This window comes from Neisseria sp. P0009.S008 (assembly GCF_051958615.1).
Lineage (GTDB): Bacteria > Pseudomonadota > Gammaproteobacteria > Burkholderiales > Neisseriaceae > Neisseria > Neisseria subflava.
This window is the reverse complement of sequence record NZ_JBQCVG010000003.1, coordinates 1-55,441: the sequence shown is the minus strand read 5'-3', so window position 1 is coordinate 55,441 and position 55,441 is coordinate 1. Positions and strand designations below refer to the sequence as shown.

The window sequence follows — 55,441 nt, the reverse complement described above, 5'->3', positions numbered from 1 at the left end:
CGCCGTAATGAACGCGACCGGCGACATTCAGCCGTTGGTCGAACACAGCATGGCTTTGTTCGGCGGCAATAAAGGCATGGCCGCATTGACCATGTTGTCCGTCGGCTTGCTGGTGACCATGGGCATCGGCTCGTCTTTCTCAACTTTGCCGATTATTTCCGCAATTTATGTGCCTTTATGCATTAGCTTGGGCTTCTCGCCTATGGCGACCGTCGCCATCGTCGGCACCGCCGGTGCGCTGGGTGATGCAGGCTCCCCTGCTTCCGACTCGACGCTCGGCCCGACCATGGGTCTGAACGCCGACGGTCAACACGACCACATCCGCGATTCGGTTATCCCGACTTTTATCCACTACAATATCCCGCTGATGGCTGCCGGCTGGATTGCCGCGATGGTGCTGTAATATGAGCGATATTCAGGAATTGGAACACCGCGTCACAGAGCTGGAAATTCAGACGGCCTTGCAGGAAGATTTAATCGGCAGTCTGAACGACACCATTGCCAAGATGCAGCAGGCTTTGGATTTGCAACAAGGCCAGCTGCGGCTTCTGTATCAACGGATGCAGGATAAAGGCGCAAACGGCGAACGCGAACCGTACAGCCTGCGCGATGAGATTCCGCCGCATTATTGATAAACTAAAAAGGGCATGTTGGATACATGCCCTTTTCTTTCATAACAAAGGCCGTCTGAAAGTCAATCAAGCTTTCAGACGGCCTTTTAAACAATCAAACCTTACAAACAAGCCAATTCGTTGGCCATTTGCTGCTCGACGGTTTCACGTTGGCGGATAAGTTTGCATTCGCTGCCGTCAACCAATACTTCCGCCGCACGGTTGCGCGTGTTGTAGTTGCTCGCCATGCTTGAGCCATACGCACCGGCGCTGCGGATAAGCAGCAAATCCCCTTCTTCGCAGGCGATGGTGCGGTCTTTGCCGAGGAAGTCGCCGGTTTCGCAAATCGGGCCGACGATATTGGCCGTCAGAGGCTCAATGTCTTTGGTTTCAACCGCTTCGATGTGATGATAGGCATCATAAAGTGCTGGACGCATCAAATCGTTCATTGCCGCATCGACCATCACAAAGTTTTTCTCTTCTCCATATTTGACGAACTCAACACGCGTCAACAACGCGCCTGCATTGCCGACCAAACTGCGGCCTGGCTCGAGAACCAGTTTCAGACGGCGTGTACCGATCAGTTTTTGAACTTCTTTGGCATACGCACCCAAATCAGGCACATTTTCGTCTTGGTAAACAATGCCGACACCGCCGCCCAAGTCCAAGTGTTCTAACACAATGCCTTCGGCTACCAGTTGGTCGACCAAGGCCAAGATACGTTCGCAGGCTTCGACAAGCGGGCTGAGGTCGGTCAGTTGTGAGCCGATATGGCAGTCGATACCGACAATTTTCAAATGGCTTTGTCGGGAAGCATGACGATAGGCCTCAAGCGCATCGGCATAGGCAATACCGAATTTGTTGGCTTTCAGGCCGGTGGAGATATAAGGATGGGTTTTGGCGTCGACATCGGGGTTGACGCGCAGGGAAACCGGAGCGACTTTACCCAAGCACGCGGCAACTTTCTGAATGCGGTCAATTTCGGGAATGCTCTCCATATTGAAGCATTTCACGCCTGCATTTAGTGCGAATTCAATTTCTGCTTCACTCTTGCCCACACCGGAAAAAATCGTTTTCGCCGCATCGCCGCCTGCCGCTAAAACACGCGCCAACTCGCCGCCGGACACAATGTCAAAACCGCTCCCCAAAGAAGCAAAGTGCTTGATGATGCTCAGGTTGCCATTCGCTTTCACTGCGTAGCAGACAAGCGGATTTAAAGCGGCAAACGCGGTTTGGTAGTTTTCAAACGCTTCGGTCAGCGCAGATTTGCTGTATACATAAAGCGGCGTACCAAACTCTTCGGCAAGGTGTGTATAAGGGAGTTGTTCGCAGAATAAGGTCATGTTTGTGAAGTCTTTTTTAATCGTTGGTTTGAGTGGTCGGTTCTTTGGCCGTATCGAATTTCAAGCCAGTTTGAATCACGCCGAAGCGCGCCTTGTCGCCTTCTTTGGGCAGGTAGAGATCGCCTTTGTAGCCGCAGGCAGAGAGCAGCAGAGCCGTTGCCGCTGCAAAAAATACGCCGTATTTCATCAGTAAAACTTTCTTCATCATTACGAATGTGGCAAGATTCGGTATCTTAAACAAAAACCACACAAAAAGCCATGATGACCGAAAGCGAATTCATCCGCATGAGCGAAGAATTGTTCGAACACATCGAAGACCAAATCGACGAAAACGGCTGGGATTTCGACTGCCAGTTTGCCGGAAACGTACTGACCATCGAAGCCGAAAACGGCACGCAAATCATCGTCAACCGCCACACGCCCAACCAAGAATTGTGGATTGCAGCCAAAAGCGGCGGCTACCATTTCGCCGAGCAAAACGGCAAATGGCTGGCAACGCGCGACAGCCGCGATTTCTACGACGTTTTAAACGAAGCACTGAGTGAGGCTTCGGGCGAAGCAGTTGAGATTGCGGAATTGTGATTCAGTCTTCAAATATCCCTAGCTAAAAATCTATTTACCTCAAAGGACACCCAAATGCCCCTACTAGACAGTTTCAAAGTCGACCACACCCGTATGCACGCCCCTGCCGTACGCGTGGCAAAAACCATGACTACGCCCAAAGGCGACACCATTACCGTGTTTGACCTGCGTTTCTGCATTCCCAACAAAGAAATCCTGCCCGAAAAAGGCATTCATACGCTGGAACACCTGTTCGCAGGCTTTATGCGCGACCACTTAAACGGCAACGGCGTTGAAATCATCGATATTTCCCCGATGGGCTGCCGCACCGGTTTCTACATGAGCCTCATCGGTACGCCCGACGAGCAAAAAGTGGCCGACGCATGGCTCGCTTCAATGCAGGATGTTTTGACCGTTCAAGACCAAAGCAAAATCCCCGAGTTGAACGAATACCAATGCGGTACCTATATGATGCACTCGCTTGCCGAAGCACACGAAATTGCCCAAAACGTTTTGGCACGCAAAGTCGCCGTCAATAAAAACGAAGAGCTGACATTGGACGAAAGTCTGTTGAACGCTTAATCCGCCATGACAGCAAAGATAGTGTATTATAAAATCAATAAACTTTACATTTCTTAAAGTTACAATAATACGCACCCCGACTTGTTCGGGGTGTTTGTTTTGTTTTGAATGGATTTGATGTTTTAATTTATGTTTTATTTTCAATAAATTGAAAATCGCCGGCGAAAGCCCGGTTTAATTTTTCATTTATATCTTTCCGGCTCAAAATCTTGACCGTTTTTTAATAAGTTGAAAGCTATCACGGCAAGTTTGCGCATGATGGCTATCAGTATGAGTTTTATGGGCTTTCCTTTGGATTTTAATCTGTTTACGAAACTGGAAAAGACGTTACAGCGATAAGCAACTACGGCGGGCATATACAGGCTTTTTCTGATGTCGGCATTGCCGATTTTCGATATTCGGCTTTTGCCGTTTACGCTGCTTCCTGATTGGTTTTTGCGTGGGTCTAAACCGAGATAGGCAGTAAACTGCTTTTGGTTGGAGAAAGGGTGTCTTTTGTAGGCGGAAAGCAATACTGCTGCGCTTTGTTCCCCTATGCCCGTAATGGTCTTTAGGCGTTTGCGTTGCGTATTGTAATCGGTATGAGACTTGTAAAACTGGAGCAGTTGCTTTTCGATGGCACGGATTTGGCCGCTTAGATTTTCAATGGTGGTTTTGATATGCGGGGCGATGTAGTCCGGTGCTTCGTGCAGTTTGGTGGTTTCGGTCGCACGTTGTCGTTTGAGATGGTCTAAATATCGGGCGAGTTCTTGTAGTTGTTTTTGTTCTTGTGACGGCGGTATCCATGCTTTCAGTTTGTTTTTCCGGTCCTGGCAGTATTGTGCGATTAGTCTTGCATCTTGCTTGTCGGTTTTACTGCGTTGAAGTTCGGCTATGGCATACCCTTTTATTCTTCGCGGATTCTCGACCGTAACAGTGTAATGCTGATGTAAATAATTGGCTAGCGGTTCGTAATATGTTCCGGTGGCTTCGCAGCAGCAATGCAGCTCTGAAGTCATTTGATGAAATTTTAGCCAGTCTGTAAGTAGTTGGAATCCTTTCGGGTTGTTGCTGAATCTTTTTTCATGGTTTTGACCGTCTGAAATGAGACAGCAATCTATTGTGAGTTTTGATACGTCTATGCCTAAGTACATGTGTTTTACCTTATAAATTCGGGTTGAGCCCTAGATAGTGTTCAAACTTCAGATGTACGAAAGCCCACGCTTCTATCTTTGCTTCAAGCTTATGCTTTGGCCGTGCTTGCGAAGTCGTGGGCTTTGCTTAGTGTTTCGTCAAACGCTAAGCCCTGAATAAGCAGAATTGCTCATTCAGGGATTAACGCTAAACTTTCGGGGTGTTCCCCGAACCCCCATGGCTACTTTTTACCGTGTTGATTACGCCTTTGAGCTTCATCAACACGGTAAAAAGCAGCTCAATTAATTAGTGCCAACAATACCGCCGCGCTGTTGGAATTGCTCTCCTGCTTCAACATAGCCGTCATACATCAGGTTTTTAGGGCTTTTGCCGCCCATCGTAAGCACTTGTCCATTTTCAGGCTCATAGGCTGTCTGTTGCTGTTGTGCTGCCTGTTGTTCGTCCTTGTATGGGTTAAATGGCAAGCCGTTTTTGACGTAGTCTTTGCACATTGCTTTTGTGATTTCTTTCAGCTGTGTGCCCTGGCTTGAGTAACAGGTACATCCGCTTTTGCCGCCATCGACACAGCCAACAGGGTACTCAAATGTTTTGACCTGTCGGACGTTGTTATAAATGGGCTTGCTTTCAGGCTTTTCGGCGAGCGTGGGAACAAAGTCTTCAGGTTTTAGATTTTGCCCTATATCGGTAGTCGCAGGGCTGGTTTTCGGTTCTGTACCATCTACATCGGATGCGGCTATTGTTGACGTTGTTTGCTGTTCGTCCGCGCTGAATCGTTTACTCATGTTGTTTATCGTGTAAAGCGTGAAGCCTATTAAAAGGGGAATAAACAGGACAACAAATATCAGGCTTTTGGGAATGCGACGTTTAGGCTTAGTATGCACCTCTGCGGATTTATACATACCAAAAGACTTTTTAGGTACTACAAACGTTCTTTCTATTGCCCTAGCGATATTCACACTGCTATCAGGCTGATCTACACATTCATTCCATTCATAGAGTTTACGTCCTACAGGCTTAATAGATACATGCATATGCCTTTGAACAAGCTTTCTTACGAAACTATCAAGAAAACTTGGATGTTGCGTGATTAACACGATATCTAAGCCATAATGTCGATGTAATGCCAAGGCTTCGATAAATGGCGGTACTTTTGAAGCGGCGGAACGTGTACCCATCAGCCTTTGTGCTTCGTCTATGATGACGAGCGAGCCATAAGGGAGGAAGTCTTGAAACGGCTGGGATTTGATTTGCTCGTCTGACAGTTCTTCATGTTCTATCTTCAATTCGGGAATGCCGTTGACAAAGAGCGGGCGTTTTTTCTTGACGCCGTCTTTATCAGTAAAATGTGTGTAGCTTTCATCTGTCATCAACATATTGACGATAGAGCTAGTCTTGCCGCTGCCCGGAACGCCTGTTTGTAAAATAATCATTTAGCTTTTCCCCCTGGAATAAAGGATAGTTTGCTGATACTTTGCATGGCAACGTTAAATGCAAATGCACCGAATATCAGACCTAAGGCATGGCCGAAACCTGCCATCATGACAATTTGAAGTATGTCTGATGGCATTGAGTTGAACTGATTTTTTACGTAGTCTTTTATAAAACCTAATCCAACTGTAAAACCTGTATAAGTTACAAAACTAATGCCAAGGGCAATAAATACTTTTGCAACAATATAGGTTAATAGCCTTTGTAATATGGCGAAAAACGCAGCTTTCATGCTTTAGTCCTTTCTACTTGAAAACATGATATATGCTGCTGCTACCGCAGCGATACCAATCACAAGGAATCGGATCATTTCGGCAAAATTACAAATCATGTCATATTTAAATTCCATGGTTATGCCCAAATAGGTTGCAGTTCTTGGAGCAGGGCAAACACCATTATCGGGTAGGAAGAAATCAGGGCTAAATGTTGTATCGTTATTTGTATGAGGAATTTTGAAAGGTTCTTCTTGTTCGTCTACATCGCCTTTTTCTGAACAAGCTAATATGTCAGGGAAAACATTACAAAGTAAGCCTTTTGAATCTTCTTTCTTGTCATCTTTTTTATCTTCTTTTCTTTTATCTTTATCGGGATCAGGTTTATCATCCGGACGTTTATCAGGATTACCATCTGGATCGGGTTTATCATCTGGCTTTTTATCAGGCTTGCCATCTGGATTAGGCTTGGGATCTGGATCAGGCTTGGTATTGGGTGCTTCAGATCCGCCCGGTGTCAAATCAGGACGTTGAGTAGTTGCGACTTCTGCCGTTGTATTGCCGTTTGAATCTTTGCCGAAAGTGATAGTGATTTGCACCGGTTTGCCGTTTTCGGGGGTGACAGGTCCAATTGTTACAACAGTACCGGCAGGGACTGACACTTTTTCGTTATATTCAGGGTATCCCGTGCCTTTGACAAATGGCGTTGGATTTCCATCGATAGATTGGGTAGCGATTTTCAGAAATGTTTGTTGATCAAGGACTTCTGTGTCTCTAATGTATAATTGAAATGAAATCGTGCTTCTTCCATCACCTCCATATATCACAGAACAACCTCCGCCATTCATATTAAAATAACATGCATCAAGGCTATAAAATTCCCAAAATTTTTCGCCTCTTTCTTTGTCCAATGCAATTTTTTCTTGATCCCAAAATGGACCTGCTAGTTTTTCCATTTGGCCTCGCATAAGTTGTTCAGCTTCTATTCGGCTTTGACCGCCTTTTCTGTAAGCACTTAAGACAGAACTGTCGACACCATAACACGCGACCTTTATCAATCTACCTTCACTATCTCGATTTACAAGACAGTTTCTAGCAGGCCATTCTTTTAGAAATTCTTCGTTAACTTCATTCCATTTAAAGCCTTCTTTTTCCAAATCACCTTTTACAGCTTGATAGGCTTCATAGGCAAGCAGTGCGCCGCCTATGTAGAGATTACCTCGACTTGAAACGGCTAGTTTTGCGCCACTTTTAACTAGACCGAATGCGCCTGATAGAACGGTTTTACGGGATACTTGGGCTTCAACAGTTGCACTTACAGTCTGTTTTGACAAATAGCCTTCATATCTAGCTTTCATTGCCTCGGTTTGGAATTTTCTATACGAATTATCAGATACAGAACGAGACCACGGTTTTTTTTCCCAATGTTCAGTATGTTGTTTTGTATAAGTGATATTCTTTGATTTATTAACTTGAATTTCGCCAGCAATAGCAAAGCCAGAAGTAAATAAAACTAATAACGGAATGATAAATTTATTCATTTTTAACTTTTATTTTCTCTTTCTTATTCTCTATGGATTCATTTAAATCGGACATAAACTTAACCATATCAGGATCTTTAGGGCTTGGTTTTTTTGGAGTTGTATCCATTAAATAAAAGTCATCATTATCAGAAAATTTAATATTAGATTTAAATTTTTTTTGAATAAAACCTAATAAATTTATAACTAGATACAATACTAAAATTGAATATCTAATTTCATTAGGAATAAAAATAATATTTAAAAAATGAAATGTATAGAGAATAAAAATAACAAGATTAAAAATTCTAATAAACATAATGCTAACTTTCTTAATTGTTGCTGAAAGTTAGATTATATAGCCACGTCATTTAAAAATCATCCAGCCCACCACGACCGGAACGAACACACCAAGATAAAAATAAAAATCCATCATGGTTCTATCTCAATTTCTGCCATATCAACCTAATACCCCAAACCGCTGCCATAATGGCAACTACTGACCAGCCTATATAGAATCCGTCTTTCATGCTGTCTATCGGATTACACTCAGGCAATTCAACTTTTAAAATCTGTTCCCCATATTTCCAACCGAACTTTGTAAAATTAAGCTGATAAAGCTTTCCGTCATCGCCAATCTTCGGAGGAACTAGGCTGAAATAGACATTTTCGGCGTCTTGGCGGGTTGCGTAACAGTTATTTCCAACTTGATAGCCCATCAGCAATCCTTATAGATATAAACGCCGTCTTCGTCTTCATCTTCGCCTATACCGTTTGCAATCGTTTCGAACTCTTGTTCCTGTGCTTCAAGTTCCTGCTCTTCTGCTACGAGTTCTTCATAAACGGCTAAGGCTTCTTCCTGCGTTCGGCGTCTGTCTTCACACTCTTCGTGTTCATCTGACGATTCTTCGGCTTCATGTGCTTTAATTTCAGCTTCGGCTTTTTCCAGTCGTATTTCGGCAAGTCTTAATCGGATTTCATCCAGCCTTTCCCGAATTTCTTCACGACGTTCTTTGCGTTCAGCCGCTGCTTTTGCCTTTCTGCCGTCGATAACGGAACGTATCAGGGCGATGCCTAAAAGTCCGCCATATGCCGACAAGACATAGCCGCCGATTTCTTTTATATCGGCAAGACTGTATCCGAACTCTTTCGATAATGTGTCTAAAATCGACATCTCTATGCCCCTTTAAAATTCAGACGACCTTTGGCGGGTCGTCTGAAAGTTTTGTATTAGCGCAATACGCGACGAATCAAAGTGATTGCGAAAATGGAAGCGATAATACCCAGTACGATGGCGGCAACGGATAATGCATCAGCTTTTGCAGTAGCCAGATCGGTTTTCACGCTTTCAGGTACTTCAGCCCATGCTTGAGTAGCCAGAGCCAGAGGAGCAGCGGCAACAACGGCCAGTTTTGCGCCGTATTTACGGCAAGTGTTCATGAATTTCATGATGTTTTCCTTTAGTGAGTTAAACAAAATTGAATAGGTGCTTTTGCTATTATTCAGACCGCACCTGTAGCCTGAATTTTTAAAATTCTGATAAAAAGCTGAAGACAATAAAGTTTTCACCGATTTCTGATAACGCGGTTTCTACCGCTTCGTTTCGATCGTAGAAATAACCAGCTTCATTGACAAACGGTGTATGCCCCACATCACCCGTATCAGACGGATAAAGGAAGTCGCCCGTTTCCCGTGACTGAACAATGTAAACGCGGGTAATTGTCATGTTTTAGCCTTTGTTTGGTGCTTTGGGCTGGAAGCCGAGAATTTTCAGTTTCTGGCTTTTGCCGTTGGTAACGAGTTCAACCGTTAAAGCGGCTTCGAATGGGAATGAAAGGCTTTTGAACTGTTCGAAGTTAACGGAACCGCCGTAGTCGTATTCTGTGGCCGAGCTGCCTAATGCGTTGCCTTGGCTGCTGTCCAGAGGTGTAGACACGATGACGCGGCAATAGTCAAAGGTTTTACCGTCGATTTGGCCGTTAAAGCGTTTAACGCCCATGATTTGGCCTTGAATTTGCATTTGCATGATGTGTTTCCTTATCCAATACACTGCACTTGAAGGCGGCAGCGTTTTGCCTTTTAAAATCTATATGCGTATCGGTCATACATCAGATTCAGATAATCTTGTTCGTGCTTGGCCTCAATGAGCTTCGTCATTTTGTTTTTTTGTTTAATGGCCATTTCAAGTAAAATTTGGGCGGATTCGTTAAGCCATAAACTGCCTTCGGGCTTATCGTGTATAGCCGGTGCGTGGTTTTCGGCACATGAATACACTTCAAGACTTAATCGTTTGGGTAATAAGTCATGATCGGCTTCGAACATGGCTAAAATTTCCGAACGGTCTTTATGCGGAAACATGGATTTCGCGGCATTGATGGCACGGCCAACTTGGTTTTTCGCTACTTCGATGCAGCGTTCAAAGGTCAATTCAAGATTCTTTTTCACTGCTTCGATTCGTTCGGCTTTCTCTTGGAATTGGGCGCATACAGGGTATGCACCGCCGAAGTATTCACCCGGAACTGTCAATACTTCGAACGGAATCACAATATCCTTGGCTTTGAATTCAATTTCAAAACGCACCCACTGGCTTTCTTTGTCGCCAAGTTGCTTGCCTTTTTCGTAAACGCGAACGTATTTGGACGATTCACGGGAGCCTACATAGTAGGTTTTGCCCTTGCCGTTGTTTGATTCCCAATCCGTGCCGACTGATTCGCCATCGGGCATCATGTGATGATTGGTGAACTTACCGGAGAGCCGGTCGGCTTTGGCCTGTTCAGGCGTGTATTCGCCTTGAAAAAAATCTTTGGCAATGTCGATACGGGTAATTTTGGGACGTACAGCCTGTATGATGAAGTTATAAAGTCGTGATTCCCAACCGTCAGATGCTGCATTGCAACCCGTGGCAGTGACTTCAATCAGCATGGTATTGTTTTGCCCACCGAAATGAACGCGGCCATATTGGGCATTGTCTGTACCCATCAACCAGCAGGAATCATAAAAACGACCACCTGAATGCTTGGCTTTTTCGGTAATACCGAAACCAAAAATATCTGACAGAACCATAGATGCGCGGACGATATATTCATCATCGGCAACCAATGGATAACCGGCGAGCAGGGAAAAGGTATCTTCGTGGATTGAAAAACTGATTTGGTCGATGAAAGCGGAATTGGCTTTGCCACGACGCAAAGGCACTTCAATCAGACGGCCTTTTGAATCAGTAAGAAACGTGGTGTATTTCTCAAAGGTTTCCTGTTCGGTACATGAAGCCGCTTCGGTTTCTGCTCCCCCCCTGTTAGATAAGGGGGGCGCCATCGGCGCGCGTGAATCCGCCTTTGGCGTGTCGCTTACGCTGCCACCGCCAAAGGCGGCTATACGCGCTTTCTTAATTTCCTGATTCATCATTGTGGGAGTTCCTTACTCATAATTTCACGAACGGACAACCGGCCGTATTCATTGGCTTCGTTTTGGGTTTTATAAATGCGGTCGGGTGAAGAGATAGGAAAATTGACGGTTCGAAGACAAAGGAAATCTGTGTCATCTTCTTTGAAAATACGGACGATAAATGACTTCGGAAAAGTCGGCGGTTCGGGATTGACGGTGTAGAAAACTATGCACATGAGAAAAGCCCCTTTATTAAAGGGGCTTTACGATTGTTAAAAATGCCCCTTTCATGGGGTGCAATATATAAGGCCGTCTGAAACTTTATATGACAAGTTTCAGACGGCCTAAGACCTTTTATTCCAATTTTCAACCTTTCAGCCATAGTTTTACACCGCCTAAAAATAAGTTGGCGGATGCTGACAGTGTACATAGTATAATTACACTTTAAACAAACAACCTGATTCTATTGCCTTTATGAAACCGTTTTTCTGCAAAACCGCCATTGCCCTCAGCCTGACCCTCCCTGCCGCCGCCAACGCTGCCGAGTATGTCTGCAATGTTGAAGGCATCACTGTTTATGCTTCATACCAGATCAACAATACCTGCCGCGTAGTTGACACAAACACCACCACAGAGAGCGGCATTGTTGCAGAACCTAACGTATTCACTGAATCTGAACCAACTAATAAATCCGTTACAAATGGTTCCGCTATTCTCAACGATATGTCCACTTTAAAAACGGTACAAACAACAGAATTCAAAGCATCTACCGCTGACTACATTCATGCTTCTCAAGCAACGCCTGAGGTACAAACCCCAGTCGTTGTTACTCGAAATGAATACGGTATTCCGGCACCTATTTCCATTCCTATTGCACAAGCTCGTCTAACTTCTCAAATTGACAAAAACGCTGCTGACGGTCTTGCCATTCTCAGCGATACAGCTGTTTTAGACACTGCCCCTACAATAAAGTCTGAAATTGACACTACCGACGTTCTCAACGTCATGTCTGCTACTACACAGCCTCAAACTATGGCTGTTCAAACTCCAAACAATACTCCTACCCCTATTACGCAAACCCTTCCAACAACATCTGCGATTCAACTCCCTCAAACAATTATTCAGAATCCTGTTGTTTTACCCCAAACACCTGATAAAACTACGGCCAAACAAAATAACCAAACCGTAATTACCTCAGATGAAGCAATTGACAAAACACCTATCAAAGTTGAAACCAAGCGTAAAGGTAAAGCCTATACCAAAACCTCAACCCGATATAATGCAAAAAACACCAATACTGGTAAAACAACTGTCGCAAACACGGCTAACGAACAAACGATTAAAACCGTTGTTGCGCCAACAGTAGAATCAAATGTACCAAATAAACCTGCTACAACGGTTTCCCCGGTAGATCAAAGCAAAACATCCGCGCAAACACCTTTCCCTAAGGCATATACACCTGCTGCTAATATTCCGTTTGATCCAAGCAATGTTTACAACGATATTAAAATTTTGCCCCATATTCCAATTACAAGCGTGACCAATACAGCCGAAGCCGCCAATCCGCGCCTTAATATTACCCTGCGCAACCATCAGAACAAATCACGCAGTTCTTCATACAGCAAATACAAAGCCCCTGTTATCCGTACTGCACCTGTGGTTACGCCGGCTCCTAAGCCAAGCCCTAAAGAAACCCGCAAACAGATATTGCAGACCGAAGTACGCAATGAACAGGCCGCTATTACCCACCTTCAAACCCAGCTGAATGCGGCCAAACAAAAAGGTGATCAAATTAAGATCCAACAGCTGACCCGTACCATCAACGCCCGTAAAGCGAATATCCGCGCTATTCAAGGTGAGATGTCTCGTTGATTGGTTTTTGATACAAAAAGGCCGTCTGAAAATATTTTCAGACGGCCTTTTTAATGACATAAACCTTATTTATTCAAAAGACAAATACTTTCTCTAAAATCATTTGCTAATTACGCCAAAGTATATTTCTTCACATCCCTACCCTCATGCGCCATTACTTCTTCTATCCAATCGGCGATATTTTGCCAATAATATTGCGGCTTTTCAGACGGCCTATCAGCCTGCATCACTTCATCATTCAACACAATGGGAACACCCTGCTCTGCACCGGCTTCAAGCACAATCCAAATACTGCCTTCATGGGTATCGGCATGAGCTGCTTGATGTTCATATGCCCAGCCAACCGCAGCTTGTCCGCCATTTTGCACAGACTGCATCGCCAGCAATAATGGATGAAAGCAGGTATCTATATTATTGTCGGCAGCCACAACCAAAGTTGCACCATGCGTTCCTAACGCTTGCGCGGCATGAAAGACTGGGGAGTTGTGCAGATTGGCGATAAAGTCAAACGGCATCGCAGCGTGATGGTTCAGCACATTATCTGCCATTTTTTCAAACACGGATGGCGAAGAAAACGGCGTACCGAGAAAAACGGCGCAATCAGAATGAATTTCGCTTTGTTCCTTTAACTGCCCTGCACCAAGCGCGGCAATCAAACTCAAGCGGCTGAGGCGGCGGGTATCTATACCGCTTTGCTGCTTTAAGGTTTGTTTGAGGATTTTACCGCCGGTGCCGGCATCAGTATCAAAACGTACGGCGGCGGTAATACGGATATTAGGATTTACGGTTGCCATTGCCATACCAAAGATGTGTTGCTACCGCCAAAACCAAACTGATTGGCCAAACAGAAAAAGCCGCCTTCTTGTGAAGCCGCGCACTCGGAAAAACAAATTTCCCGCCCCTGATAATCGCTGCTTCCGCCTTGTTTTAAAGCGGATAATAGCAGGGCTGTTTCAAGGGCTGCCGTTGCGCCAAGCGTGTGTCCGATTTTCGGCTTGAACGCCATCAAAGGCGGCAGTGTACCGAATATATTTTCCAGTGCGACCAATTCGGCGGCATCGCTGTCAGCCGTGCCGATACCGTGTGTTTTAACGGCTGTAATGCTTTCAGGAGCGATGCCTGCAATATCTAACGCACGGCGCATCACCTGCTCTTGCGCTTGGCCATCGCTTTGAATCAGGTCATTGCCTGTATTGGCGGCGTGTCCGATAAGTTTCAGACGGCCTGAAGAAGATTCGGGAGCAGCGGAAGATAAGGCAAGTGCGGCAACACCTTCGCCTAAAATCAAACCGTTTCTGCCAAAAGGCCGATACTGTTCGGCCAGCAAACCCAAACTGTGAAAATGCAGCAAAGTCAGCCGGTTGAGGTTTTCAATACCAAGCACAAAGGCACGCTCCGCCCCGTCGCGCAAACAATTATCCGCCTGAATCAGCGCATGGGCAGATGAAGTGCAGGCAGTAGCGAAACTGAAAATCTGCCGATTGCCGCTGCGCCGGCGCAAATCTTCGGCGAGATAAAGCAAATTGTGTTCTTCTACCGCCCTATTGCCCGCAAAATGGCGGTTTTCATATTCAGAGATAGAATAGGAACTAGAACCGATAAACACCGGCGCATCATGCCAGCTTTCAGACGGCCAGCCTGCACTTTCGGCGGCTTGTCGCAAATGTTGTTCGGCAATATCCGCAAATTCCTTCCGCCCCAAACTGTCGCCGGCGAATGCACGAAAATAAGCAGCCTGCTGTGGCTGGTTTAAAAACGTATAAGACACTGCATCAGGCCGTCTGAAATCCGTTTGCGGATTCAAGGCAGAAGTGGCCGCCGTACCGCAAACCCAACTCACGCGCCATGCTCCGCACGGATAAACGCCGCCAAATCGCGTACGCACATCATATGTTTGCGCACCATCCGGTCGCCCTGCAGACGCACTTGGAAATACTGTTGCAAGGCAACGCTGATTTGCAGCGCATCAAGCGAATCCAAACCGACCGGACTGTCATCGCCAAACAAAAGTGCATCGTCGGTGAAATCACCCATATCCACATCGTCGGCCTTATCGGCCTCTTGCACGATTAACTTTTTCAACTCCGCTTCCAGCTCGTGCTCGGTCAGTGTAAAGGTGTAAGACATTTTTTAAACTCCCATTTTTATCTCATGAAGCAACAGCTTGTTTTAGCGAAACTCGCTACGCTCGTTTTAGCGAAACTCGCTACGCTCGTTTTCAGACGGCCCGAACTTTATGCAAAATCGCCCCAAAGCGTCTGCATGGTGGCAATGGCCGCAAGTGAGGCGGTTTCGGTACGCAACACCCGTTTTCCAAGCGTAACGGATTGAAAACCGGCATCAAATGCCTGCTGCTCTTCCTTCTCCGTCCAGCCGCCTTCCGGGCCGACCATAAACACGACTTTGCCGGATTGCGGTTGAACATCGCTCAGTTTTTGTGCGCGGTTCAAGCTCATTAACAGTTTGGCCGTTTCCTGCGGCAACTGTTGCAGCGCCTGTGCATAAGTCGTCAGCGGCAAAACCTTCGGCACAATATTGCGGCCGCTTTGTTCACACGCCGAAACGACGATTTCCTGCCAACGCGCCACCCGCTTTTCAGCGCGTTCGCCGCTCAAACGGACGACACAGCGTTCGCTGATGACCGGGCGGATTTCTGCCACGCCCAATTCCACGCTTTTCTGCAAAGTGAAATCCATGCGCTCGGCGGCGGATACTGCCTGTACCAACGTAATGTTCAGCGGCGATTCGTTGTCCGTTGCCTCTTCACGCAAAATCCGCACGCTGGCGCGGCGTTTTTCTAAAACTTCGGGCAAAGCCGGATATGCCTTGCCATTGCCGTTAAACAACACGATTTCTTCCGTGTTTTTCACGCGCAATACATTCAAATGGCGCACCACATTATCGGGCAATTCGACCACGCTGTCGGGGCTTAAGGCAAAATCAACATAAAATCGGGGCATGGTTTCCTGCTTTATTCATGTATATAATTTGAACTTTCGTGAACGAAGTTGAAACACGGCGACATACACTTGCCTGCCTGATTTCGATTTCATCCACTATAATTTAAAACTTCCCGAATTTTAATCCACTGTCACGCAAAACTGCAAAAAACAAGGATACGCCGTGCTATACCGTTTACAGAAAGTCGTCCGCCACATCGCCCAAACCGAAGTCATGCCGCGTTTTCTGAACACGCCGTCACGACGCAAGGAAGACGGCTCGGTTTTGAGTGAAGCAGATTTGGCCGCACAAACCGCTTTTGCCGCCGCCCTGCCCTTATTGGAGGATTGTCCGATGTTGGGCGAGGAGATGAGCGTTCAGGAGCAAACCCGTTTGTGGAACGAACATTCAGACGGCCTGTGGATTGTCGACCCTATCGACGGCACAAACAACTTCGTCAACGGTTTGCCGCATTTTGCCGTATCCGTCGCACTGGTTAAAAACGGCCACGCCGAATTGGGCGTGATTTACAATCCGGTCAGCGGCGAATGTTTCTATGCCGAACGCGGCAAAGGCGCATTCCTCAACGGTACGCCGCTACCGCTGCGCTCCGAAAACAAAAAACTCAACGAATCCATTGCCGGCGTAGAAATCAAATACCTGCGTTCGGGCAAACTCGCCAGCCGCATGAATACCCTTGCCCCATTCGGCACAATCCGCAGCATGGGCAGCAGCACGCTCGACTGGTGCTACCTTGCCAGCGGCCGCTACGATATTTACATCCACGGCGGACAAAAGCTTTGGGACTACGCTGCCGGTGCATTGATTTTTGAAGAAGCCGGCGGCTGCCTGACCACTTTGGAAGGCGACGATTTTTGGAGCGGCGAACATGTATTCAAACGTTCCGTCATCGCCGCATTGCAACCCGAGCTGTTTCAGCAATGGGTGAAATGGATTCGAGAAAATCAGTAAAAATGCCGTTTATCTTCAAAAAATCACGATTATCTTGCAATTTATTGAAATTATTTCACTTCTTAACAGCATTTAATACTAAAAACGGTAGAATACTAATCGCTGACACAACACCGCTCTTTCATCCCTTTTGGGCGGTGCAGCAAGTAAGACGTTTTCCCGCAATGTATTGGCCATTCATACTTTCTCCCTTAGTATGAATGGTTTTTTTTATCTGCAAAACAGCTTAGGCCGTCTGAACGTTCAGACGGCCTGTTTACATTACTATTTGAAAAACTGTCCGCAACACGCCTTAAACTTTTTGCCCGAACCGCACAAACAAGGCTGTTTCATCGTCGGCAACGCAACGGCCGGATCAATAAAGTACCAACGCCTGTCTATTTTCACAAACGCCGACAATTCATGATGGCACTCGGTTTGCCCGTTCTCTTCAAAATACGCCTCAAACTCGACCAAAGCATGCAGCTTGCCAAACGGCACATGACGGATAACCTTCAATCCCGACCACTGCGTCTGCTTACTCCATGCCGCCAAATCCTGCTTATCCAACAAATTCTGCTGCTCAGGGACAGTCGTGTCCACGATATAGTCGATTTCCTGCAAAACATACGCGCTGTAACGCGAACGCATCAACTCTTCCGCCGTCGCGGTCGCCGCCTCACGCGCATGAAACGGTGCGCAACATTCCGTATAAACACGCCCCGACTGACAGGGGCAAAGTGTAGCCGTCATTCCTAATTACCCGAATAAATCCATTTCAAAATTATAACGTAAACCCGACTCAGGCCGTCTGAAAATGAGTGTAGCGAGTTTCGCCAAAACGATTGTAACGAGTTTACCAAAACGAGCGTGGAGAGTTTCGCTAAAATAAGCAAAGCGGGTTTCGCCAAAACAAACGCAACAATCTGATATAATGCGCCTTTTCGATTTTGACTATCCATGATGACCATTCCCATCCAAAGCATCAGCCGCCTGTTGCCGCAAACCCAATGCCGTGAGTGCGGTTATGAAGGCTGCCTACCCTATGCGCGCGCCCTGTCGGCAGGAGAAGCATCGGTAAACCTGTGCGCACCGGGTGGGGAAACCGTCATGAAAGACCTGGCCGACCTATTGGGCAAGCCCTACCTCGCGCCGGCAAAAACACAAATCAAAGCCGTAGCCCTGATTGACGAAGCCGTCTGCATCGGCTGTACCGCCTGTATCCGCGCCTGCCCTGTCGATGCCATTATGGGCGCATCCAAACTGATGCACACCGTCATCAGCGACGAATGCACCGGCTGCGGCTTGTGCGTTACCCCCTGTCCCGTCGACTGCATCGACATGGTTCCCGTATCGCAGCCCTTCCTGCCGTCCGCACGCCGTTTCAGCACCTCTGCCGAACCGCGCTTTGCCGCCGCCGAACACGCACAAAGCCGTTTTGAACGCCATACCGCGCGCAAACAGCGCGATGATGCCGAACGCAAAGCCCTGCTGGCGCAACGCGAAGCCGCCGTCAAAGCCAAACAGGCCGCACAGGCACAAACCCAAACAGCCGCACCAAGCGCCGCATTCAACCCCATGGATTTGATTGCCAAAGCCATGGCCAAAGCGCAATCGCAGCAGGACAAACTCGTCTCCTCCGGCAACCGCGAAGACTTCAAAGCGCGCCAAATCGAAGAAGCCAAAGAACGCGCCGAACTGCGCCGCGCCCAACGTGATGCCAAATACGGCAACGAAGCCGAAAAAGCCGCTGCCATCGAGTTTCTGCGCCGCTACAAAGCTGAGCAGGAAGCGGCCAAAGAAGCCCGCTGATTTCCAAAATAACAAACCCATTCCGACCGCATCAAGCCGTCTGAAAACATTGCACGAAAACCAATAACTTTATGACCACACAAGAATTTCCACACCAGCATACCGCCCATTGCGAAAGCGGTGTGATGTCCACCCTGCTCAAATACCATGGCCACAATTTAGACGAAGCCATGATTTTCGGCATTGCCCACGCGCTGACATTTGTCTGGATGCCGCTGATCAAATTAAACGGTATGCCGCTGGTTTCCTACCGTACCGCGCCGCGCAGCATCATCAAAAACACCTGCAAAGCATTGGGGCTGAAATTATCCGTGCGCAAATTTTCCGACACACAAAGCGGACAAGCCGCATTGGATGCCGCGCTATCCTCAGGCAAACTGGCAGGTTTGCAAACCTCCGTCTTCTGGCTGCCCTACTTCCCACCGCAAATGCGCTTCCATTTCAACGCACACAATCTTTTAGTGTACGGCAAAGACGGCAACGACTACCTCATCAGCGACCCCGTATTTGAAACCGTACAACGCTGCGCCGCCAAGGATTTGCAGCGGGCGCGCTTTGCCAAAGGCGTATTGGCGGCAAAAGGCATGATGTACACCTTGGAAGACAACAGGCCGTCTGAAAAAATCATGGCAGACTTGCCCGCCATTATCCGCAAAGCCATACGCAAAAACGCCAAACATATGCTCGCACCGGTCTTTTTCATCGGCGTAAAAGGTATCCGCACGCTGGCCAAAAAAATCGAATCCCTGCCCGCCAAACAAAACGACAAATACCAAAAACTGTTTCTCGGCCATTTGGTGCGGATGCAGGAAGAAATCGGCACCGGCGGCGCAGGTTTCCGCTACATCTACGCCTACTTCCTCGAACAAGCCGCCCATATCTGCAACGAACCTGCGTTTCAGACGGCCTCAGAACAAATGACCGCCATCGGTGACCAATGGCGTCAATTCGCAGCAATATGCGTAAAACAGTGCAAAAAACCATCCGAAAACGGCTGCCGCAACATTGCCGAATTTCTGCGCAAAATTGCGGATAATGAAGAAGCATTGTGGCGCGGATTATTGAAATAATCAGGATTTATTCGATCCCGATTAATCTACCGTGGATTATTTTGACATTCAGGCCGTCTGAAAACTAAAAGAAATTAAAAATGCGTTACCTAGCTACTGTCTTATTCTTGTGTTCCGCCTTAACCCATGCCGCGCCGCCGGACGGCTTTGCCTTGGTTCATGATGCCGACGGACACACCAACTTACGCGAAAGCCCCGATTTGAATGCCAGAGTCTTGGCAAAAATCCCCAACGGCACACCGTTGAAATGTTTGGGTGATGGTGGCGAAGGCAGTTTGAGTTTCTGTACTGCCCAACTGCAACAACCTGCCGCAGAAGACTACGGTTTCATCCATTACAGCCGTCTGATATTTCCCGCCTCCGATAAAAGCTTCGCCCGACTGCGCGAACAATCCGGTCATGACGATACGCTGACTTTGTCCGGTAGCGGACAAAAGGTACACATCGTTGCCCGCCGCATCCATCCAAAACTCAGCGACTTCTCGGGCATCAACAAAGACAAATACACCGCGCGGCTCTATCGAGGCAAACCTTTCTATGGTACAGACTATGACATTCCCAAAAGCGTGTTCGCGCTTGAACGTATCACGCTAAACGGTCAAGCGGTTCCCGCTGCCGAACTGCAAGGACTCTTCTCGCCCGATTTTGCCTCCACCGCACGCGGCAGCAATGTATATCAAGGCTGGGAAGCTTATTACCGCCGCAGCGATAAGACGCTTTATCTGTTTGGCAGACAAGGTTCGGACGGCGCTCCTTTCGATGTCTGCTTTATATTTAAGGACGGTAAATTCCAGCGCCGTTATTTATGGAGTGGTGTGATATAAATATCGCTCGAAAAGGTCGTCTGAAACCATGATTCAAATCCAATCCCTCTCCCACCGTTATCCCAAAACCGAAACCGCCGCGCTGGACAATGTGTCGTTCGATATTGCCGACGGCGAATGTTTGGGGCTGCTCGGCCACAACGGTGCGGGGAAAACGACGCTGATGTCGCTTTTGGCAGGCTTGCAGGAAGTGCGGCAGGGCGAAATTTTGTTTGACGGCAAGCCGTTGCGCCTGTTGGGCCGCAGCGAGCGGCAGAAAATCGGTTTGGTGCCGCAGGATTTCGCGTTTTATCCGCAGCTTTCTGTGTGGGACAACCTGCTGTTTTTCGCCTCGCTTTACAAAGTGCGCGACAAAGGCCGTCTGAACGCGCTTCTAGAACAGACCAATCTGACCGCCCATAAAAATAAGGCGGCAAAGCATCTTTCGGGCGGGCTTAAACGCCGTCTGAATTTTGCCATCGGCCTGATTAACACGCCGCAACTGGTGTTCCTCGACGAAATCACAGTCGGCATCGATCCGCAGTCGCGCCGCTTTATCCTCGACAGCGTGGCGGATTTGACGCGACAGGGGGTGACGGTGGTGTACACCTCGCACTATCTGTCGGAAATCGAGCAGCTTTGCGACAAAATCGCGCTGCTGCAACACGGTAAGCTGGTGTACCACGGCGGTTTGGACGAGCTTTTAAGCACGCAAACCGGTGTCGTGCGCTTTACCGTCGAACCGCCGCTGCCGCCTCAAACGCTGACCGCCTTGGGTGCCAAGCAAGTGGACAGCCGCGGTATGATGGAAACGGCGCACGATGCCGCCGCCGTTTACGCCGCCCTGCAACAAAGCGGCGCGCAAATCCGCTACTTCCAGCAGGGACACGGTTCTCTGGAAACGTTTTACCTTGATTTCCTGCGCAAAGACGAACCGGCAACAGATAAGCAAAATCCACAATGACAACCTCCTCCCTCCTCAAAGAACTCAAACTGCTCTGCCGCGACCTGCACGGTTTAGCCGTGTTGTTTGTGATGCCCATCGCCTTCATGCTGATTATGTCGTTGGCACTGAGCCGCGACCAAGACCCGCACACCGACAGCCGCATCGCGCTGGTCGGTTCGACAGACGACAGTATCAATACCACGCTGGCCGCTGCGTTGGAAAAAGAGCAGATTCATGTCACGCTGATGCCGTCTGAAAAACTGACCGACGCGCAAAATGGATTGCACGACAAGCGTTTCCAACTGGTGCTGCACAACCCGAACGCCGCTTCCGGCAAAATCGCCGACAACAAAGCCCTGCAAATCTATGTACCGCCGGATACCGAGCCTTCGTGGCTGGCGGCGGTCAAAGGCGTTTTGCAGCAGCACTACACTGAAACGCGGCTGGACGCTTATTTCGACAACAACGACGGCATCAAAATCGACAATAAAAAACTGCCCCGCGCCATCCGCAAAGACATCCAGAAAAAAGTGGATGAAAAAAACGACGAACAATTTGCCGCCGTGCGCAGCTTTTTAGATAAGAAAATGCTGGAAGAGCATTACCTGAGCGCAGGCAGCGGCACAGTGGAAAAACCCAACGCCGTACAGCACAGCGTCCCCGCATGGCTGATTTTCGGTATGTTTTTCATTATGATACCGCTGTCGAACGTCATGGCGCTGGAACGCCAGACCAACACCATTACCCGCTTACGTCTCGCCCGCGCCTCCGCATCCGGCCTGATTGCTGCGAAACTTATCCCCTATTTCCTGATTAACCAGCTTCAGTTTGTCGGAATGCTGTTGCTCGGCCGCTACCTGCTGCCCGAAATCGGCGTGCCCGCCCTCATACTCAACGGCAGCCTTGCTCCCTACGCTCTGCTGTCCGCCGCCGTCAGCGCCGCCGCACTTGGCTACGCGCTGTTAATCAGCGTCTGCGCCAAATCTACTGAACACGCCGTCGTACTCGGCGGCGGCGGCATTATCCTGATGGCGGCAATCGGCGGCATTATGGTCCCCGCCCACGTCATGCCCGAAACCATGCAGCAACTCACTTGGATTTCCCCGATGGCTTGGGGCTTGAAGGCTTTTCAGGAATTGCTGCTCAACCGCAGCGGACTGGACGGAATCGGCCGTTATCTGCTTTTATTGTCTGCATTCTCTTTTGCCACGCTGACTGCTGCCGTATTGGTTTATCGTAGGCAGTTGCAGACGCAGGTAAGGTTTTAAACCGTTTGTCTGCACTAAGTAGAAAACTTATTTCTCAAAACCATTCCTATAAAACTTCAGGCCGTCTGAAAATATCTTTCAGACGGCCTGATGCTTGATGTGCTATGGATTGTTTCAATAACAAAATATGCTCAACAAAATCCTAAACTCCAAACGTAAAAAAACCTGCTTTTTTCAAAGCAGGTTTTCATATTTGGTGGGTCGTGAGCGATTCGAACGCTCGACCAACGGATTAAAAGTCCGCTGCTCTACCGACTGAGCTAACGACCCGATGAGCTGTGCATTATAGAGACGGGTCTCACAGCTGTCAACACTTTTTTAAACTTTTTTATTCGACGACGATTTTCGGGAAGCGGCTGCTGAAGTCTTTGCCTTTATCTGCAATGGCCAGCGCGATTTGGAATGCGGCTTCGGTGTAGATGTCGGCGATGGTTTGGTTGTTTTCAAACAAGGCCGAAGATGTGCCGCTGTCCATGGCTTCGCGTACAGGCAGGCTCAACGGAAGCTGGCCGAGCAACGGTACGTTCAAACGCTCTGCCAGGTTTTTACCGCCTTCTGCGCCAAAGATTGCTTCGGTATGGCCGCAGTTGGAGCAGATATGGACAGACATGTTTTCCAAAACGCCCAAAATCGGGATATTGACTTTGTTGAACATATCCACGGCTTTGCGTGCATCAATCAGGGCGATGTCTTGCGGCGTAGTGACGACAACGGAGCCAGTCACGGGGATTTTTTGTGACAGGGTCAATTGGATATCGCCGGTACCGGGCGGCAGGTCGATGAAGAGATAGTCAACATTGTCCCATTCGCTTTGGAACATCAGCTGTTGCAAGGCTTGGCTGACCATCGGGCCGCGCCAAACGACGGCTTGGTCGGTATCGACCAGAAAACCGATGGACATCACTTGAATGCCGCTTTCGGCTTCAACGGGAATCAGTTTTTTGTTTTGTTGGTCGGGTTTGCGGTCTTGTACGCCGAGCATGGTGGGCTGGCTTGGGCCGTACAGGTCGGCATCGAGTACGCCGACGCGCGCGCCCATTCTGGCCATTGCGGTGGCAAGGTTGGCAGTGGTCGTTGATTTGCCGACACCGCCTTTGCCTGATGCAACAGCAATGATGTTTTTCACGCCTTTGATGGTTGCCACGCCGGGTTGGACTTTGTGCGTACCGATTTCGGTATCGATACTTAAGTGGATATGAGTGTCGCCGGTATGTGCCATGACGGCTTCTTGGAGGGCGTTGGCAATGTCTACGGCAATATGGGCAACTGGGAACGCGAATTTCAGGCCGATATGCAGGCCGTCTGAACGCTCTTCAAGGAGTGTAACGGCTTTTTCGCTGCCTAAGGTGCGCATTGTATGGGGAATCAATACGGCATCGAGTGCGGTTCGGATGGCTGGGATATTCATAATCTGCCTCTTGAATGTGGGAAATTGTTTATGTGCGCGATTTGTCGTGCGACAAATCTGCCGAATTATACCCTTGAACGCCATGCAAGGGATACGCCCGAAAAACTTCAGGCTGCCTGAAACATCGGGCAGCCTGAAAAGAGGGTCAACTGAAACAAGGCCTTATTCGCTCAAGAGCGCAATGTCGGCAACTGCGTTCATTTGTTCTGCCAAGCGGTTCAGCAGGTTCAAACGGTTTTGTTTCACGGCGGCATCTTCGGCCATCACCATCACGCCGTCGAAGAATGCGTCGACTTGCGGCTTGACGGAAGCCAACTCGGACAAAGCAGTTTGGAAATTACCTTCGGCAACGGCGGCGGAGATTTTCGGCTGCAAACCTTGCGCGGCGGCGTACAGGGCTTTTTCTTCGTCCTGTTGCAGCAGACTTTCGTTAACTGCGCCCAACTCGGCATCAGCTTTTTTCAGCAGGTTTTGTACGCGTTTGTTGGCTGCGGCCAATGCGGCGGCTTCAGGCAGCTGTTTGAACGCGGCAACGGCTTGCAGTTTGGCCACTACGTCATCCAAACGGCGCGGCTGTTTCGCCAATACGGCGGCAACGATGTCTTGCGGATAATCGTTTTGCAGCAACACGGCCAAACGCGCCTGCATGAAGTCGACGGTTTCAGACGGCGTTTTTTCGTTGAGCAAACCTTTCGGGAAGCTGTTGAAGGCCGTCTGAATCAGTTCGTTTACGTCCAAACCGTACTGCATCAGCATACGCAAAATACCCAATGCGGCGCGGCGCAGGGCGTATGGGTCTTTATCGCCGGTCGGAATCAGGCCGATGCCCCAAATGCCGACCAAGGTTTCCAGTTTGTCGGCCAAAGCAACGGCGGTTGCCACTTTGCCGTTCGGCAGGTTGTCGCCGGCAAAACGCGGTTGGTAGTGTTGCTCGATGGCTTCGGCGATTTCTTCGGTTTCGCCGTTCAAGCGGGCATAGTATTTGCCCATGGTGCCTTGCAATTCGGGGAACTCGCCGACCATTTCGGTTACCAAGTCGGCTTTGGCCAAACGCGCGGCGCGCTCGGCTGCGGCGGCATCCGCGCCCAATGCTTTGGCGATATGGGCGGCAATGCTTTGCAGACGCTCGATGCGCTCGGCTTGCGAACCGATTTTGTTGTGGTAAACCACGCTGGACAATTTCGGCAGGCGGCTTTCCAAAGTCGCTTTTTGGTCTTGTTTGTAGAAGAACTCGGCATCAGACAAACGCGCGCGCAAAACACGTTCGTTGCCTTGGATGATGTGTGACGGGTCTTCAGTTTGCAGGTTGGACACCAGCAGGAAGCGGTTCATCAGTTTGCCGTTTTGGTCGAGCAGCGGGAAGTATTTTTGGTTTTGCTGCATGGTCAGAATCAAGCATTCTTGAGGCACGGCGAGGAAGTGTTCTTCAAAACCGGCTTCCAATACCACAGGCCATTCGACTAATGCAGTCACTTCGTCCAACAATGCTTCGTCAGCGGCAACGGTCGCGTTCAGACGGCCCGCCTGCTCATTCAAGGCCGTCTGAATGGCGGCTTTGCGTTCGGCAAACGATGCTTCCACTTTACCTTGCTCGCGCATTTGTGCGGCGTAGCTGTCAGCATTTTCGATGGCAATTTCGCCGCTGGAAAGGAAGCGGTGACCCAATGTTTTATTGCCGCTTTGCAGACCCAAAACGCTGACGTTTACGATGTCGCCGCCGTGCAGCACGATCAGGCTGTGTACAGGGCGCACGAAGGTAAATGTGCTGCTGCCCCAACGCATGACTTTAGGAATCGGCAGTTTTTTCACTGCTGCATTGATGATGTCTTCCAAAAGCTCGCCCAGCGGTTTGCCGGTTTGGACGTATTCGTAGGCGTACACGTCTTGCTTGCCATCGTTAATGATGGTCAAGTCTTCGATTTTCGCACCTGCACCGCGCGCGAAACCCTCCAAAGCCTTGGTCGGCGCACAGTCTTTCATGGCATTCGCTACGGCAGGGCCTTTTTTCACGATTTTCTGATCGGCTTGAACGGATTTGACGTTTTTGACTTGAACGGCCAAACGGCGCGGCGAGGCGTAGGCGGTAAATTCGGCTGCGCCGTCAATCAGTTGCGCTTTTTCCAAGCCTTCGGCAACGGAAGCGGCAAAATGGTTGCCCAAATTATTGAGGGCTTTTGGTGGGAGTTCTTCAGTGAGAAGTTCGATTAAAAGGGTTTGGGTTGTCATGTGCTTATCGTTAAATAGGAAATTGGTTGGCGTCTGAAAACGGCATCATGCGGTTTTCAGACGCAAGGTTAATTGAATTGACGGCGATTTTATCATTTTCAGACGGCCTGTGGCTGTCTTTCACAAACAATTTGCCCGATTTTCAAGCCACTTCGTCCGCAACGTCTTCAATTTGCGGCGCGGATATACGGCAAACCGCTGGTTTCGTCGTATTCGGGAATGTCGCTTCCGGCAAACAGCGCGCCGGCCAAACGCACGGCCGCGCCGGTCACGGCCGGGGAAATCATAAAGCCGTGGCGGAACAGGCCGTTGACTTCAATCAGGCGGCGTTCGCGGTTGAAGCGGATTTCGGGATTGTGGTGGTTTAAAGTCGGGCGCAGGCCGGTGGCCAGTTCTAAAAGATTCGCCTCGCCAAATGCCGGATGCACGGCATACAGCGCAGACAAAAGTTCCAAACCGGAACGCACGCTTGCCGGCGCTTGGCTTTCGCTTTCGATTTGGGTCGCACCAATCACAAAAATATGGTTTTCCTTCGGCGCGATATACAAAGGATAGCGCGGATGCAGCAGACGTACGGGGCGGGACAGCTCGATTTCAGGGGCGTAAACGCGTGCTACTTCGCCGCGAACGCCGCGCAAAACGCTTTCAGACGGCCTGTTCCACGCGCTCTTTGCACCATAACCGCGGCAATCGATGACCCAATCGTATTGCACCGCCAAATCTTCGGCTTCGCGTTCGCATGACCAATGACACGCCACATTCATCGACTCCAAAGCATCAGCCAGCGCATTCAATACCTGCCGTCCGTCCAACTGCCCTTCCGTCGGCAGATACAGGCCGTCTGAAAACCGCCCTGCCAGTTGCGGTTCGTTTGCTGCAATTTCATCCGCATTCCAACGTATGGTTTCATGTTCTGCCACGCCGCCGCGCTTCAAATGACGGGCAAACTCGGCAGAAAGCGGCTTGTCCTGCGTGTGCCAAACAATCAGGCTGCCGTTTTCCTGCATCATCACCGGCGTATTCAGACGGCCGACAATCGCGCGCCAAAGCGCAATGCTTTGTTTGCCCAAACGAATGACTTCGGGCGTTGCCTCCACCGCTTCAGCAGAAGGTGCCAGCATGGCCGCGGCAACATAAGCGGCGGCTTGCGCGCCATCGCGTTCGCCTTTCTCAAACAACTCGACCGAAATGCCCTGCTCTGCCAGTTGGAACGCCATCAGACGGCCAGAAAGACCGCCACCGAGTACCGCAACCTTAGACATCAGTTTCTCCTTGTTTTTAATACATAAATGAACTGCATATTTTAGAACTTGTTTTGCTGTATCACAATATCGACAGAAAATGAGAACAGTTTTTGCAGATCATGCTTAAGCTAAATCAGTACTACGTAAACAAAAAATCTTCCTTACATAAAACCTACTATAATGTCATCTTTTGACATATTCACATTCACTCAGCTTCATTGCACCTGTTGATTGGTTTTGATGCACCCATTTGATTTTATAAGGAATAATGATGAAAAGCTTGGGCAGTACTTTATTTATCCTCGGCATAAAGGTAAGAACATGCAAGAACTAGAACAAGAAAATAGTAAAAAACAGGAAGTAGCAGACAACGTTGCCATGACCAAGTTGCAAGATGTGTTCAATCTTGCACATGACCAAGCTCATCCTGACAAAATCGATTCCGTCATTCGTGCCAATACTCGGGTGTCCGGAACCAATATGTGGGTATTGATATTTGCCATTGCTGTGGCGAGTATCGGTCTGAATGTCAACAGCACGGCGGTAGTGATCGGCGCAATGTTGATTTCGCCGTTGATGGGGCCGATAGTCGGTATGGGTTATGGTTTGGCGGTCGGCGATACTACGCTGATCCGCCAAGCGGCACGCAATATTATTATATTTGTCGTCATCAGCTTGATTACCGCTACGTTGTATTTCCTGTTAACCCCGCTTAAAGAGGCGCAAAGTGAGCTTTTGGCGCGTACTCAGCCGACTCTTTGGGATGTGTTGATTGCCTTCTTCGGCGGTAGTGCGGGCATTGTGGCGCAGACCCGAAAAGAAGGAGGCAATGCCATACCGGGTGTGGCGATTGCGACCGCATTGATGCCGCCACTGTGTACCGCGGGCTACGGACTGGCTCATGGCAACTGGCAATATTTTTTTGGCGCTTTTTATCTGTTTGCCATCAACTGCGTGTTCATCGCTTTTTCGACCTTGTTGTTTTCCAAGCTGCTCAAGCTGCCGCGCAGGGGGTTGGTAACGGAATCCAAACGCCGGTTGCAAAGTATCATTATTACCGCCGTCGTACTGGCTGTGATGATTCCGAGCGGCTATATGGCATCAGGACTGGTGCGTCAGGAGATCTTCAACACCAAAGCCAATTCCGCCATTGCCACCGCACAGCAACAGGAAGGTTTTTTCGTGCTGCGTAAGATTTTGAACCACAGAGAAAATATGGTCGGTCTGATTGTCAACGGAACGGGCAATGCTGAGAAAATTTCTGCCTTATTGGTGAAGAGCCTTGAAGTGTCAGGTGTGAAAGCGCCGAAGGTCAACGTGGTCTATGCGGGAGGGGACGATGCTAAAATCGAAGAATTGCTGGCAAGCCGAAACAACTCGGCGCAGCAGCAAAATGAGTTGAAAGAGCAACAAGCCTACATAGATACCGTGCTTGCAGGTAAAACTGCCGGTGCTGACGATGCTGCGGTACTCAAAGAATTAAAAGCCCAATATCCGGAAGCGGAAAAAATCGTTGTCGGACGCGGCTTGGTTTGGGAGAAAGCGCAAACGGCACCCACTACACAGGAGCAGCCTGAAAGCAGTCAAAACAAACAGGCAGACATAAGTAACGATATTGTCGTGGTCTCGCTCGAATTTAAGGAGCCTCTGCCTGCCAAAGATCACGAACGCTTACAGGCGTGGTTGAACCAGCGTTATGAAGGTACAGCGGTGCGCTTGTTAGTCAATGCTAAAGTTTTGGACAAATAGCCATTCTCCAAAATATTTGGGGCTAACGTAGATTAGCTCTAAATTCGACACCAATCCCGCAGGATTTTAAACCGTTGAGACGGTATGCCGAAGTTAAACCGAAATTCGCATTCTTTCAAGAACAGCGGAAAAGATTTGCGATCGATTTGGCATTCGGTTTGAATTATATGAACGCGGTACCAAAAGTTTTGGTCTGGATTTACGAATGGGTCGAAGATACCGCCCTATGGATTAAAGCAGGCATTACGGGTAGTGGCGCTTTACTGTGGTTGGCAGGCAACTTCCTTGAAAAACCTGCAGAGGCAGAACAGGAAGAGGAAGAAGAATAAATACCATAAAAGGCCGTCTGAAAGGTTTCAGACGGCCTTTTTATTAGGTTCACCAAACAACGTTTTTTTATGCCCGAAAGTATGCCTTAATCGGATAAATGGCTACTTATCCGAACTTTACTTCTGCCCCGAATACTTCCTGCCATAGTTTTCGCACATTGCCGTAATGGGTCAGCAATTCGTCCGTCACTTCGGTTTTTTTGGCATCGCGCAGTTTGGTGTTGTGTTGCTGCTGGCGGTAGAAGCGGTAGGCGGTGCGGCTTTGTTCGGCAAGGGTTTTGTCGATGAGGCCGCAGTCGGCGGCAATGTTCAACAGAGCGATGTTGCCGTAGTTGTCCAAGAGTTGTGGATACTGGCGGGCATGGGCAAGGATGAGGTATTGGACGATAAATTCGACGTCGACCACGCCGCCGCGCGCGTATTTGACGTTGCTGTCGGCAGGCGGATGGGTGGGGAACATTTTTTCGCGCATTTCGATGATTTCGCCTGCCAAGGCGGTTTGGTCGCGTTCGGCGGTGAGGATTTCGGTGCGGATACGGTCGAAGGCCGTCTGAATTTCGGGTGTGCCGCAGATGAAGCGGGCGCGGGTGAGGGACTGGTGTTCCCATGTCCAGGCGTTTTCGCGCTGATATTTTTCGAAGGCAGCGATGCTGTGGGCGAGGAAGCCGGCGTCGCCGTTGGGGCGCAAGCGCAGGTCGGTTTCGTAGAGGCTGCCTGCGCCGGTGGCGGCGGAAAGCCAGTTGGTCAGGCGGCGGGCGAGGCGGCTGTACACGTCGCCTGCGTCGGGATGGGGATCGTCGTAGAGATAGACGAGGTCGAGGTCGGAGGCGTAGCCGAGTTCTTTGCCGCCGAGTTTGCCGTAGCCGACGATGGCGAATTGCGGGGTGTCGCGGTGTTTTTTGGGCATGTCCGCCCATGCGCACGGCAGGGCGGCGGCGAGTATGGTGTCGGCGAGGGCGGAGAGTTGGTCGGAGAGGGATTCTACCGTCCACAGTCCGGCGAGGTCTTGGACGGCAAGGCGGAAGACTTGGGCGTGCTGGAAGCGGCGCAGGGTGTCCATTTGCGCTTCGGTGTCGCCGCCGCAGGCTTTGAGGTCGTCTGAAAGGGCGGCGGCGAGGGTTTGCCAGTCGAACGCGGTATCCAAAAGCTGCGCGCTGATGAGTTCGTCCAGCAGAATCGGATATTTGCTCAGATACGCCGCCACCCATGAGCTTTGGCTCATAATCTGCGCCAGCTGCGCCAAGGTTTGCGGATGTTCGTTAAGGAAGGCGAGATAGGCGGAGCGGCGGCTGATGTTTTCGAGGAAGTCAAACAGCCGCATCAGCGTATCGGTCGGATTGGGTTGCTCTGCCGCCGCCTGTACGAACAGCGGCACAATGGCGTCGAAACGTGGCTGGGCATGTGCGGAGAGATGGCGGTATTTATGGCCGTGCCGGATTTGGTCGAGCCTTGTGGCGATGGTTTTGGCATCGAACCCGTGTTCTTTCAGACGACCTTGCCGCTCTTCTTCGTCGGGTTTTTCCTGCCACGCCCATTGCCATTCGCTGTTGTCTTGCGTTTGCTCTTCGGGTTCGCTCAAAATTTCGTTGAACAACTGATTGACCTTGGCGCGGTGGGCGTTGAGGTCGTCTGAAAAGGCGGTGTAGCTGTCGAAACCCATGCTTTCGGCGAGCAGTTGCTGCTGTTCGGGCGAGGAGGGCAGGGTTTGGGTTTGTTGGTCGTCCCAGTATTGCAGGCGGTGTTCGACGTCGCGCAGGAAGCGGTAGGCGGCAAGCAGGGTTTCGACGTTTTCAGACGGCATGATGCCCAGCTCGGCAAGCTTCTTCAGCGTTTCCTGCGTGCCTTTCAGTTGCAGCGCGCGCATTTGCCCGCCGCGTATCATTTGAAAAATCTGGGCGATAAATTCGACTTCGCGGATGCCGCCTGCGCCGAGTTTGATGTTGTCCGCCATGCCTTTTTTGCTGACTTCGCTGCGGATTTGGCGGTGCAGGTTACGCATCGCCTCATACGCGCTGTAATCCAGATATTTGCGGAACACGAAGGGGCGCACCAGCGATTTGATGTCGTTCGGATACGGCGTAACCACGCGGCCTTTGCACCACGCATAGCGTTCCCATTCGCGCCCCTGCGTAATCAGGTATTGCTCCAGCGCGGTTTCGCTCAATACCAGCGCGCCCGAATCGCCGTCCGGCCGCAGCCGCATATCGACGCGGAACACCTGCCCGTCGGCGGTAATGTCGTTCAGCAGCGCAATCAGTTTCTGCCCGACTTTGGTGAAAAATTCCTGATTGCCCCGTTCACGCCTGCCGTCGGTGTCGCCCGATTCGGGATAGACAAAAATCAAATCGATGTCGGAAGACACGTTCAGCTCATAGCCGCCCGCCTTGCCCATCGCCACCACGCTCAAATGCTGCGGCGATTTGGTATAACGCCCGATCGGCGTGCCGTACATGTCCTGATAATAGGCGTAGGCAAAGTCCAACGCGGTATTGACGGCAAAATCGGCAAACAGCGTAATTGTGCGGGTAACTTCGTTCAAATCGCTGATACGGTTTATATCGCGCACGATAATCTGCGACACCACATAACGGCGCAACTCGCGCAACTGCCGCGCCAATTCTTCCTCGTTTTCTTCCGCGCGGATTTTGTCCCAATCGGCAAAGGCTTGAAAATCAGCTTCGGTCAAAACCTTATCCAGCATGGGCAGGAAGATTTCAGGCTTGAGTTTGCCGGAATCAAGGTTGCGGGCGAGAAAAAGGGAATAACGGCGGGCAGTATCGAGGCGGTTCATAATCTTTGTCTGAATAAACAGAAAAGACCATCATAGCAAGGTTTCAGGCCGTCTGAAACCCACGCTTTCCCCTATCCGTGCAATCGGCTAAAATACCAACCTTTACAACCCCCACATAAGGAAACCGCCATGACCCGTATGGTTCACTGCGTCAAACTCGGCAAAGAAGCCGAAGGCATGAAATTTCCGCCGCTGCCCAACGAATTGGGCAAACGCATTTTTGAAAACGTTTCCCAAGAAGCATGGATGGCTTGGACCCGTCACCAAACCATGCTCATCAACGAAAACCGCTTAAGCCTTGCCGATCCGCGCGCACGCGAATACCTCGCTCAGCAGATGGAACAATACTTCTTCGGCGACGGCGCAGATGCCGTACAAGGCTATGTTCCGCAAGAGCCTAAATAAGCATTAAAAAGCCAAGGCCGTCTGAAACCCGATTTTCAGACGGCCTTTAAAATTCCCGATTTCCCCGCATATTAGGCAAATAGAACAGATAAATCATACAAACCCATGATTCTCTGTTAAAATCCAAATTTCATTCATTTCCAATCCACACTGGAGCAAACGCCATGCAAAACGACGTTTACGACTATACCTCGCAAGGCTCGGTTGCCAAAAATACCGTCCTGCAAAAAACCTACCGCCTGCTCGGCCTGTCTTTCATTCCTGCCGTTGCCGGCGCATTCTTTTCCGCCAAAACAGGCTTTAACATTTTCGCCATGTTCGGTTCATACTATGTTGCCCTGGCCGCCTTCTTCGGCTTCTTCTACGGCATGACCTTCCTGATCGAGAAAAACCGTTACAGCAACGTCGGCGTAGCCCTGTTGATGATCTTCACTTTCGGCATGGGCCTTGCCATCAGCCCTATGCTGCAATACGCCCTGGCAATTAACAACGGCGCACAAATCGTCGGTACGGCCGCCGCCATGACCGCCGGTGTATTCTTCACCATGTCCGCCATGGCACGCCGTACCACAATGAACATGAACAAACTCGGCAGCTTCCTCGGTGCCGGTGCGATCGTACTTATGATTGCCGTTGTGGCCAACATCTTCCTCAACATCCCTGCCCTGAGCCTGACTATCGCGGCCGGCTTCGTTGTCTTCAGTTCCCTGATGATTATGTGGCAGGTGCGTACCGTTATCGACGGCGGTGAAGACAGCCACATCAGCGCGGCGCTGACCATCTTCATCTCCATCTACAACATTTTCAGCAGCCTCTTGAGAATCCTCATCTCTATTAGCGGTGACGACTGATAAAGCCGCAAAGGCCGTCTGAAATTTCAGACGGCCTTTTTGATTTTTGACATCACCGGCAAACTCCCCTATCCTGAACGCCACACAAACCCCATTCCCAACCCCAAATGACCACGACCACTCCGCGCCGTGCCGTGTACGCAGGCAGCTTCGACCCTCCCACCCTCGGCCACCTGTGGATGATACAGGAAGCCCAATCCCTCTTTGACGAACTCATCGTCGCCATCGGCACCAATCCCGAAAAGCGCAACACCTACACCATAGAAGAACGCCGCGCCATGCTCGATGCCATTACCCACCCCTTCCCCAACGTCCGCATCAGCGTGTTTGAAAACCGCTTTTTGGTCGATTACGCCCGCGAAGCCAACGCCAATTTCATCGTCCGCGGCATCCGTTCCGCCGCCGACTACGAATACGAACGCTCGATGCGCTACATCAACAGCGACATCGCCCCCGAAATCTCCACCGTCTTCCTGATGCCGCCGCGCGAAATAGCCGAAGTGTCCTCCACCATGGTCAAAGGCTTGGTCGGCCCACAAGGCTGGCGCGACATGATAGGCCGCTACCTCCCCGACCCCGTCTATCAAAAAATCCTGCAAGACCACGAAACAAACACATAAAACAAAGGCCGTCTGAACATTTCAGACGGCCTTCCAATTTCCATTGATTATTTACGAGCAGACATCAACGCCTGCAGGTTTTGATTCAACATTTCCATGTCCAACCAACCGGCGGCAATAAACAGCATCAAAATTACCGTACCCACACACAGCACGCCGATACCATACAACAGATAGCCCACCAAAACACGGCCTACCGTCGCATTTCCCATCCACATCAAACCGCGCACCTGCACCACAAAAACCCAAGCTTGCCACAACAGCGCAAACGCAGCCAACGCCGGCACATACAACACCAGCAACAGCGGCAGCAGCAAAGCCTCAGACACCAAAATAAAGCCCCACAAAGGCAGCTGGGGCGCGCCGTAATAATGCAGCACCTTGCGCATCGAGCGGCTCAACACCAACCATTTCACAATTACCAAAATTACCGACAGGCACACCGCCGCCGCGCCACTGCCAAACAAAGGCGACATGCTGGCCGCGTTTACCACGCCCAACAGCAGCAACACCGCCGCCATCACCAAAGGCGAATACAAATACGTCTCCGGCGAACGATAGCGCAAACGCAGAACATCCCACATATCACGAACAAACACATACAGCATGGCATAAATCCAAAGCAAAAAAGCCGATTGTATCTTAGGCCGTCTGAAAATCAAACCGGCAAACCTAAAAACCGCCAATTAAAACGAAAAATAATTCAATACAAAACAAAATCTTAATTTACCGCCTCAAAAATAAAGCCTACAAACGCTTGCACGAGGCAACGAAATTTGGTTTAATTCACATCTCGCAACGAAACACGCGAAGGCCAGATAGCTCAGTTGGTAGAGCAACGGATTGAAAATCCGTGTGTCGGCGGTTCGATTCCGCCTCTGGCCACCACCAACCGCCTTGAAGCGGTTATTTTTTTATCTATACGATTTGCACGCCATACCTAGCGCAAATCCCGTTCCGGACCATGCGTCCCGATTTCCACACAAGGCCGTCTGAAAATTTTCAGACGGCCTTTGTTCATGTTGGCATGGCATAAAAATCCGCTTTACCGCCCCATTCCGACAGAATACGGCGCTTCCATCCGAATCGGCTGAAACCTACGCGAACATACTGAATATGAATAAAGTTCAAGGCCGGTCGGTTTACTATATAATACCGTCCAAACCAACCATAACTTACTCATTGCAGGGAAGATAATGAAAAAAGTGCTGATTGTGCATTACTCGCAAACGGGGCAGCTCTCCAGCCTGGCGCGAAATTTTGCCGCGCCGTTGCAAACAGCTGGCGTACAGGTCGATTGCGTCAATATCGTACCGGAGCAGGCATTTCCGTTTCCGTGGCCGTTTTGGCGTTTTTTCGATACCTTTCCTGAAACCGTCCATTTAAAACCCGCCCCGATTCTGCCGCCGCAAATTCCATCCGAAGATTACGATGTGGTGGTCATTGCCTACACCGTTTGGTTCCTCTCTCCTTCGCAACCGATGACCGCCTTTTTGCAACGTGAAGAAACGCGCCGGCTGCTGGACGGCAAACCGGTCATCACGCTTATCGGCTGCCGCAATATGTGGCTGGGCGCGCAGGAAAAAATGAAATCTTTGCTGAAACAAAACGGCGCCAAACTCATCGGCAACATCGTAAAAATCGATGCCTGCAACAGCGCGGCTAGTTTCATTACCACGCCCGCATGGATGCTGACCGGCGACAAGCGCTATTTCCGCTCTCTGCCCTCCGCCGGCATTGCTGAAGAAGAATTGGCGGATGCGGCGCGGTTTGGTACGAAATTGCGCGATACACTATTGAACCAACAACCTTTGGACGAAACCCTGTTTCAAAACATGGGCGCAGTGGCAGTCAATGAAAAACTGATTTTCAGTGAACGCGCTGCCGGTCGCAGCTTCTTCGTCTGGGGCAAGCTTTTGATGGCGGCAGGCCATATTTCCCCGCTTTTGCGCCGTGCGCTGCTGTGCTTCTACATCGTATTTTTATTGGCGATGATTTTGGTGGTTTTACCTGTCAGCGTGATTTTGAAAAAACTGCTGCATCCGCTGCTCAAAGGCCGTCTGAAAAAACTGGCGGATTATTACGGCCAACCTTCCGGCGGATGAATCGGATTGCGGGCGGCAACCTGTAAGGAGACTGTATATGGACGATTTTGAACGCATTTACCGCGACTGGCACGAATATGCCAAAAACCGCGACACCGACGCGCTGATTGCGCTGTATGCCGACGACGCCGTATTTGAAAGCCCGCTGGTGCCCGCAATTATAAATACCGACAGCGGCATCCTGTGCGGCAAGGCCGAAATCCTGCGTTTTTTACAGGAAGGTACGCGCCGCCGTCCCAACGATTTGGTGCGCTGGTATCGGGACGGCCGCTATTTCGTTGCGGGCGATACGCTGGTGTGGGAATACCCGCGCCAGACGCCCGACGGCGATCAGGTGGATATTTTGGAAGTGATGCGACTGGAAGGCGGCAAAATCAAGCACCACCGCATTTATTGGGGCTGGTTCGGCACGCAGATGCTGACAGCTTCGGCACTCGCCAAAGCGGTTAAGGCTTGACGCCGGAAGCCGCACCGACGTTGGCAGAGGCCGTCTGAAAACGACCAAAATGTTTTGCAGCAACGGCCGACGACAGTCTTGCTTTTCAGACGGCCTCAAATACAGAAAGCACTCCATGCCCGAAGTTATCCACTACCCCGAACGCCGTCGCTTTCAAATCGATATTGACGGTTTGGAAGCAGGCTACATCAGCTATACCGAACACAACGGCGGCTGGGACATAAACCATACCGTGGTCTCGCCCAACTTCCGTCATCGCGGCATTGCCAAACTGCTGGTGAGCGCGCTGATGGAATACGCCGAAACACACCACATCCCGTTGACTGCAAGCTGCGACTACGCGGCGCGGTTTATCGGTTGATTATTTTGACAAACACATCATGACATCGAATAACACACTCAAAGACGTTTATCTCAACCGCGTTTCTGCCTTCTTGCCCAATGCCCCCGTCGGTAATGACGAAATGGAAGCCGTCCTCGGCATGGCAGGCGATGTGCCTTCACGCGTGCGCCGTATGATTTTGCGTTCCAACGGCATTTTGTCGCGCCATTACGCCATCGACCCCGAAAGCCGACGCACGACGCATACCAATGCCGAGTTGGCTGCCGAAGCGGTCAATGGCTTATTTGCCCAAGGCGTTCCTGCCGAAGCCATCGGCAGCCTAGCGTGCGCCACTTCCTATCCCGACCAAACCATGCCCGGACACGGCGTGATGGTGCATGGTTTGCTGGATATGCCGCCTTGCGAAGTGTTCAGCATGGCAGGCGTATGCGCGGCAGGTATGGCGGCGATGAAACACGCCTACAACGCTGTGCGCACCGGCGAACACGCACATGCAGTTTCCGTTGCTTCCGAAAACGCCTCGGCGGTCATGCGCGGCGAAGTGTTCCAAAGCGAAACCGACCATAAAAAACTGGAAAACGCGTCCCCCGAAATCGGGTTTGAAAAAGACTTTTTGCGCTGGATGCTGTCTGACGGCGCAGGCGCGGTGTATCTGTCCGACCGCCCCAATTCAGACGGCCTCAGCCTGAAAATCCATTGGATAGACCTGCTTTCCTACGCCAACGAAATGCCGCCCTGCATGTATGCCGGCGCAGAATTCCGCGACGGCGTATTTGAAGGCTGGAAACACGCCGATGCCGATTACGGCCGCCGCCACAGCCTGATGGCGGTCAAACAAGACGTCAAACTGCTGAACGAAAATATCGTCCGCTATACAGTGGAAAAACCCCTCTCCCAAATCGCCGCCAAACACGGCATCCGCGCCGAAGAAATCGATTGGTTCCTGCCACACTACTCTTCCGGCTTTTTCCGCGACCGCCTTTCAGACGGCCTGAAAAATATCGGCTTCGACATTCCGCAGGAAAAATGGTTTACCAATCTGCACAGCAAGGGCAACACGGGTTCGGCCTCGATTTACATCATCCTTGAAGAATTTTTGCGCACTTTCCCCATCGAACACGGCCAAAAAATCCTGTGTTACGTTCCGGAAAGCGGCCGTTTTTCAACATGTTTCATGCTTTTGGAAGCAGTAAAGGCCGTCTGAATGAAGATTGACGACATCCCTCAAGACAACAGCACCAGCTACCACGGCCACCGCAAAGTCATCTACGGCACCCGCGACGGCCACTACGAAGCGGCCACCAGCAACGGTTGGCAGGACGAAGCCTACGCCACCGAAATGGCAGTGTGCGAACTCGATGCCCAAACGCAGGCCGCGCGCGAAGCCGTCGAAAAAGGCGAATATTCGCCGCTGTACTACCATATGTTCCGCTGCCGTTATGATGAAACCGGCTTGGCCATGGCGGCAGGCGTATGGAAATGGCAGCTGCGTCGGCATTTCCGCCCCGAAGTGTTCGCCAAATTACCGGCCAAAACCCTGCAAAAATACGCCGATGCCTGCCAAATCAGCATAGACGGCCTCAAACAAACCGATATTTAAAGCCCCTCATGATTACCCTGCATTCGCTAGACCAATCCCGCGCCCTGCGCATTGTTTGGCTGCTTGAAATCCTCGGTACGCCCTACCACCTGCAAACCTACCGCCGTCATCCCGACACTTTGCTCGCCCCTGACGAACTCAAAGCCATCCATCCCTTGGGCAAATCGCCTTTATTGGACGATGACGGCTTTATCTTGGCGGAAAGCGGCGCGATTACCGACTATCTGATTCAAACCTACGGCAACGGCCGTCTGATGCCCGAACGCGGCAGCCGCGAATACTGGCAATATCAACGCTGGCTGCATTATGCAGAAGGTTCGCTGATGCCGTTATTACTGCTCGGACTGGTGTTCCGCCGGATTGAAAGCGCGCCCATGCCGTTTTTCGTCAAACCGATTGCCCGCAAAATCAGCGGCAGCATCAAAAGCAGCTTTATCCATCCGCAAGCCGCGCTGCATCTTGCCCACATCAACAGCGAATTGGAAAACCGCAAATGGTTGGTCGGCAACAGCCTCAGTGGTGCCGACATCATGATGAGCTATCCGCTGCAAGCCGCAGCCGACCGCTTCGATTTTGCCGACTACCCCAATATCCGCACTTATTTACAACGCATCGAAGCGCATGAAGCCTACCGCCGCGCCGTTGAAAAAGCAGGTTCGCCTTTATTGAAACTCGACAAATAAAACAAGGCCGTCTGAAACGTTTTCAGACGGCCTGAAACCTTGGTTCACTTATCGAATAGCTTTGCAGCAAACGGCATTTTTACCCAAGCGCCGCCCGAGTGCTTTGTTCCTCTTTGCTACTTACACAGCTTATTAAACTTTCTCACTCAAACTTAAAAACCATTTGTATTATGGTGCAATTTCTGCTATAATACCAAGAATTTTTAAGGGTTTTTTGATCAATAGGCAACATTGAGGTTAGTAAAATAAATCTGATTTATACAGAAGAAGGATTAAGCTTCGTTTTATTATTTTCAGTATCCATCATCATGGGGAAATTTATCGAAAATAGCTTATTAGCAACTCCAATATCGAGTAGAAAGGAGGATAACAATATGGATAAACTCTTTATAGCAGCCATATTTAACTACGCACATACAGTCGGATTGGGTATTCTACTGACCAAAAAATCTTTAAAATAAGAAAAAGGTCGTCTGAAAATATAATATTTCAGACGACCTTTTTTCCACTACCACCATAGCGCCCGAACATAACACGGACAAACACCATGCCAACCGACAACCGCCCGACTCTTGCCATCGACACCAGCACATCCTTTCTGTCCATTGCATTGGAACATCAAGGCGAAATCCGCCTGTTTCACGAAAACGTCGGCACCAAGCAATCCGAACAAATCCTGCCGCAAATCGAGCGCCTCTTTAAAGAAGCAGGCATTACTGCCGCCGATTTGGGCTGCATCGTTTATGCACAAGGCCCCGGCGCATTTACCGGCCTGCGTATCGGCGCGGCGGTTGCACAAGGTTTGGCCACGCCGTTTGACACGCCCATGATCGGCATTCCCTGCCTCGATGCCACCGCTTCGCTGCTGCCGCCATCCAGTTGCGTACTGGCGGCCACCGATGCGCGCATGGGCGAAGTGTTCTACGCATGGTTTGATACGCAAAACCACGTCCGCTTGAGCGATTACACGGTTGGCAAAGCCGCCTCTATTGCCACGCCCGAAGGCAAAACGCCTAGCGGCGGCATCGGTAACGCCTTTGCCCTCGCCGACAAACCGCCTTTTGACGGTCAAGCCGATATGCCGACCGCCACCGACTATCTTAAACTTGCCCGCAGCAGCCACTATCTTGCTACTGACGCGGCACACGCCGAGCTGCTCTACGTCCGCAACAAAATTGCCCTGACCGCGCAAGAGCAAGCCCAACAAAAGGCCAAACCGTGAACCTGCGTCCAGCCGTACTTGCCGACTGCCCCACCCTTGCCGCCATCGACGCCCAAGGCAATCCTTCGCCGTGGACGGCGCAGCAGTTTGAATCAGCCGTTCAACACCATCCTGACAGCGTTTGGCTCAGCCAGGCAGACCACCAAATTACCGGCTTTATCGTGTGGCAAACCGTGTTTGACGAATCCGAGCTGCACCTGATTGCCGTCGCGCCCGAATACCGCCGCCAAGGCATTGCGTCCGTCCTGTTGCAACACTGGCAAAACGCAGTGCAACAGCAAGGCGCAACCCGATTGCTGCTCGAAGTCCGCGCAAGCAATGAAACCGCGCAACAGCTCTACCGCAAACACGGCTTCCAAACCTGCGGCCGCCGCAAAAACTACTACGCCCTGCCCGACGGTGGCAGCGAAGACGCCGTATTGATGGAGAAATCATGTTAAGCAGCCGCTACCTGCACCTGCACGAAGCCTTGGGCTTGGGCCCGATGTGGCTGAACCAAAACGCCAAAATCATCCATGCCGCACCTCAAGCCGCAGCCGCACCCGTCCGCCCCAAAGCCATTGCTGCCGATACCGCGCAAGCCGTGCGTACTTTATCGGCTGGTGCACATCAAGCACGCACTGCCGCCATTGCCACTGCGCAAACGGCTAAACCTGCTGTCCGCGTTCCCGAAGCAGCACCCAAAGCCATTGCCGAAACAACGGCAAAAACAGAAAAAGCCGCGCATTCAGACAATCTGCCCCGTCTTGACGTAACCATCAGGTCGTCTGAAATCATGGTGGTCAGCATTTGCCCGTCCACCGAAGACAGCCTGCACGGTACGCTGTTTAGCGGCGACGTCGGCATGCTTCTCGATAATATCCTCGCCGCCATCGGCCTCAAGCCCGAGCAAGCGCATAAAACCGCATGGGTCAAAACCGCACCCGTGTTCACCGCCCTGCCCGATGCCGAACACATCCGCTCCGAGCTTGCCGAAATGCAAAACGAGCTGACCGCTTCGCAAGCGCGCGCAGTCTTATTTCTCGGCAAAATCTTTGATAGCCCAGACATGATCGGGTTGATGAACGAATTGTGCGCAGAGCGGCCGCATTTCGTCATTCCCCATCCCGCCCGCCTGCTGATGCAGCCGCAACTCAAAGCGCAGGCATGGCAAATCTTAAAGCCATTGAGACAGCTTTTGGCCAAGGCCGTCTGAACATTCTGTTCAACCTGAAATCAGGTTTTCACCAACAAAAAAGGGCGTGTTCGACACGCCCTAATGTTTATCAATATTCTGCCGAATGCCAGAAAGGCTGACCCACCGTCGGCGTACTGGCGCGCGCTTTCTCACGCGCCTCCACAGGTTCCGCCTCATAAGCCAGACGGCCCGACTCGACCGCAAGCGCAAAAGCGCGTGCCATATTGACCGGATCGCCGCTGCGGGAAACGGCGGTATTCAGCAGCACGCCGTCAAAGCCCCATTCCATCACTTGCGCCGCCTGCGAAGGCAAACCCAAACCCGCATCAATAATCAACGGCGTGTCGGGCAGGCGTTCGCGCAGGACTTTCAGTGCATAAGCATGAACCGCGCCCAAACCCGTGCCGATCGGTGCCGCCCACGGCATCAACGCCTGACAGCCTGCGTCAAGCAGTCGGCGGCAGGCAATCAGGTCTTCGGTGCAATAAGGCAGCACTTTGAAGCCGTCTTTAATCAGGATTTCCGCCGCTTCGACAAGCTGGAACACATCGGGCTGCAACGTGTCGTCATCGCCGATAAGTTCGAGCTTGATCCAATTGGTATCAAACACTTCACGCGCCATTTGCGCAGTGGTCACGGCTTCCTGAACGCTTTGACAGCCTGCGGTATTGGGCAACACAGGTACGCCCATTTCTTCCAACAACGACCAAAAGCCCTGCCCGTGCGCTTCGCCGCCGCTGCCGGCACGACGCAACGAAACGGTAATCATCGCCGGTTGCGCGATTTGGACAGACTGCTTGAGGATTTCCGGCGTCGGATAAGCAGCCGTACCAAGTAGCAGCCGTGAAGGGAAAGTTTCTCCATATAAGGCAAACATGATGGATTCCTTTGTATTGTTTTTTAGATTTTAAACATGGGGCAATCGGGCAACCCTGCCCGATATTCAAACAGGCAAAAGTCGGGCGCAAATACCCGACCTGTTGATTGCAAACCGCTTATCCGCCGACTACAGGGCGCACGATGTCCACTTTATCGTTTTCGTTTAAAACCGTTTCCGCATACGCGCCTTTGGCGACAAAATGGGTATTGACGGCAACGGCAAACGGTTTTTGCGGCGTGGTTTGGGCGATAAGGTCGGCAACGGTTGTGCCGTTTAATGTGACGGTTTCATTGTTCAATATAATCTTCATGATGTTTGCTCCTCTTGTCAGACTTCTTATTTTCAGACGGCCTTATTCATCCCACAAAGCCTGAAACGCTTTAACCACGGCTTCGGGATTTTCCGCTTCGGTAACGGCGCGGACGACGGCGAGGGAGGAAACGCCGGTGGCGAGTACGGCTCGGGCGTTGTTCAAATCGATGCCACCGATGGCGACGACGGGCGTGCCGCGAGCCTGTTTCACATATTCGCGCAGTTTCTCCAAGCCTTGCGGGGCGGTGGGCATTTGTTTGGTCGTGGTCGGGAAAATCGCGCCGCTGGCGACATAGCTGGGGTGTACGGATAGGGCGCGGTCGAGTTCGGCGACGGAGTGCGTACTCAAACCCAAGCGCAAACCAGCGGTGGCGATAGCGGCGAGGTTGGCGGTGTCCATGTCTTCCTGCCCGAGATGCACGCCGTATGCACCTGCAGCAATCGCTTCGCGCCAGTGGTCGTTGATGAAAAGCTGGGTTGCGCTGTTTTGACAAGCGGCGACGCAACGTTCGATTTCGCGTTTCAACTCGTCGCCATGCAAGGTTTTACAACGTAGTTGCACCGTGTCGGCACCTGCTTTGACCATGCGCTCGACCCAGTCGGCAGTGGGAACGACGGCGTAAAATTTTAGCGGGGATTTGAGTGGCGGGAAGGTCATGACAGCTCCGAAAGGAATAATTCGTTGTTATATTATCAGAAAAGGCCGTCTGAATAATATTTGTTTTCAGACGGCCTTTTAAACGGTTTGAAAAAGGACGTGTCAAATACGTCTTTTTTCCTATTACAACAGGAACATGGTTGCCAATCCCAAGAAAATCAGGAAACCGCCGGAGTCGGTGACCGCGGTAATCAGCACCGAGCTGCCCAATGCCGGGTCGCGTCCGGCTTTGTCCATCATGACGGGAATGAGGACGCCGACGGTCGCGGCAAGCAGAAGGTTTAAGGTCATCGCGGCCACCATGACCAAACCGATGCCGATGTTGCCATAGAGCAGCCATGAAATCACGCCCATGACCGTGCCCCAAATAATGCCGTTGACGAGGGCGACGCCGATTTCTTTTTTCAACAGGCGGCCTGCCTGTGTGCTGGTCATTTGCCCCATCGCCATGGCGCGGACGATCATGGTGATGGTTTGGTTGCCGGAGTTGCCGCCGATACCGGCGACGATGGGCATCAGTGCGGCCAGCGCGACGATTTTCTCGATACTGCCTTCAAATGCGCCAATTACGCGGCTGGCGATAAAGGCGGTACACAGGTTGATGGCGAGCCACATCCAGCGGTTTTTCACCGAATCCCAAACGGGCGCGAACAAGTCTTCCTCTTCCTGCAAACCCGCCATGTTCAACATATCCGCTTCCGATTCTTCGCGGATCACGTCCACCATTTCGTCAATGGTGATCCTGCCGATCAGCTTTTTGTTTTCATCGACAACCGGCGCAGTTACCAAGTCATAGCGTTCAAACGCCTGCGCCGCTTCTTCCACGTCGTCTTCCGGACGGAAGCGCACGACTTCGGTGGCCATCACGTCCGCCACCATGTCTTCGGGGTCGGCGACCAAGAGTTTGCGGATAGGCAGCACGCCTTGCAACACGTCGTTTTCATCGACCACGAAAATCTTGTCGGTATGGTCGGGCAGGCTGTCGAAACGGCGCAAGTAGCGCAACACGACCTCACACGTCACATCGGCGCGGATGCTGACCAATTCAAAGTCCATAATCGCGCCGACTTGGTTGTCTGCGTAAGACATCGCCGCTTTGACCTGCTCGCGCTCTTCTTCATCACGCGTTTGCAGCGCTTCGTACACCACTTGGTGCGGCAAGTCGTCTGCCAGTTCTGCCAATTCGTCTGCGTCCAAATCATCGACGGCGGCCAACAGCTCGTCTTTGTCCATGGACTCGATCAGCATTTCACGCACGGAGTCGGATACTTCCAGCAAGACTTCGCCGTCGTCTTCAGGGGCGACCAAAAGCCAAACGATGTTACGCTCGCGCGGTGGCAGGGATTCCAAGACGGCGGCCACGTCGGCAGGGTGCAACTCGGCTAAGAGGACGGTCAGCTCTGTGAACTTGTCGCGCAGGCTTGCGTCTTCAATCGGCACACCGGCTTCGATTTGTTCAAAGGCCGGCTCGAGGACTTCGCATAAGGCATGGATGCGGTCGATATCGTCAGAGATGCGATCGTCGGAAATGCGGTCTTCTACCACATCATTGTCGGGGGTATTGTCGAGATTCGGAGGGGTTTGTTCGATGCTCATAAATGCTCCGCCCGCCGGACGCGGGAAGGCATTTCGGCGAGATGATTATTGTTGTTGTGTATCAGATGGGAAGTTCAAAGGCGAACTGGGAAGGTCCATAATTCAAGCCTGCTGAGAGGCGAAGAGTTGCAAACGGTACATATTCTACTCTTTTTTAGGCCGTTTTACCATTTTTAACGGGAAAGGCCGTCTGAAATTTAAATTTCAGACGGCCTTTTCATTTGCTCAAACCTTATTCTTTAGGCAGGCGCAGGACGGAGACGATGAATCCGCCCCAAATGACGATCAATGCGACAAGCATCATAATAATGGCTGAAGTACTCATTATTCGTCTCCTTCACGTTCGTGTTCATGTTCGTCTTTGACGTTGAAGTTCTGACCATGTTTCCACGGCAAGAACGACAGCAGGACAGACAATACCAAGAGAGCGCCCACCATGCCCCAACCAAAGATATTGAGGAAGCTGTCAGGATAGCCGCTGTAATTCTCTTTTAAGAGGCCGGCGGTATCTTGATAAAGCATATAGCCGAGCATAGCGACGGTAACCACCACGCTGGCAGTCCAAACTTTACCGACACGGATGGAAGACAGCGCGTTCAAGTGATTGCGCAGTTCCGGCAGCTTGTGCAACAGGACAATCGCCAGAACGTAAACAAAACCAGAAGCCACAATGCCGTAGGTATTGATGAATTTATCCAATACGTCCAACACAGGCAGGCCGGTGGTCGTACCGAACAGCAAGGTAGAAATAATCGCCATTGGCACGCCTGCAATCAGAGTCGCGCTGACACGGCCGATGTTCATTTTGTCTTGAATCGCGGCCACAATCACTTCAACGATGGAAATCATGGAAGTTACACCGGCAAACACCAGCGAGCCAAAGAACAACACGCCGATCAACGCGCCCATAGGGGCTTGGTTGATGATGGTCGGGAACGCGATAAACGCCAAGCCGATACCGCTGGATGCCACTTCGCTGACTTCCTTGCCTGCCGCGTGCGCCATAAAGCCCAATGCTGCGAATACGCCGATACCGGCGAGCAACTCAAAGCTGCTGTTGGCAAAGCCTACAACCAAGCCCGTGCCGCCCAAGTCGGTTTTTTTCTTCAGGTAAGAAGAATAAGTAATCATAATGCCGAAGCAGATGGAGAGCGAGAAGAAAATCTGGCCATATGCGGCTACCCAGACTTTCGGATCTGCCAAACGGCTCCAGTCAGGCGTAAACAAAGCGTCCAAACCTTTTGCCGCACCCGGCAGAGTCAGGGCAATGCCCACCATGATGACAAACATCACCACCAACAAAGGCATGAAGAATGTGGATGCACCGGCTACACCTTTTTGTACGCCCAAAGCCATAATCGCCAGCGTAAACACCCAGACGGCAATCAGCGGGCCGGCAACTTTGCCGACAAAATCCAAACCCAAGTCTTTGGCATCGGCCATTTGCAGGAAGTCTTTGAAGAAGAAGGTCTGCGGATCCGCACCCCATGCCGAAGTCAAAGAATAATAGGCATAGCTTGCCGCCCAGCCGACAATCACGGCGTAGTAGATACAGATGATGACGTTGGTCAGGAAGTTCCACCAACCCATCGGCTCAAACAAACGGCCGAGGCGACGGAAAGCCAAAGGAGGCGAACCGCGGTAACGGTGGCCGATGGCATAGTCGAGCAGCAACAGTGGAATACCTGCCGTCAACAGCGCAACCAAATAAGGGAGGATGAAAGCACCGCCGCCGTTGTCGAAAGCGATGTAAGGGAATCGCCAAATGTTGCCTAAGCCCACGGCCGAGCCGATGGCAGCAAACATAAAGGCGCGGCGACTGCTAAACGTCGCGCGTTCGCTGGATTGAGAATTTGACACGATGAACCTCTTAAAAGTCGAGTGTCGCCAAGGCCGTTCAGCCTTGCGCGTATATATTTAGGAATCAGGCCGGACAAGCCGGTCGGTTAAAGTAGATATTCGGACAAGGATAATATCCGGTATAGAGGATGCACCGCTTATGGCCATGCAAACACAATCTGACCTTATCGTAAAAAAATTTAACACTGTTGGCAAGTCAGTATTGAATTTAAATCACAAGCAAAATCTTCATACACTACGACTAAAACCTTCATACACTTAATTTATATAACCCCAAACACCGCACAACCCCTCCGTTTCCCCCCCTCCCTTGCTCCGACCATTTTCCCTTTGCTAAAAACCGCCCCCTTATCCGGCAAGGAAGAGCAGGAATCCAAGACGTTTAAATTCCATGTCATCAAAAATGTTCAGACGGCCTTTTACTTTTGCTCCATCAAACCCGGGCCGTCTGAAAATTACACTGTTGTATGTTGTAATCAAAAGCCACACTCAAATTCTGTTTAATATAAACAAAAACAATCCGCCTCTTCCCGTTTTCTTCATTACCATGATTTAAAACGAGCATAAAACACTAAAAACAGAATTAATAAAAAATAAAATTTCAAAAAATATACAATAACAATAAATTCAAACCCATACTCCTACTCTAATCATCTACAATTAAAAATAATCGAACCTAAAAATTTCAATAAAACATTAATTACACAACACTACAATTTTGCTATAATTGCCACCATTCGCTCCATAACCCAAAACCCAAAAGAAGAGGAAAAGCCATGGGTATCAAAGTTGCCATCAACGGCTACGGCCGTATCGGCCGCCAAGTAGTGCGCGCTATTTTCGACTACAAACTGCAAGACCAACTCGACATCGTTGCCATCAACGCCAGCGGCAGCATCGAAACCAATGCTCACCTGACCAAATTCGACACTGTTCACGGCCGCTTCAACTCTGAAGTTTCCCACGACGAGAAACACCTCATCATCGACGGTAAAAAAATCCCTTACTTCTCTACCCGCAACCCAGCCGAATTGCCATGGGGCGAATTGGGCGTTGACCTGGTAATGGAATGTACCGGCGCGTTCACCAGCAAAGAGAAAGCCAAAATCCACTTAGAAAGCGGCGCGAAAAAAGTGCTGATTTCCGCTCCCGGCGGCGATGACGTTGACGCAACCATCGTTTACGGCGTAAACGACGACGTGATTACCGACGACATGACTGTTATCTCCAACGCGTCTTGTACCACCAACTGCCTGGCACCTGTTGCCAAAGTGTTGAACGAAAACATCGGTATCGTAAACGGCGTGATGACCACCATCCACGCGCTGACCAACGACCAAACCGTAACCGACGTACGCCACAAAGACCTGCGCCGTGCGCGTAGCGGCGTGGAAAACATGATTCCGACCAAAACCGGTGCTGCAAAAGCCGTCGGTTTGGTATTGCCGGACCTGAAAGGCAAACTCGACGGCCTCGCCATCCGCGTACCGACCGTCAACGTTTCCCTGGTTGACCTGAGCTTCCAAGCAGGCCGCGACACTTCTGCCGAAGAAATCAACGCGCTGATGAAAGCCGCGTCCGAAGAAGGCCGTCTGAAAGGCGTATTGGCCTACAATACCCTGCCGCTGGTTTCTATGGATTTCAACCACACTACCCAAGCCAGCACATTTGACTCTACGCTGACCAAAGTCACCGCAGGCAAAATGGTTAAAGTGTTCGCATGGTACGACAACGAGTGGGGCTTCAGCTGCCAAATGCTGAACACCGCGCGCCGTATGTTCGGTTTGGAAGTACGTCCGTTCTAATCGGCTTCCAACACAAAGGCCGTCTGAAACATCTTTTCAGACGGCCTTTTGTATTTCCTTTAAAATATCGCATTCCCATTTATTTTCAGACGGCCTCTTCATGTTTCCCAACGAATCCGCCCCCAATCTCCTGCAAGGCTTGAACCCCGAACAACTCTCCGCCGTAACCTGGCCGCCGCAATCCGCCCTCGTTTTGGCAGGCGCGGGCAGCGGCAAAACGCGCGTACTGACCACGCGCATCGCATGGCTTTTGCAAACCGGTCAGGCAACACGACATAGCATTATGGCAGTTACGTTTACCAACAAAGCTGCAAAAGAGATGAATCGTCGTGTTAGTGAACTCTTACATCTCAAAGATACAGGGGAAACAACAAGAGCAGAACCCATGCTGATCGGTACATTTCATGGGATTTGTCATCACCTTCTACGAAGACACCACCGCGACGCTGGCCTTCCCTCTTCCTTCCAAATCCTCGACAGCGGCGACCAGCTTTCCCTCATCAAACGCCTGCTCAAAAGCCTCAACATCGCCGAAGAAATCATCGCGCCGCGTTCGCTGCAAGGCTTTATCAACGCGCAAAAAGAATCCGGCTTGCGCGCTTCCGTATTGAGCGCGCCCGATCCGCACACACGCCGCATGATTGAGTGCTACGCCGAATACGACAAAATCTGCCAACGCGAAGGCGTGGTCGATTTTGCCGAACTCATGCTCCGCAGCTACGAAATGCTGCAAAGCAACGAAATCCTGCGCCAACACTACCAAAACCGCTTCAACCACATTCTGGTTGACGAGTTCCAAGACACCAACAAGCTGCAATACGCGTGGCTGAAACTGATTGCCGGCAACCACGCCGCCGTCTTTGCCGTCGGCGACGACGACCAAAGCATCTACCGCTTCCGCGGCGCAAACGTCGGCAACATGACCGCGCTGATGGAAGAATTCCACATCGACGCGCCCGTCAAACTCGAACAAAACTACCGCTCCGTCGGCAACATCCTCGCCGCCGCCAACGCCGTCATCGAAAACAACGACGAACGCCTCGGCAAAAACCTGCGCACCGACGCCGAAGCAGGCGACAAAATCCGCTATTACTCCGCCTTTACCGACCTCGAAGAAGCCCAATTCATCGTGGACGAAACCAAAGCCCTTGAACGCGAAGGCTGGGATTTGGACGAGATCGCCGTCCTCTATCGCAGCAATGCCCAATCCCGCGTTATCGAACAAAGCCTGTTCCGCAGCGGCATCCCCTACAAAATCTACGGCGGGCTGCGCTTTTACGAACGCCAAGAAATCAAACACGCGCTCGCCTACCTGCGCCTCGCCGTCAATCCCGACGACGACAACGCCCTCTTGCGCGTGATCAACTTCCCACCGCGCGGTATCGGCGCACGCACCGTCGAAAACCTTCAGACAGCCTCAACCGAACAAGGCATCACCCTCTGGCAGGCAGCCTGCAATGCCGGCGCAAAAGCCGCCAAAATCGCCGCCTTCGTCCGCCTGATTGAAGCCCTGCGCAACCAAGTCGGACAAATGCCCCTGCCCGAAATCATCGTCGGCATCCTCAAAGACAGCGGCCTGACCGAACACTACCGAACCCAAAAAGGCGACAACCAAGACCGCCTCGACAACCTCGACGAACTGGTCAACGCCGCCATCGAGTTCAAACCCGAAGACAGCAACTTCGAAATCCTGCCCGACAACATTTCAGACGACCCCGCCTTCCCCATCCTCGCCTTCTTAAGCAACGCCGCCCTCGAATCCGGCGAAAACCAAGCAGGCGCAGGCGAAAAAGCCGTCCAACTCATGACCGTCCACGCCGCCAAAGGCTTGGAATTCAACGCCGTCTTCCTCACCGGCATGGAAGAAGGCCGCTTCCCCAGCGAATACTCCCTCGCCGAACGCGGCGGCCTCGAAGAAGAACGCCGCCTCATGTACGTCGCCATCACCCGCGCCCGCAAACGCCTCTACATCACCATGGCGCAACAACGCATGCTGCACGGACAAACCCAATTCGGCATCGTCTCCCGCTTCGTCGAAGAAATCCCACCCGAAGTGCTGCACTACCTGTCCGTCAAAAAGACCGCCTACGACAGCTACGGCAGCCCGCGCCAAACCGCCGCACCCAAAGACAAAATCATCGACGATTACAAACAGCCCCAAACCTACGCGGGCTTCCGCATCGGACAAAACGTCCGCCACACCAAATTCGGCACCGGCGTCATCATCGATGCCGTAGACAAAGGCGAATCCGCCCGACTGACCATCAACTTCGGCAAACAGGGCGTGAAAGAGCTGGATACCAAGTTTGCGAAATTGGAAGAGATGTAAAAGGGAGACGGCAGAGGTCGTCTGAAACCCGTAGCGTGGGCTTTGCCCACGAATCAAACTCAAATTTCAGACGACCTTTTTTAGCCGTCATTATCGTGGGCAAAGCCTACGCTACAATGTACACCGAGAGGCAAAAGGCCGTCTGAAAACTAGATTTCAGACGGCCTTTATTCTAAAAGTTTTCAGACGACGTTTGAGATTGTCTGAAAGTTGGAAACAATGGTTTGAACAGCAAAAAACGCGTGCGTGCGTACCGCACACACCCTACACATTGGTTTTAAAGTTTGTGCCGCCCGCAGGTAAGGTGTGTGGCGTAGCCACGCACGCGGTTGGTAGGGATGCAGGCTACGGCTTGCTGCACCTCGGTTTTAAAGTTTGTACCGCCGCAGGTAGGGTGTGTGGCGCAGCCACGCACGCGGTTGGCGGGGATGCAGGCTACGGCTTGCTATAAATCTTTTTCTAACAACGTAACTGTTACAGTGTTATTTTCTACTTTATAAACCGAAATTTTATGAATAGTTGGATAAGATATCTTCAGTGTTGATGCGATAATAGAATTAAATAAAGTTTCATATTCATCATTAGTCTCATCAGTAATTCTGTATAGACTTTTTCCCAAATTTGTTAGTTCTATAAATTCTAATTTTAAATTTTCTCTATTTGATGAATCATGAAATGCAATCAAATTGCTCCTTTGATAAATATGAAAATAATTAAAATTGTTTTGCGTATATCGTGGGATCTTCTCTACTTCTTTAATACTTCCTGGAATTTTTGATATCAATCCGATATCATATAATATATTGAATATTTTATGCTTTTCATTATTTGGCATAAAGTCTGCAATAATAAAGCCTTCTCCAATGATATAAGGTAATGTTTTAAGGAAAATTTCAATCTCATGTTTAGAGACCATAGACAATAAGTTTAAAAGTCTCAGGCTGACTGTATTTGGTTTGGATACTTCTTCGGCTAATAATTTTCCCCATAGCTGCTTCATCTCAACTTCATCAATGTTTTTCGCATATTCTCTCCATTGATTGAAAAAACTCTGTGATGCGTTTTCATCTGTATATTCTTTTTGCGAAAATTGAGCCATTACACTTTGGACAGCAAATTCAATACATTGCTGGACATTATCAGCTTGTTTCTGCTCAAAGTTTGTTATATTCCCATCACTATCTATGTCCAATTGTCCTTCCTCAATAAGCTTAGCCTCTCTCTTCGCTTTAGCCTCAATCAGTAGATTAGCTGCTTTTTGTTTGGCAATTCGCTTTCCAAAGAACAATTCAAATATTTTTCCTACGCCATTAGGAATACTTTCTACTAATGGTGTCAAATCAGCTTTAATTTTGGGTAATAATGGCATAAAAAATTTTCTCTTTTATAGATGATTGAATTTTGAGATTCTATTACTCAATCACTCCGCACCAAATAATAATCCTTCCTTAATTCCCCGAATTTTATCACGGAGAACAGCAGCCTCTTCAAACTGCAAATCCCTAGCCGCCTGCTGCATGGCTTTTTCCAGTTTGGCAATTTCTTTAATCGCGTCTTCTTCGTTGTGAATCTCACCGACTTTAACTTTGTTTTTGCCTTTCAGACGACCTTTGCCGCCGTCTTCTTCGTGGTACACGCCGTCGATGATGTCTTTGACCTGTTTTTTAATCTGCTGCGGTACGATGCCGTGTTCTTCGTTGAATTTCATCTGTTTTTCGCGGCGGCGTTCGGTTTCGTCGATGGCGGCTTTCATGGAGTCGGTGATTTTGTCGGCGTACAGGATGGCGACGCCGTTCACGTTGCGCGCGGCGCGGCCTATGGTTTGAATCAGGCTGCGGTGTGAGCGCAGGAAGCCTTCTTTGTCGGCGTCGAGGATGGCGACGAGGGAAACTTCGGGAATGTCGAGGCCTTCGCGCAAGAGGTTGATGCCGACGAGTACGTCAAACAGGCCGAGCCGCAAATCTCTAATAATTTCAACGCGCTCTACGGTGTCGATGTCGCTGTGCAGGTAGCGCACTTTGATGCCGAGTTCGCTGTAGTAGTCGGTGAGTTGTTCCGCCATGCGTTTGGTGAGGGTGGTAACGAGCACGCGTTCGCCTTTTTGAATGCGGTCGTTGATTTCGCTCATTAAGTCATCGACTTGGGTGGCGACGGGGCGGATGATGATTTGGGGGTCGACCAGCCCTGTGGGGCGGACGACTTGTTCGACCACTTGTCCGGCGTGTTCTTCTTCGTATTTGGCGGGGGTGGCGGAGACGAAGACGGTTTGCGGCATGACTTTTTCAAATTCGTGAAATTTGAGTGGGCGGTTGTCGCGGGCGGAAGGCAGGCGGAAGCCGTAATCCACGAGGTTTTGTTTGCGCGAGGCGTCGCCTTTGTACATGCCGCCGATTTGGGTAACGGTAACGTGGCTTTCGTCGATGAACATGATGGCGTTGTCGGGCAGGTAGTCCATCAGCGTGGGCGGCGGTTCGCCTTCTTTTTTGCCGGAGAAGTGGCGGGAGTAGTTTTCGATGCCTTTGCAGAAGCCCATTTCGTAGAGCATTTCGAGGTCGAAACGGGTGCGCTGTTCGATACGTTGTTGTTCGACGGGGCGTTGTTCGCGGGCGAAAAATTCGATGCGTTCGCGCAATTCTTCTTTGATGGACTCGCAGGCGCGCAATACGGTGTCGCGCGGGGTAACGTAGTGGCTGGACGGGAAGACGGTGTAACGGCCGACGCGCTGGTGCAGGCTGCCTGAAAGCGGGTCGAACATATCGAGGCGGTCGATTTCGTCGTCGAACAGGCTGATGCGTAAGGCGTTTTCGGAGCTTTCGGCGGGGTACACGTCAATCACGTCGCCGCGCACGCGGAAGCTGCCGCGTTTGAAATCCAAATCGCCGCGTTCGTACTGCATGGAAACGAGCGTGGCGATGATGTCGCGCTGCTCGATGGTGTCGCCTTCTTTGACGGACAACACCATTTGTTGATATTCGGTCGGGTCGCCGATACCGTAAATGGCGGACACAGTGGCAACGATAATCACGTCGTCGCGCGTCATCAGATTTTTTGTGGCGGAAAGGCGCATTTGCTCGATGTGTTCGTTAATCGCACTGTCTTTTTCGATGAACAAATCGCGGCTGGGCACATAGGCTTCTGGCTGGTAATAGTCGTAGTAAGAGACAAAATATTCCACCGCATTTTCGGGGAAAAATTCGCGCATTTCAGCGTAGAGCTGGGCGGCAAGGGTTTTGTTGTGCGCCATGATGATGGCGGGGCGGCCGCTTTGGGCGATGACGTTCGCCATGGTGTAAGTTTTGCCCGAACCGGTTACGCCGAGAAGGGTTTGATAGGCAAGGCCGTCTGAAAGCCCTTCGAGCAGGCCGGCAATGGCGGTAGGCTGGTCGCCGGCGGGCGGGAAGGGTTGGTGGAGTTTGAATGGGGAATTTGGGTATTGGATGACTTCCATATTGCCGCCTGTTTTATGTTCAGGTAAAGAGAGGATTATAACAAAGGGCCGTCTGAAAATTGATAGTGTGCCAATCTGACAAGACTAAATATTTCATCTCCTTCCTTAGCTAACTAAGGTTGGTTGTGTTAGCCGGAACAATTAAACTCCCCTCTCCCAAAACGTGTCCCCCACGTCCTTTTTCTTTATCCGCATCCTCCCTTTCGATCAGGTTTCTATCCCGTAAAAGGCCGACACTCCGCATCATTGCCCCTAAATATCTCCTCGCCGTCCGTACAGCTGCCCTTCCCCTTCATCTTCCCGCACACCACCGCAGTCAACGACTCGTTCAAGCGCAATACCCTCGGCTCCGCCTCCCTGTCCAACGCCACTGCCTTCAGGGTAAACTTCCCCTCCAAGATCCCCTTAGCCTGGCCGCTCATCCTGATACAGAAACCGCCCGCCTCCTTCACCGGCAGCTCCGGCCACTTCGTCGACGTCAGCTTAAAGCTGCCCTTTTTCGTGTAGAACTGCTCCATAAAGCGCGCATTTTCCAGCAGGGCGGCATGCGCCGCACGCAGGTTGGCCGATCGAACCGATTCCCGGTAGGCCGTAAATGCCGCCATCGCCAATATCGAAACCAACAACATCACCACCAACAGCTGTATCAAAGAATAGCCCCTCTGCACAGTTGCCCTATTCCGTTTTCCATCAAATACATTTAAGTACATCTCTTTATTCCCTTTATCTTTTATATCCTCATCCGACAAGAGGCTATCCGTTTATCCCTTTACCCAATGTAAAGTCTCCATTTGTCCAGGTCTTCATTCCCGGCCCCATACAAAGCCGCCCGTCAACCCGAACCGC

60 protein-coding genes, 2 tRNA genes and 1 pseudogene (1 of these 63 cut by a window edge) are annotated in these 55,441 nt (G+C 50.7%); 29 read left to right on the top strand and 34 right to left on the bottom strand.

All coding sequences use genetic code 11. The features are described 5' to 3' along the window. Together ACTHSQ_RS03255 and ACTHSQ_RS03250 are read left to right on the top strand one after the other, a co-directional pair. On the top strand, positions 1-403 hold the end of the coding sequence (locus ACTHSQ_RS03255; protein ID WP_440371730.1) for a Na+/H+ antiporter family protein. 971 nt of this gene lie to the left of the window's left edge; 403 of the gene's 1,374 nt are visible here — the last part of the coding sequence; the start codon falls outside the window, past its left edge; the stop codon is at positions 401-403. Between the two features lies 1 nt (position 404). Then, positions 405-632, top strand: a complete 228-nt coding sequence (locus ACTHSQ_RS03250) for a SlyX family protein (RefSeq protein ID WP_004518924.1) — start codon at positions 405-407, stop codon at positions 630-632. Positions 633-733: 101 nt separating this feature from the next. On the opposite strand, the gene lysA is transcribed toward ACTHSQ_RS03250, so the two are convergent. Together lysA and lptM are read right to left on the bottom strand one after the other, a co-directional pair. Beyond that, on the bottom strand, positions 734-1,954 hold the full coding sequence (gene lysA, locus ACTHSQ_RS03245) for a diaminopimelate decarboxylase (protein ID WP_440371731.1): 1,221 nt from the start codon (positions 1,952-1,954) through the stop codon (positions 734-736). 16 nt (positions 1,955-1,970) lie between these two features. Then, positions 1,971-2,162, bottom strand: coding sequence for an LPS translocon maturation chaperone LptM (lptM, locus tag ACTHSQ_RS03240; RefSeq protein WP_003684659.1), 192 nt, complete (start codon positions 2,160-2,162; stop codon positions 1,971-1,973). Between the two features lie 50 nt (positions 2,163-2,212). Between lptM and cyaY the strand changes: the two genes are divergently transcribed. Next, positions 2,213-2,536 (top strand): iron donor protein CyaY, encoded by a 324-nt coding sequence (cyaY, locus tag ACTHSQ_RS03235; RefSeq protein ID WP_036472792.1) that lies wholly within the window; start codon positions 2,213-2,215, stop codon positions 2,534-2,536. A gap of 54 nt (positions 2,537-2,590) precedes the next feature. After that, a complete protein-coding gene (gene luxS, locus ACTHSQ_RS03230) occupies positions 2,591-3,097 on the top strand; it encodes an S-ribosylhomocysteine lyase (RefSeq protein WP_049328425.1) in 507 nt (168 codons plus the stop codon). 182 nt (positions 3,098-3,279) lie between these two features. Here luxS and ACTHSQ_RS03225 read toward each other — a convergent pair whose 3' ends face one another. The 11 genes from ACTHSQ_RS03225 to ACTHSQ_RS03175 form a co-directional block, all read right to left on the bottom strand. Further along, positions 3,280-4,230 (bottom strand): IS110 family transposase, encoded by a 951-nt coding sequence (locus tag ACTHSQ_RS03225; RefSeq protein WP_440371732.1) that lies wholly within the window; start codon positions 4,228-4,230, stop codon positions 3,280-3,282. Between the two features lie 282 nt (positions 4,231-4,512). Further along, entirely contained in the window at positions 4,513-5,661 is a 1,149-nt protein-coding gene (locus tag ACTHSQ_RS03220; protein ID WP_440371733.1) for a zonular occludens toxin family protein, read from the bottom strand. Continuing rightward, positions 5,658-5,951, bottom strand: coding sequence for a DUF2523 domain-containing protein (locus ACTHSQ_RS03215; RefSeq protein WP_049337051.1), 294 nt, complete (start codon positions 5,949-5,951; stop codon positions 5,658-5,660). The genes ACTHSQ_RS03220 and ACTHSQ_RS03215 overlap by 4 nt, the downstream gene beginning before the upstream one ends. A gap of 3 nt (positions 5,952-5,954) precedes the next feature. Continuing rightward, positions 5,955-7,472, bottom strand: coding sequence for an IgG-binding virulence factor TspB family protein (locus ACTHSQ_RS03210; RefSeq protein WP_440371734.1), 1,518 nt, complete (start codon positions 7,470-7,472; stop codon positions 5,955-5,957). After that, a complete protein-coding gene (locus ACTHSQ_RS03205) occupies positions 7,465-7,770 on the bottom strand; it encodes a hypothetical protein (RefSeq protein ID WP_440371735.1) in 306 nt (101 codons plus the stop codon). The genes ACTHSQ_RS03210 and ACTHSQ_RS03205 overlap by 8 nt, the downstream gene beginning before the upstream one ends. Before the next feature lie 121 nt (positions 7,771-7,891). Next, positions 7,892-8,170, bottom strand: coding sequence for a hypothetical protein (locus ACTHSQ_RS03200; RefSeq protein WP_440371736.1), 279 nt, complete (start codon positions 8,168-8,170; stop codon positions 7,892-7,894). Further along, positions 8,170-8,625, bottom strand: a complete 456-nt coding sequence (locus tag ACTHSQ_RS03195; protein ID WP_440371737.1) for a hypothetical protein — start codon at positions 8,623-8,625, stop codon at positions 8,170-8,172. Before ACTHSQ_RS03195 ends, ACTHSQ_RS03200 begins: the two co-directional genes overlap by 1 nt. Positions 8,626-8,681: 56 nt before the next feature. Continuing rightward, complete coding sequence (locus ACTHSQ_RS03190) at positions 8,682-8,900, bottom strand: major capsid protein (RefSeq protein WP_440371738.1); 219 nt, start codon at positions 8,898-8,900, stop codon at positions 8,682-8,684. Positions 8,901-8,979: 79 nt separating this feature from the next. Continuing rightward, positions 8,980-9,177 (bottom strand): hypothetical protein, encoded by a 198-nt coding sequence (locus tag ACTHSQ_RS03185; protein WP_070625700.1) that lies wholly within the window; start codon positions 9,175-9,177, stop codon positions 8,980-8,982. A gap of 3 nt (positions 9,178-9,180) precedes the next feature. Continuing rightward, on the bottom strand, positions 9,181-9,477 hold the full coding sequence (locus ACTHSQ_RS03180; protein ID WP_070630413.1) for a hypothetical protein: 297 nt from the start codon (positions 9,475-9,477) through the stop codon (positions 9,181-9,183). 53 nt (positions 9,478-9,530) lie between these two features. Continuing rightward, positions 9,531-10,856, bottom strand: a complete 1,326-nt coding sequence (locus ACTHSQ_RS03175) for a replication initiation factor domain-containing protein (RefSeq protein WP_440371739.1) — start codon at positions 10,854-10,856, stop codon at positions 9,531-9,533. Between the two features lie 453 nt (positions 10,857-11,309). Between ACTHSQ_RS03175 and ACTHSQ_RS03170 the strand changes: the two genes are divergently transcribed. Then, positions 11,310-12,707, top strand: coding sequence for a hypothetical protein (locus ACTHSQ_RS03170; protein ID WP_003684632.1), 1,398 nt, complete (start codon positions 11,310-11,312; stop codon positions 12,705-12,707). 110 nt (positions 12,708-12,817) lie between these two features. On the opposite strand, the gene ACTHSQ_RS03165 is transcribed toward ACTHSQ_RS03170, so the two are convergent. The 4 genes from ACTHSQ_RS03165 to ACTHSQ_RS03150 form a co-directional block, all read right to left on the bottom strand. Beyond that, positions 12,818-13,507, bottom strand: a complete 690-nt coding sequence (locus ACTHSQ_RS03165) for a hypothetical protein (RefSeq protein ID WP_003684682.1) — start codon at positions 13,505-13,507, stop codon at positions 12,818-12,820. Next, the gene (locus tag ACTHSQ_RS03160; protein WP_003684677.1) at positions 13,489-14,547 is read right to left on the bottom strand and encodes a beta-ketoacyl synthase N-terminal-like domain-containing protein; all 1,059 of its coding nucleotides are present in this window, start codon (positions 14,545-14,547) and stop codon (positions 13,489-13,491) included. The genes ACTHSQ_RS03165 and ACTHSQ_RS03160 overlap by 19 nt, the downstream gene beginning before the upstream one ends. Then, on the bottom strand, positions 14,544-14,834 hold the full coding sequence (locus ACTHSQ_RS03155) for an acyl carrier protein (protein WP_440371740.1): 291 nt from the start codon (positions 14,832-14,834) through the stop codon (positions 14,544-14,546). Before ACTHSQ_RS03155 ends, ACTHSQ_RS03160 begins: the two co-directional genes overlap by 4 nt. Positions 14,835-14,941: 107 nt before the next feature. Continuing rightward, positions 14,942-15,667 carry a 16S rRNA (uracil(1498)-N(3))-methyltransferase gene (locus ACTHSQ_RS03150; protein ID WP_440371741.1) on the bottom strand — a complete coding sequence of 242 codons (726 nt, stop codon included), beginning with the start codon at positions 15,665-15,667 and terminating at the stop codon, positions 14,942-14,944. Between the two features lie 163 nt (positions 15,668-15,830). Between ACTHSQ_RS03150 and ACTHSQ_RS03145 the strand changes: the two genes are divergently transcribed. Further along, entirely contained in the window at positions 15,831-16,619 is a 789-nt protein-coding gene (locus ACTHSQ_RS03145) for an inositol monophosphatase family protein (protein WP_003684681.1), read from the top strand. A gap of 264 nt (positions 16,620-16,883) precedes the next feature. On the opposite strand, the gene ACTHSQ_RS03140 is transcribed toward ACTHSQ_RS03145, so the two are convergent. Then, positions 16,884-17,351 carry a YchJ family protein gene (locus ACTHSQ_RS03140; RefSeq protein ID WP_440371742.1) on the bottom strand — a complete coding sequence of 156 codons (468 nt, stop codon included), beginning with the start codon at positions 17,349-17,351 and terminating at the stop codon, positions 16,884-16,886. A gap of 210 nt (positions 17,352-17,561) precedes the next feature. Between ACTHSQ_RS03140 and ACTHSQ_RS03135 the strand changes: the two genes are divergently transcribed. The 5 genes from ACTHSQ_RS03135 to ACTHSQ_RS03115 all read left to right on the top strand — a co-directional run bounded on the left by ACTHSQ_RS03135 (position 17,562) and on the right by ACTHSQ_RS03115 (position 22,497). Then, the gene (locus tag ACTHSQ_RS03135; RefSeq protein WP_440371759.1) at positions 17,562-18,410 is read left to right on the top strand and encodes an RnfABCDGE type electron transport complex subunit B; all 849 of its coding nucleotides are present in this window, start codon (positions 17,562-17,564) and stop codon (positions 18,408-18,410) included. 71 nt (positions 18,411-18,481) lie between these two features. After that, a complete protein-coding gene (locus ACTHSQ_RS03130) occupies positions 18,482-19,480 on the top strand; it encodes a BtrH N-terminal domain-containing protein (RefSeq protein ID WP_440371743.1) in 999 nt (332 codons plus the stop codon). A gap of 80 nt (positions 19,481-19,560) precedes the next feature. Beyond that, positions 19,561-20,304 carry an SH3 domain-containing protein gene (locus ACTHSQ_RS03125; protein WP_003684618.1) on the top strand — a complete coding sequence of 248 codons (744 nt, stop codon included), beginning with the start codon at positions 19,561-19,563 and terminating at the stop codon, positions 20,302-20,304. 28 nt (positions 20,305-20,332) lie between these two features. Further along, positions 20,333-21,247: an ABC transporter ATP-binding protein gene (locus ACTHSQ_RS03120; protein ID WP_440371744.1), complete on the top strand. Its 915-nt coding sequence runs from the start codon at positions 20,333-20,335 to the stop codon at positions 21,245-21,247. Further along, the gene (locus tag ACTHSQ_RS03115; RefSeq protein WP_440371745.1) at positions 21,244-22,497 is read left to right on the top strand and encodes an ABC transporter permease; all 1,254 of its coding nucleotides are present in this window, start codon (positions 21,244-21,246) and stop codon (positions 22,495-22,497) included. The genes ACTHSQ_RS03120 and ACTHSQ_RS03115 overlap by 4 nt, the downstream gene beginning before the upstream one ends. Before the next feature lie 194 nt (positions 22,498-22,691). Here ACTHSQ_RS03115 and ACTHSQ_RS03110 read toward each other — a convergent pair. The 4 genes from ACTHSQ_RS03110 to ACTHSQ_RS03095 form a co-directional block, all read right to left on the bottom strand. Further along, positions 22,692-22,767: transfer RNA gene (locus ACTHSQ_RS03110), tRNA-Lys, on the bottom strand. Positions 22,768-22,825: 58 nt separating this feature from the next. After that, positions 22,826-23,905 (bottom strand): iron-sulfur cluster carrier protein ApbC, encoded by a 1,080-nt coding sequence (gene apbC, locus ACTHSQ_RS03105; protein ID WP_250591673.1) that lies wholly within the window; start codon positions 23,903-23,905, stop codon positions 22,826-22,828. 162 nt (positions 23,906-24,067) lie between these two features. After that, positions 24,068-26,131, bottom strand: a complete 2,064-nt coding sequence (gene glyS / locus ACTHSQ_RS03100) for a glycine--tRNA ligase subunit beta (RefSeq protein WP_440371746.1) — start codon at positions 26,129-26,131, stop codon at positions 24,068-24,070. 167 nt (positions 26,132-26,298) lie between these two features. After that, positions 26,299-27,393, bottom strand: a complete 1,095-nt coding sequence (locus ACTHSQ_RS03095; protein ID WP_049351621.1) for an FAD-dependent oxidoreductase — start codon at positions 27,391-27,393, stop codon at positions 26,299-26,301. A 303-nt stretch (positions 27,394-27,696) separates the two neighbouring features. Between ACTHSQ_RS03095 and ACTHSQ_RS03090 the strand changes: the two genes are divergently transcribed. Beyond that, positions 27,697-29,124 carry a TIGR00341 family protein gene (locus tag ACTHSQ_RS03090; RefSeq protein ID WP_049351622.1) on the top strand — a complete coding sequence of 476 codons (1,428 nt, stop codon included), beginning with the start codon at positions 27,697-27,699 and terminating at the stop codon, positions 29,122-29,124. Positions 29,125-29,162: 38 nt separating this feature from the next. On the opposite strand, the pseudogene ACTHSQ_RS03085 reads toward ACTHSQ_RS03090, so the two are convergent. Then, positions 29,163-29,327 (bottom strand): annotated as a pseudogene (locus ACTHSQ_RS03085) (IS1595 family transposase); the annotation flags it as partial. Here ACTHSQ_RS03085 and ACTHSQ_RS03080 point away from each other — a divergent pair. Continuing rightward, positions 29,292-29,453 (top strand): hypothetical protein, encoded by a 162-nt coding sequence (locus tag ACTHSQ_RS03080; RefSeq protein WP_049351628.1) that lies wholly within the window; start codon positions 29,292-29,294, stop codon positions 29,451-29,453. The pseudogene ACTHSQ_RS03085 and the gene ACTHSQ_RS03080 sit on opposite strands and share 36 nt — an antisense overlap. A 106-nt stretch (positions 29,454-29,559) precedes the next feature. On the opposite strand, the gene glnE is transcribed toward ACTHSQ_RS03080, so the two are convergent. Continuing rightward, positions 29,560-32,244 carry a bifunctional [glutamate--ammonia ligase]-adenylyl-L-tyrosine phosphorylase/[glutamate--ammonia-ligase] adenylyltransferase gene (gene glnE, locus ACTHSQ_RS03075; protein ID WP_440371747.1) on the bottom strand — a complete coding sequence of 895 codons (2,685 nt, stop codon included), beginning with the start codon at positions 32,242-32,244 and terminating at the stop codon, positions 29,560-29,562. A gap of 129 nt (positions 32,245-32,373) precedes the next feature. On the opposite strand from glnE, the gene ACTHSQ_RS03070 reads away from it, so the two are divergent. The 3 genes from ACTHSQ_RS03070 (at position 32,374) to coaD (ending at position 34,120) form a co-directional block, all read left to right on the top strand. Continuing rightward, complete coding sequence (locus tag ACTHSQ_RS03070) at positions 32,374-32,649, top strand: oxidative damage protection protein (protein WP_003682648.1); 276 nt, start codon at positions 32,374-32,376, stop codon at positions 32,647-32,649. Positions 32,650-32,813: 164 nt separating this feature from the next. After that, entirely contained in the window at positions 32,814-33,500 is a 687-nt protein-coding gene (locus ACTHSQ_RS03065; RefSeq protein WP_003684643.1) for a Bax inhibitor-1 family protein, read from the top strand. Between the two features lie 107 nt (positions 33,501-33,607). Beyond that, entirely contained in the window at positions 33,608-34,120 is a 513-nt protein-coding gene (gene coaD, locus ACTHSQ_RS03060) for a pantetheine-phosphate adenylyltransferase (protein ID WP_250578985.1), read from the top strand. Between the two features lie 47 nt (positions 34,121-34,167). Here coaD and ACTHSQ_RS03055 read toward each other — a convergent pair whose 3' ends face one another. Continuing rightward, positions 34,168-34,728 (bottom strand): hypothetical protein, encoded by a 561-nt coding sequence (locus ACTHSQ_RS03055; RefSeq protein WP_440371748.1) that lies wholly within the window; start codon positions 34,726-34,728, stop codon positions 34,168-34,170. 204 nt (positions 34,729-34,932) lie between these two features. Here ACTHSQ_RS03055 and ACTHSQ_RS03050 point away from each other — a divergent pair. The 10 genes from ACTHSQ_RS03050 (at position 34,933) to ACTHSQ_RS03005 (ending at position 41,725) form a co-directional block, all read left to right on the top strand. Beyond that, a tRNA-Phe gene (locus ACTHSQ_RS03050) sits at positions 34,933-35,008 on the top strand. A 308-nt stretch (positions 35,009-35,316) separates the two neighbouring features. Continuing rightward, complete coding sequence (locus tag ACTHSQ_RS03045; RefSeq protein WP_137041220.1) at positions 35,317-36,225, top strand: dialkylrecorsinol condensing enzyme; 909 nt, start codon at positions 35,317-35,319, stop codon at positions 36,223-36,225. A 37-nt stretch (positions 36,226-36,262) separates the two neighbouring features. Continuing rightward, positions 36,263-36,682: a nuclear transport factor 2 family protein gene (locus tag ACTHSQ_RS03040; protein ID WP_440371749.1), complete on the top strand. Its 420-nt coding sequence runs from the start codon at positions 36,263-36,265 to the stop codon at positions 36,680-36,682. Positions 36,683-36,797: 115 nt separating this feature from the next. After that, positions 36,798-37,043, top strand: coding sequence for a GNAT family N-acetyltransferase (locus ACTHSQ_RS03035; RefSeq protein ID WP_137041221.1), 246 nt, complete (start codon positions 36,798-36,800; stop codon positions 37,041-37,043). 19 nt (positions 37,044-37,062) lie between these two features. After that, on the top strand, positions 37,063-38,229 hold the full coding sequence (locus ACTHSQ_RS03030) for a beta-ketoacyl-ACP synthase III (RefSeq protein WP_070749770.1): 1,167 nt from the start codon (positions 37,063-37,065) through the stop codon (positions 38,227-38,229). Beyond that, positions 38,230-38,625 carry a hypothetical protein gene (locus ACTHSQ_RS03025; RefSeq protein ID WP_137041222.1) on the top strand — a complete coding sequence of 132 codons (396 nt, stop codon included), beginning with the start codon at positions 38,230-38,232 and terminating at the stop codon, positions 38,623-38,625. Positions 38,626-38,633: 8 nt separating this feature from the next. Further along, a complete protein-coding gene (locus ACTHSQ_RS03020; RefSeq protein ID WP_137041223.1) occupies positions 38,634-39,308 on the top strand; it encodes a glutathione S-transferase family protein in 675 nt (224 codons plus the stop codon). 547 nt (positions 39,309-39,855) lie between these two features. Continuing rightward, the gene (gene tsaB, locus ACTHSQ_RS03015) at positions 39,856-40,530 is read left to right on the top strand and encodes a tRNA (adenosine(37)-N6)-threonylcarbamoyltransferase complex dimerization subunit type 1 TsaB (RefSeq protein ID WP_137041224.1); all 675 of its coding nucleotides are present in this window, start codon (positions 39,856-39,858) and stop codon (positions 40,528-40,530) included. Next, positions 40,527-40,970 (top strand): ribosomal protein S18-alanine N-acetyltransferase, encoded by a 444-nt coding sequence (gene rimI / locus ACTHSQ_RS03010; protein WP_137041225.1) that lies wholly within the window; start codon positions 40,527-40,529, stop codon positions 40,968-40,970. Before tsaB ends, rimI begins: the two co-directional genes overlap by 4 nt. After that, entirely contained in the window at positions 40,964-41,725 is a 762-nt protein-coding gene (locus ACTHSQ_RS03005; RefSeq protein WP_137041226.1) for a uracil-DNA glycosylase family protein, read from the top strand. The genes rimI and ACTHSQ_RS03005 overlap by 7 nt, the downstream gene beginning before the upstream one ends. A 70-nt stretch (positions 41,726-41,795) precedes the next feature. Here the strand turns inward: ACTHSQ_RS03005 and ACTHSQ_RS03000 are convergent, their stop codons facing one another. The 6 genes from ACTHSQ_RS03000 to ACTHSQ_RS02975 all read right to left on the bottom strand — a co-directional run bounded on the left by ACTHSQ_RS03000 (position 41,796) and on the right by ACTHSQ_RS02975 (position 47,013). Beyond that, positions 41,796-42,584, bottom strand: coding sequence for a thiazole synthase (locus ACTHSQ_RS03000; RefSeq protein ID WP_440371750.1), 789 nt, complete (start codon positions 42,582-42,584; stop codon positions 41,796-41,798). A gap of 118 nt (positions 42,585-42,702) precedes the next feature. Next, complete coding sequence (thiS, locus tag ACTHSQ_RS02995) at positions 42,703-42,897, bottom strand: sulfur carrier protein ThiS (RefSeq protein ID WP_440371751.1); 195 nt, start codon at positions 42,895-42,897, stop codon at positions 42,703-42,705. Positions 42,898-42,939: 42 nt separating this feature from the next. After that, complete coding sequence (gene thiE, locus ACTHSQ_RS02990) at positions 42,940-43,557, bottom strand: thiamine phosphate synthase (RefSeq protein WP_440371752.1); 618 nt, start codon at positions 43,555-43,557, stop codon at positions 42,940-42,942. A gap of 123 nt (positions 43,558-43,680) precedes the next feature. Further along, on the bottom strand, positions 43,681-45,153 hold the full coding sequence (gene mgtE / locus ACTHSQ_RS02985; protein WP_440371753.1) for a magnesium transporter: 1,473 nt from the start codon (positions 45,151-45,153) through the stop codon (positions 43,681-43,683). A 232-nt stretch (positions 45,154-45,385) separates the two neighbouring features. Continuing rightward, positions 45,386-45,478: a methionine/alanine import family NSS transporter small subunit gene (locus ACTHSQ_RS02980; RefSeq protein ID WP_036472778.1), complete on the bottom strand. Its 93-nt coding sequence runs from the start codon at positions 45,476-45,478 to the stop codon at positions 45,386-45,388. Continuing rightward, positions 45,478-47,013, bottom strand: a complete 1,536-nt coding sequence (locus ACTHSQ_RS02975) for a sodium-dependent transporter (RefSeq protein ID WP_083318832.1) — start codon at positions 47,011-47,013, stop codon at positions 45,478-45,480. The genes ACTHSQ_RS02980 and ACTHSQ_RS02975 overlap by 1 nt, the downstream gene beginning before the upstream one ends. Before the next feature lie 776 nt (positions 47,014-47,789). On the opposite strand from ACTHSQ_RS02975, the gene gap reads away from it, so the two are divergent. The 3 genes from gap to ACTHSQ_RS02960 all read left to right on the top strand — a co-directional run bounded on the left by gap (position 47,790) and on the right by ACTHSQ_RS02960 (position 51,598). Next, a complete protein-coding gene (gene gap / locus ACTHSQ_RS02970) occupies positions 47,790-48,818 on the top strand; it encodes a type I glyceraldehyde-3-phosphate dehydrogenase (protein ID WP_003682614.1) in 1,029 nt (342 codons plus the stop codon). Between the two features lie 100 nt (positions 48,819-48,918). Next, a complete protein-coding gene (uvrD, locus tag ACTHSQ_RS02965; protein ID WP_440371754.1) occupies positions 48,919-51,147 on the top strand; it encodes a DNA helicase II in 2,229 nt (742 codons plus the stop codon). A 199-nt stretch (positions 51,148-51,346) separates the two neighbouring features. Further along, positions 51,347-51,598: a hypothetical protein gene (locus tag ACTHSQ_RS02960; protein WP_440375942.1), complete on the top strand. Its 252-nt coding sequence runs from the start codon at positions 51,347-51,349 to the stop codon at positions 51,596-51,598. Here ACTHSQ_RS02960 and ACTHSQ_RS02955 read toward each other — a convergent pair. The 3 genes from ACTHSQ_RS02955 to ACTHSQ_RS02945 all read right to left on the bottom strand — a co-directional run bounded on the left by ACTHSQ_RS02955 (position 51,593) and on the right by ACTHSQ_RS02945 (position 55,305). Next, positions 51,593-52,516 (bottom strand): DUF2806 domain-containing protein, encoded by a 924-nt coding sequence (locus ACTHSQ_RS02955; RefSeq protein ID WP_440371756.1) that lies wholly within the window; start codon positions 52,514-52,516, stop codon positions 51,593-51,595. The genes ACTHSQ_RS02960 and ACTHSQ_RS02955 overlap by 6 nt on opposite strands. A gap of 51 nt (positions 52,517-52,567) precedes the next feature. After that, positions 52,568-54,595: an excinuclease ABC subunit UvrB gene (gene uvrB / locus ACTHSQ_RS02950; protein WP_440371757.1), complete on the bottom strand. Its 2,028-nt coding sequence runs from the start codon at positions 54,593-54,595 to the stop codon at positions 52,568-52,570. A 215-nt stretch (positions 54,596-54,810) separates the two neighbouring features. After that, positions 54,811-55,305: a type IV pilin protein gene (locus ACTHSQ_RS02945; protein ID WP_440375944.1), complete on the bottom strand. Its 495-nt coding sequence runs from the start codon at positions 55,303-55,305 to the stop codon at positions 54,811-54,813. Positions 55,306-55,441 lie beyond the last annotated feature (136 nt).

Coding starts and splice junctions, on each gene's coding strand:
- ACTHSQ_RS03250 (WP_004518924.1), top strand. CDS start 405: ATGAGCGATATTCAGGAATTGGAACACCGCGTCACAGAGCTGGAAATT.
- lysA (WP_440371731.1), bottom strand. CDS start 1,954: ATGACCTTATTCTGCGAACAACTCCCTTATACACACCTTGCCGAAGAG.
- lptM (WP_003684659.1), bottom strand. CDS start 2,162: ATGATGAAGAAAGTTTTACTGATGAAATACGGCGTATTTTTTGCAGCG.
- cyaY (WP_036472792.1), top strand. CDS start 2,213: ATGATGACCGAAAGCGAATTCATCCGCATGAGCGAAGAATTGTTCGAA.
- luxS (WP_049328425.1), top strand. CDS start 2,591: ATGCCCCTACTAGACAGTTTCAAAGTCGACCACACCCGTATGCACGCC.
- ACTHSQ_RS03225 (WP_440371732.1), bottom strand. CDS start 4,230: ATGTACTTAGGCATAGACGTATCAAAACTCACAATAGATTGCTGTCTC.
- ACTHSQ_RS03220 (WP_440371733.1), bottom strand. CDS start 5,661: ATGATTATTTTACAAACAGGCGTTCCGGGCAGCGGCAAGACTAGCTCT.
- ACTHSQ_RS03215 (WP_049337051.1), bottom strand. CDS start 5,951: ATGAAAGCTGCGTTTTTCGCCATATTACAAAGGCTATTAACCTATATT.
- ACTHSQ_RS03210 (WP_440371734.1), bottom strand. CDS start 7,472: ATGAATAAATTTATCATTCCGTTATTAGTTTTATTTACTTCTGGCTTT.
- ACTHSQ_RS03205 (WP_440371735.1), bottom strand. CDS start 7,770: ATGTTTATTAGAATTTTTAATCTTGTTATTTTTATTCTCTATACATTT.
- ACTHSQ_RS03200 (WP_440371736.1), bottom strand. CDS start 8,170: ATGGGCTATCAAGTTGGAAATAACTGTTACGCAACCCGCCAAGACGCC.
- ACTHSQ_RS03195 (WP_440371737.1), bottom strand. CDS start 8,625: ATGTCGATTTTAGACACATTATCGAAAGAGTTCGGATACAGTCTTGCC.
- ACTHSQ_RS03190 (WP_440371738.1), bottom strand. CDS start 8,900: ATGAAATTCATGAACACTTGCCGTAAATACGGCGCAAAACTGGCCGTT.
- ACTHSQ_RS03185 (WP_070625700.1), bottom strand. CDS start 9,177: ATGACAATTACCCGCGTTTACATTGTTCAGTCACGGGAAACGGGCGAC.
- ACTHSQ_RS03180 (WP_070630413.1), bottom strand. CDS start 9,477: ATGCAAATGCAAATTCAAGGCCAAATCATGGGCGTTAAACGCTTTAAC.
- ACTHSQ_RS03175 (WP_440371739.1), bottom strand. CDS start 10,856: ATGATGAATCAGGAAATTAAGAAAGCGCGTATAGCCGCCTTTGGCGGT.
- ACTHSQ_RS03170 (WP_003684632.1), top strand. CDS start 11,310: ATGAAACCGTTTTTCTGCAAAACCGCCATTGCCCTCAGCCTGACCCTC.
- ACTHSQ_RS03165 (WP_003684682.1), bottom strand. CDS start 13,507: ATGGCAATGGCAACCGTAAATCCTAATATCCGTATTACCGCCGCCGTA.
- ACTHSQ_RS03155 (WP_440371740.1), bottom strand. CDS start 14,834: ATGTCTTACACCTTTACACTGACCGAGCACGAGCTGGAAGCGGAGTTG.
- ACTHSQ_RS03150 (WP_440371741.1), bottom strand. CDS start 15,667: ATGCCCCGATTTTATGTTGATTTTGCCTTAAGCCCCGACAGCGTGGTC.
- ACTHSQ_RS03140 (WP_440371742.1), bottom strand. CDS start 17,351: ATGACGGCTACACTTTGCCCCTGTCAGTCGGGGCGTGTTTATACGGAA.
- ACTHSQ_RS03135 (WP_440371759.1), top strand. CDS start 17,562: ATGACCATTCCCATCCAAAGCATCAGCCGCCTGTTGCCGCAAACCCAA.
- ACTHSQ_RS03130 (WP_440371743.1), top strand. CDS start 18,482: ATGACCACACAAGAATTTCCACACCAGCATACCGCCCATTGCGAAAGC.
- ACTHSQ_RS03125 (WP_003684618.1), top strand. CDS start 19,561: ATGCGTTACCTAGCTACTGTCTTATTCTTGTGTTCCGCCTTAACCCAT.
- ACTHSQ_RS03120 (WP_440371744.1), top strand. CDS start 20,333: ATGATTCAAATCCAATCCCTCTCCCACCGTTATCCCAAAACCGAAACC.
- ACTHSQ_RS03115 (WP_440371745.1), top strand. CDS start 21,244: ATGACAACCTCCTCCCTCCTCAAAGAACTCAAACTGCTCTGCCGCGAC.
- apbC (WP_250591673.1), bottom strand. CDS start 23,905: ATGAATATCCCAGCCATCCGAACCGCACTCGATGCCGTATTGATTCCC.
- glyS (WP_440371746.1), bottom strand. CDS start 26,131: ATGACAACCCAAACCCTTTTAATCGAACTTCTCACTGAAGAACTCCCA.
- ACTHSQ_RS03095 (WP_049351621.1), bottom strand. CDS start 27,393: ATGTCTAAGGTTGCGGTACTCGGTGGCGGTCTTTCTGGCCGTCTGATG.
- ACTHSQ_RS03090 (WP_049351622.1), top strand. CDS start 27,697: ATGCAAGAACTAGAACAAGAAAATAGTAAAAAACAGGAAGTAGCAGAC.
- ACTHSQ_RS03080 (WP_049351628.1), top strand. CDS start 29,292: ATGAACGCGGTACCAAAAGTTTTGGTCTGGATTTACGAATGGGTCGAA.
- glnE (WP_440371747.1), bottom strand. CDS start 32,244: ATGAACCGCCTCGATACTGCCCGCCGTTATTCCCTTTTTCTCGCCCGC.
- ACTHSQ_RS03070 (WP_003682648.1), top strand. CDS start 32,374: ATGACCCGTATGGTTCACTGCGTCAAACTCGGCAAAGAAGCCGAAGGC.
- ACTHSQ_RS03065 (WP_003684643.1), top strand. CDS start 32,814: ATGCAAAACGACGTTTACGACTATACCTCGCAAGGCTCGGTTGCCAAA.
- coaD (WP_250578985.1), top strand. CDS start 33,608: ATGACCACGACCACTCCGCGCCGTGCCGTGTACGCAGGCAGCTTCGAC.
- ACTHSQ_RS03055 (WP_440371748.1), bottom strand. CDS start 34,728: ATGCTGTATGTGTTTGTTCGTGATATGTGGGATGTTCTGCGTTTGCGC.
- ACTHSQ_RS03045 (WP_137041220.1), top strand. CDS start 35,317: ATGAAAAAAGTGCTGATTGTGCATTACTCGCAAACGGGGCAGCTCTCC.
- ACTHSQ_RS03040 (WP_440371749.1), top strand. CDS start 36,263: ATGGACGATTTTGAACGCATTTACCGCGACTGGCACGAATATGCCAAA.
- ACTHSQ_RS03035 (WP_137041221.1), top strand. CDS start 36,798: ATGCCCGAAGTTATCCACTACCCCGAACGCCGTCGCTTTCAAATCGAT.
- ACTHSQ_RS03030 (WP_070749770.1), top strand. CDS start 37,063: ATGACATCGAATAACACACTCAAAGACGTTTATCTCAACCGCGTTTCT.
- ACTHSQ_RS03025 (WP_137041222.1), top strand. CDS start 38,230: ATGAAGATTGACGACATCCCTCAAGACAACAGCACCAGCTACCACGGC.
- ACTHSQ_RS03020 (WP_137041223.1), top strand. CDS start 38,634: ATGATTACCCTGCATTCGCTAGACCAATCCCGCGCCCTGCGCATTGTT.
- tsaB (WP_137041224.1), top strand. CDS start 39,856: ATGCCAACCGACAACCGCCCGACTCTTGCCATCGACACCAGCACATCC.
- ACTHSQ_RS03005 (WP_137041226.1), top strand. CDS start 40,964: ATGTTAAGCAGCCGCTACCTGCACCTGCACGAAGCCTTGGGCTTGGGC.
- ACTHSQ_RS03000 (WP_440371750.1), bottom strand. CDS start 42,584: ATGTTTGCCTTATATGGAGAAACTTTCCCTTCACGGCTGCTACTTGGT.
- thiS (WP_440371751.1), bottom strand. CDS start 42,897: ATGAAGATTATATTGAACAATGAAACCGTCACATTAAACGGCACAACC.
- thiE (WP_440371752.1), bottom strand. CDS start 43,557: ATGACCTTCCCGCCACTCAAATCCCCGCTAAAATTTTACGCCGTCGTT.
- mgtE (WP_440371753.1), bottom strand. CDS start 45,153: ATGAGCATCGAACAAACCCCTCCGAATCTCGACAATACCCCCGACAAT.
- ACTHSQ_RS02980 (WP_036472778.1), bottom strand. CDS start 45,478: ATGAGTACTTCAGCCATTATTATGATGCTTGTCGCATTGATCGTCATT.
- gap (WP_003682614.1), top strand. CDS start 47,790: ATGGGTATCAAAGTTGCCATCAACGGCTACGGCCGTATCGGCCGCCAA.
- uvrD (WP_440371754.1), top strand. CDS start 48,919: ATGTTTCCCAACGAATCCGCCCCCAATCTCCTGCAAGGCTTGAACCCC.
- ACTHSQ_RS02955 (WP_440371756.1), bottom strand. CDS start 52,516: ATGCCATTATTACCCAAAATTAAAGCTGATTTGACACCATTAGTAGAA.
- uvrB (WP_440371757.1), bottom strand. CDS start 54,595: ATGGAAGTCATCCAATACCCAAATTCCCCATTCAAACTCCACCAACCC.
- ACTHSQ_RS02945 (WP_440375944.1), bottom strand. CDS start 55,305: ATGTACTTAAATGTATTTGATGGAAAACGGAATAGGGCAACTGTGCAG.